At 58.8% G+C, this 51,997-nt stretch carries 42 protein-coding genes, 3 rRNA genes and 2 pseudogenes (1 of these 47 only partly in view); 30 read left to right on the top strand and 17 right to left on the bottom strand.

Annotated features, from left to right (window positions below; genetic code table 11):
* Window positions 1-134 precede the first annotated feature (134 nt).
* From rrf to L1C91_RS08125, 3 genes are all read right to left on the bottom strand, one after another.
* Window positions 135-252, bottom strand: a 5S ribosomal RNA gene (rrf, locus tag L1C91_RS08135).
* A gap of 127 nt (window positions 253-379) precedes the next feature.
* Window positions 380-3,468: ribosomal RNA gene (locus tag L1C91_RS08130) — 23S ribosomal RNA — on the bottom strand.
* Between the two features lie 324 nt (window positions 3,469-3,792).
* Window positions 3,793-5,316: ribosomal RNA gene (locus tag L1C91_RS08125) — 16S ribosomal RNA — on the bottom strand.
* Together the 16S, 23S and 5S rRNA genes form the textbook arrangement of a ribosomal RNA operon.
* Window positions 5,317-5,956: 640 nt before the next feature.
* Here L1C91_RS08125 and L1C91_RS09570 point away from each other — a divergent pair.
* Together L1C91_RS09570 and L1C91_RS09565 are read left to right on the top strand one after the other, a co-directional pair.
* Window positions 5,957-6,518: pseudogene (locus L1C91_RS09570) on the top strand (NYN domain-containing protein); the annotation flags it as partial.
* A gap of 536 nt (window positions 6,519-7,054) precedes the next feature.
* A pseudogene (locus tag L1C91_RS09565) lies at window positions 7,055-7,402 on the top strand (NYN domain-containing protein); the annotation flags it as partial.
* On the opposite strand, the gene trxA (L1C91_RS08115) reads toward L1C91_RS09565, so the two are convergent.
* Window positions 7,399-7,722, bottom strand: coding sequence for a thioredoxin (gene trxA / locus L1C91_RS08115; RefSeq protein WP_234858816.1), 324 nt, complete (start codon window positions 7,720-7,722; stop codon window positions 7,399-7,401). The pseudogene L1C91_RS09565 and the gene trxA (L1C91_RS08115) overlap by 4 nt on opposite strands.
* A gap of 131 nt (window positions 7,723-7,853) precedes the next feature.
* Between trxA (L1C91_RS08115) and L1C91_RS08110 the strand changes: the two genes are divergently transcribed.
* Together L1C91_RS08110 and L1C91_RS08105 are read left to right on the top strand one after the other, a co-directional pair.
* Window positions 7,854-8,036 carry a heavy-metal-associated domain-containing protein gene (locus L1C91_RS08110; protein WP_021012381.1) on the top strand — a complete coding sequence of 61 codons (183 nt, stop codon included), beginning with the start codon at window positions 7,854-7,856 and terminating at the stop codon, window positions 8,034-8,036.
* Window positions 8,037-8,040: 4 nt separating this feature from the next.
* Window positions 8,041-10,044 carry a heavy metal translocating P-type ATPase gene (locus tag L1C91_RS08105; protein ID WP_268836596.1) on the top strand — a complete coding sequence of 668 codons (2,004 nt, stop codon included), beginning with the start codon at window positions 8,041-8,043 and terminating at the stop codon, window positions 10,042-10,044.
* Here the strand turns inward: L1C91_RS08105 and L1C91_RS08100 are convergent.
* From L1C91_RS08100 to L1C91_RS08065, 8 genes are all read right to left on the bottom strand, one after another.
* Entirely contained in the window at window positions 10,041-11,714 is a 1,674-nt protein-coding gene (locus L1C91_RS08100; RefSeq protein WP_234858814.1) for a cation:proton antiporter, read from the bottom strand. The two genes, L1C91_RS08105 and L1C91_RS08100, sit on opposite strands and share 4 nt — an antisense overlap.
* A 715-nt stretch (window positions 11,715-12,429) precedes the next feature.
* A complete protein-coding gene (gene dnaB, locus L1C91_RS08095; protein ID WP_234858813.1) occupies window positions 12,430-14,013 on the bottom strand; it encodes a replicative DNA helicase in 1,584 nt (527 codons plus the stop codon).
* Window positions 14,014-14,386: 373 nt separating this feature from the next.
* Window positions 14,387-14,839 (bottom strand): 50S ribosomal protein L9, encoded by a 453-nt coding sequence (rplI, locus tag L1C91_RS08090; protein WP_021012386.1) that lies wholly within the window; start codon window positions 14,837-14,839, stop codon window positions 14,387-14,389.
* A 38-nt stretch (window positions 14,840-14,877) separates the two neighbouring features.
* Complete coding sequence (locus tag L1C91_RS08085) at window positions 14,878-15,417, bottom strand: single-stranded DNA-binding protein (RefSeq protein WP_234858812.1); 540 nt, start codon at window positions 15,415-15,417, stop codon at window positions 14,878-14,880.
* A 75-nt stretch (window positions 15,418-15,492) separates the two neighbouring features.
* Window positions 15,493-15,780 (bottom strand): 30S ribosomal protein S6, encoded by a 288-nt coding sequence (rpsF, locus tag L1C91_RS08080; RefSeq protein WP_041747866.1) that lies wholly within the window; start codon window positions 15,778-15,780, stop codon window positions 15,493-15,495.
* A gap of 148 nt (window positions 15,781-15,928) precedes the next feature.
* Window positions 15,929-16,120 (bottom strand): hypothetical protein, encoded by a 192-nt coding sequence (locus L1C91_RS08075; protein ID WP_234858811.1) that lies wholly within the window; start codon window positions 16,118-16,120, stop codon window positions 15,929-15,931.
* A gap of 20 nt (window positions 16,121-16,140) precedes the next feature.
* The gene (locus tag L1C91_RS08070; protein WP_234858810.1) at window positions 16,141-18,315 is read right to left on the bottom strand and encodes a transglycosylase domain-containing protein; all 2,175 of its coding nucleotides are present in this window, start codon (window positions 18,313-18,315) and stop codon (window positions 16,141-16,143) included.
* Window positions 18,316-18,394: 79 nt separating this feature from the next.
* Entirely contained in the window at window positions 18,395-18,760 is a 366-nt protein-coding gene (locus L1C91_RS08065; protein ID WP_234858809.1) for a DUF5318 family protein, read from the bottom strand.
* 146 nt (window positions 18,761-18,906) lie between these two features.
* Here L1C91_RS08065 and L1C91_RS08060 point away from each other — a divergent pair, with 146 nt between their 5' ends.
* The gene (locus L1C91_RS08060; protein WP_419178727.1) at window positions 18,907-19,365 is read left to right on the top strand and encodes a MarR family winged helix-turn-helix transcriptional regulator; all 459 of its coding nucleotides are present in this window, start codon (window positions 18,907-18,909) and stop codon (window positions 19,363-19,365) included.
* A gap of 12 nt (window positions 19,366-19,377) precedes the next feature.
* Window positions 19,378-19,860, top strand: coding sequence for a hypothetical protein (locus L1C91_RS08055; RefSeq protein WP_234858807.1), 483 nt, complete (start codon window positions 19,378-19,380; stop codon window positions 19,858-19,860).
* Here L1C91_RS08055 and trhO read toward each other — a convergent pair.
* Window positions 19,857-20,774: an oxygen-dependent tRNA uridine(34) hydroxylase TrhO gene (gene trhO, locus L1C91_RS08050; protein ID WP_234858806.1), complete on the bottom strand. Its 918-nt coding sequence runs from the start codon at window positions 20,772-20,774 to the stop codon at window positions 19,857-19,859. The two genes, L1C91_RS08055 and trhO, sit on opposite strands and share 4 nt — an antisense overlap.
* Before the next feature lie 47 nt (window positions 20,775-20,821).
* On the opposite strand from trhO, the gene L1C91_RS08045 reads away from it, so the two are divergent.
* From L1C91_RS08045 to L1C91_RS08035, 3 genes are all read left to right on the top strand, one after another.
* Window positions 20,822-21,172, top strand: coding sequence for a helix-turn-helix domain-containing protein (locus tag L1C91_RS08045; RefSeq protein ID WP_234858805.1), 351 nt, complete (start codon window positions 20,822-20,824; stop codon window positions 21,170-21,172).
* Window positions 21,165-21,974, top strand: a complete 810-nt coding sequence (locus L1C91_RS08040) for an Fpg/Nei family DNA glycosylase (RefSeq protein WP_234858804.1) — start codon at window positions 21,165-21,167, stop codon at window positions 21,972-21,974. Before L1C91_RS08045 ends, L1C91_RS08040 begins: the two co-directional genes overlap by 8 nt.
* A gap of 71 nt (window positions 21,975-22,045) precedes the next feature.
* Complete coding sequence (locus L1C91_RS08035) at window positions 22,046-23,323, top strand: MFS transporter (protein ID WP_234858803.1); 1,278 nt, start codon at window positions 22,046-22,048, stop codon at window positions 23,321-23,323.
* A gap of 62 nt (window positions 23,324-23,385) precedes the next feature.
* Here the strand turns inward: L1C91_RS08035 and L1C91_RS08030 are convergent, their stop codons facing one another.
* Both L1C91_RS08030 and leuS read right to left on the bottom strand, forming a co-directional pair.
* Entirely contained in the window at window positions 23,386-23,589 is a 204-nt protein-coding gene (locus L1C91_RS08030) for a hypothetical protein (RefSeq protein WP_234858802.1), read from the bottom strand.
* Between the two features lie 346 nt (window positions 23,590-23,935).
* On the bottom strand, window positions 23,936-26,764 hold the full coding sequence (leuS, locus tag L1C91_RS08025; RefSeq protein ID WP_234858801.1) for a leucine--tRNA ligase: 2,829 nt from the start codon (window positions 26,762-26,764) through the stop codon (window positions 23,936-23,938).
* A 218-nt stretch (window positions 26,765-26,982) separates the two neighbouring features.
* Between leuS and L1C91_RS08020 the strand changes: the two genes are divergently transcribed.
* The 5 genes from L1C91_RS08020 to L1C91_RS08000 are packed head-to-tail and all read left to right on the top strand — an operon-like array spanning window position 26,983 to window position 31,088.
* Window positions 26,983-28,011: a mannose/fructose/sorbose PTS transporter subunit IIA gene (locus tag L1C91_RS08020; protein ID WP_234858800.1), complete on the top strand. Its 1,029-nt coding sequence runs from the start codon at window positions 26,983-26,985 to the stop codon at window positions 28,009-28,011.
* Window positions 28,011-28,808 (top strand): PTS mannose/fructose/sorbose transporter subunit IIC, encoded by a 798-nt coding sequence (locus tag L1C91_RS08015; RefSeq protein WP_234652957.1) that lies wholly within the window; start codon window positions 28,011-28,013, stop codon window positions 28,806-28,808. Before L1C91_RS08020 ends, L1C91_RS08015 begins: the two co-directional genes overlap by 1 nt.
* A gap of 12 nt (window positions 28,809-28,820) precedes the next feature.
* Window positions 28,821-29,723 carry a PTS system mannose/fructose/sorbose family transporter subunit IID gene (locus L1C91_RS08010; RefSeq protein WP_234652955.1) on the top strand — a complete coding sequence of 301 codons (903 nt, stop codon included), beginning with the start codon at window positions 28,821-28,823 and terminating at the stop codon, window positions 29,721-29,723.
* The gene (locus tag L1C91_RS08005) at window positions 29,720-30,574 is read left to right on the top strand and encodes an HAD family hydrolase (RefSeq protein ID WP_234858799.1); all 855 of its coding nucleotides are present in this window, start codon (window positions 29,720-29,722) and stop codon (window positions 30,572-30,574) included. The genes L1C91_RS08010 and L1C91_RS08005 overlap by 4 nt, the downstream gene beginning before the upstream one ends.
* A gap of 55 nt (window positions 30,575-30,629) precedes the next feature.
* Window positions 30,630-31,088 (top strand): hypothetical protein, encoded by a 459-nt coding sequence (locus L1C91_RS08000; RefSeq protein ID WP_234858798.1) that lies wholly within the window; start codon window positions 30,630-30,632, stop codon window positions 31,086-31,088.
* Window positions 31,089-31,254: 166 nt separating this feature from the next.
* Here L1C91_RS08000 and L1C91_RS07995 read toward each other — a convergent pair whose 3' ends face one another.
* A complete protein-coding gene (locus L1C91_RS07995) occupies window positions 31,255-32,580 on the bottom strand; it encodes a dicarboxylate/amino acid:cation symporter (RefSeq protein ID WP_234858797.1) in 1,326 nt (441 codons plus the stop codon).
* A gap of 96 nt (window positions 32,581-32,676) precedes the next feature.
* On the opposite strand from L1C91_RS07995, the gene L1C91_RS07990 reads away from it, so the two are divergent.
* The 10 genes from L1C91_RS07990 to L1C91_RS07945 all read left to right on the top strand — a co-directional run bounded on the left by L1C91_RS07990 (window position 32,677) and on the right by L1C91_RS07945 (window position 42,475).
* Window positions 32,677-33,276 carry an SdpI family protein gene (locus L1C91_RS07990; RefSeq protein WP_234858796.1) on the top strand — a complete coding sequence of 200 codons (600 nt, stop codon included), beginning with the start codon at window positions 32,677-32,679 and terminating at the stop codon, window positions 33,274-33,276.
* A 201-nt stretch (window positions 33,277-33,477) separates the two neighbouring features.
* The gene (locus tag L1C91_RS07985) at window positions 33,478-35,058 is read left to right on the top strand and encodes an anthranilate synthase component 1 (protein ID WP_234858795.1); all 1,581 of its coding nucleotides are present in this window, start codon (window positions 33,478-33,480) and stop codon (window positions 35,056-35,058) included.
* Window positions 35,058-35,732: a glutamine amidotransferase-related protein gene (locus L1C91_RS07980; protein WP_234858794.1), complete on the top strand. Its 675-nt coding sequence runs from the start codon at window positions 35,058-35,060 to the stop codon at window positions 35,730-35,732. Before L1C91_RS07985 ends, L1C91_RS07980 begins: the two co-directional genes overlap by 1 nt.
* Window positions 35,733-35,737: 5 nt before the next feature.
* Window positions 35,738-36,784, top strand: a complete 1,047-nt coding sequence (trpD, locus tag L1C91_RS07975) for an anthranilate phosphoribosyltransferase (protein ID WP_268836593.1) — start codon at window positions 35,738-35,740, stop codon at window positions 36,782-36,784.
* Window positions 36,781-38,229 (top strand): bifunctional indole-3-glycerol-phosphate synthase TrpC/phosphoribosylanthranilate isomerase TrpF, encoded by a 1,449-nt coding sequence (gene trpCF, locus L1C91_RS07970; protein ID WP_234858793.1) that lies wholly within the window; start codon window positions 36,781-36,783, stop codon window positions 38,227-38,229. The genes trpD and trpCF overlap by 4 nt, the downstream gene beginning before the upstream one ends.
* Before the next feature lie 9 nt (window positions 38,230-38,238).
* Window positions 38,239-39,570, top strand: coding sequence for a tryptophan synthase subunit beta (trpB, locus tag L1C91_RS07965; RefSeq protein ID WP_234858792.1), 1,332 nt, complete (start codon window positions 38,239-38,241; stop codon window positions 39,568-39,570).
* Window position 39,571: 1 nt separating this feature from the next.
* Complete coding sequence (gene trpA, locus L1C91_RS07960; protein ID WP_234858791.1) at window positions 39,572-40,414, top strand: tryptophan synthase subunit alpha; 843 nt, start codon at window positions 39,572-39,574, stop codon at window positions 40,412-40,414.
* 265 nt (window positions 40,415-40,679) lie between these two features.
* Window positions 40,680-41,069: a Rieske (2Fe-2S) protein gene (locus tag L1C91_RS07955; protein WP_234858790.1), complete on the top strand. Its 390-nt coding sequence runs from the start codon at window positions 40,680-40,682 to the stop codon at window positions 41,067-41,069.
* A gap of 94 nt (window positions 41,070-41,163) precedes the next feature.
* Entirely contained in the window at window positions 41,164-42,147 is a 984-nt protein-coding gene (locus L1C91_RS07950) for a bile acid:sodium symporter family protein (protein WP_234858789.1), read from the top strand.
* Window positions 42,148-42,151: 4 nt separating this feature from the next.
* The gene (locus tag L1C91_RS07945) at window positions 42,152-42,475 is read left to right on the top strand and encodes a hypothetical protein (RefSeq protein ID WP_234858788.1); all 324 of its coding nucleotides are present in this window, start codon (window positions 42,152-42,154) and stop codon (window positions 42,473-42,475) included.
* 166 nt (window positions 42,476-42,641) lie between these two features.
* Here the strand turns inward: L1C91_RS07945 and L1C91_RS07940 are convergent, their stop codons facing one another.
* Window positions 42,642-44,066, bottom strand: a complete 1,425-nt coding sequence (locus L1C91_RS07940) for a CCA tRNA nucleotidyltransferase (protein WP_419178726.1) — start codon at window positions 44,064-44,066, stop codon at window positions 42,642-42,644.
* 44 nt (window positions 44,067-44,110) lie between these two features.
* Here L1C91_RS07940 and L1C91_RS07935 point away from each other — a divergent pair, with 44 nt between their 5' ends.
* From L1C91_RS07935 to trxA (L1C91_RS07910), 6 genes are all read left to right on the top strand, one after another.
* Window positions 44,111-44,695 carry an NUDIX hydrolase gene (locus L1C91_RS07935; RefSeq protein WP_234858787.1) on the top strand — a complete coding sequence of 195 codons (585 nt, stop codon included), beginning with the start codon at window positions 44,111-44,113 and terminating at the stop codon, window positions 44,693-44,695.
* Window positions 44,692-46,818, top strand: coding sequence for a hypothetical protein (locus L1C91_RS07930; RefSeq protein ID WP_234858786.1), 2,127 nt, complete (start codon window positions 44,692-44,694; stop codon window positions 46,816-46,818). Before L1C91_RS07935 ends, L1C91_RS07930 begins: the two co-directional genes overlap by 4 nt.
* 62 nt (window positions 46,819-46,880) lie before the next feature.
* Window positions 46,881-49,910 carry a murein biosynthesis integral membrane protein MurJ gene (locus L1C91_RS07925; protein ID WP_234858785.1) on the top strand — a complete coding sequence of 1,010 codons (3,030 nt, stop codon included), beginning with the start codon at window positions 46,881-46,883 and terminating at the stop codon, window positions 49,908-49,910.
* A gap of 141 nt (window positions 49,911-50,051) precedes the next feature.
* On the top strand, window positions 50,052-50,624 hold the full coding sequence (locus L1C91_RS07920) for a sigma-70 family RNA polymerase sigma factor (RefSeq protein WP_021012418.1): 573 nt from the start codon (window positions 50,052-50,054) through the stop codon (window positions 50,622-50,624).
* A 119-nt stretch (window positions 50,625-50,743) separates the two neighbouring features.
* The gene (gene trxB / locus L1C91_RS07915) at window positions 50,744-51,697 is read left to right on the top strand and encodes a thioredoxin-disulfide reductase (RefSeq protein ID WP_234858784.1); all 954 of its coding nucleotides are present in this window, start codon (window positions 50,744-50,746) and stop codon (window positions 51,695-51,697) included.
* 36 nt (window positions 51,698-51,733) lie between these two features.
* Window positions 51,734-51,997: the 5' portion of a thioredoxin gene (trxA, locus tag L1C91_RS07910; RefSeq protein ID WP_234858783.1), read on the top strand. The gene runs 60 nt beyond the window's last position; the window shows 264 of its 324 coding nt (coding positions 1-264); the start codon lies at window positions 51,734-51,736; its stop codon lies beyond the right edge, outside the window.

The raw sequence follows: 51,997 nt of genomic DNA, 5'->3' as shown, positions 1-51,997 counted from the left end.
ACAACACCCACACACCCCACCACCCAAACACCCCCCCAATCATGACCACACAAAAAAGGAAAGACGCCACCCAACAAACAAGTGACGCCTTCCCAACAAACAAAACTATATAAAATTATCGTTTTTCTGTTTTAGGCCGGCAGCGACCTACTCTCCCACACACTCCCGTGTGCAGTACCATCGGCGCAGGTGAGCTTAGCTTCCGGGTTCGGAAAGGGACCGGGCGTATCCTCACCGCCATCAACCACCGACACAACCAACACCCCACAAGGCAATGCAAGGCGTGCTGTTTCAGACACTGCATAGTGGACGCAAACAATCAATACATTTGGGCTAAACACCCTGCTAAGCAACCCCATCCATCATCAACGAATAGGTATTTTTAGGTGTGTTCGGCGCATTAGTACCAGTCACCTCAACACGCATTACTACGCTTCCAGCTCTGGCCTATCAACCCCCTAGTCTAGAGGGCACCTGATCACGAAACCTTATCTCGAAACAGGCTTCCCGCTTAGATGCTTTCAGCGGTTATCCCTTCCGTACGTAGCCAACCAGCCATGCCACGGGCGTGACAACTGGCACACTAGAGGTACGTCCGTCCCGGTCCTCTCGTACTAGGGACAGCCTTTCTCAAGTTTCTACGCGCGCGGCGGATAGAGACCGAACTGTCTCACGACGTTCTAAACCCAGCTCGCGTGCCGCTTTAATGGGCGAACAGCCCAACCCTTGGGACCTACTCCAGCCCCAGGATGCGACGAGCCGACATCGAGGTGCCAAACCATCCCGTCGATATGGACTCTTGGGGAAGATCAGCCTGTTATCCCCGGGGTACCTTTTATCCGTTGAGCGACACCGCTTCCACAAGCCAGTGCCGGATCACTAGTCCCTACTTTCGTACCTGCTCGACCTGTCAGTCTCACAGTCAAGCTCCCTTGTGCACTTACACTCACCACCTGATTGCCAACCAGGCTGAGGAAACCTTTGGGCGCCTCCGTTACTCTTTAGGAGGCAACCGCCCCAGTTAAACTACCCACCAGGCACTGTCCCTAACCCAGATCATGGGCCGAGGTTCAGATATCCAATACGACCAGAGTGGTATTTCAACAACGACTCCCACACAACTGGCGTCATGCGATCACAGTCTCCCACCTATCCTACACAAACCGAACCGAATATCAATACCAAGCTATAGTGAAGGTCCCGGGGTCTTTTCGTCCTGCCGCGCGTAACGAGCATCTTTACTCGTACTGCAATTTCGCCGGGCCTGTGGTTGAGACAGCAGGGAAGTCGTTACGCCATTCGTGCAGGTCGGAACTTACCCGACAAGGAATTTCGCTACCTTAGGATGGTTATAGTTACCACCGCCGTTTACTGGGGCTTAAATTCTCCGCTTCGCCACCAAAAGTGACTAACAGGTCCTCTTAACCTTCCAGCACCGGGCAGGCGTCAGTCCATATACATCGACTTATCGTCTTCGCATGGACCTGTGTTTTTAGTAAACAGTCGCTTCCCTCTATTCTCTGCGACCACCACCAGCTCAAAACCAGTCTGTCACCAGCAGTGGTCCCCCTTCTCCCGAAGTTACGGGGGCATTTTGCCGAGTTCCTTAACCACAGTTCACCCGATCGCCTTAGTATTCTCTACCTGACCACCTGTGTCGGTTTGGGGTACGGGCCAAATGGAAACATCGCTAGATGCTTTTCTCGACAGCATAGGATCACCAACATCCCCCTTTAACGGGGTACGCATCACGCCTCACCCATCATGCACAGCGGATTTACCTACCATGCGGGCTACACGCTTACACCACAATCCACTCAGTGGCTCGGCTACCTTCCTGTGTCACACCATCGCTTGGCTACTACCAGATCAGGTCCCACGCATCCACACCAACAACAATCCAAAAGACTGCCATCAGGCTTCAGGGTGGTTAGTATCACTGATTCACCACGGGCGCTTCCATCCGGGTACCAGAATATCAACTGGTTGTCCATCGACTACGCCTGTCGGCCTCGCCTTAGGTCCCGACTCACCCTGGGAAGATTAGCTTAACCCAGGAACCCTTGGTCATCCGGCGGATAAGTTTTTCACTCATCATTCGCTACTCATGCCTGCATTCTCACTCGCACACACTCCACCACAACGATCACTCGGCGGCTTCACATTATGCACGACGCTCCCCTACCCACCCACACAACAGTGTGAGTGCCGCGGCTTCGGCGGTGTACTTGAGCCCCACTACATTGTCGGCGCAGAACCACTCGACCAGTGAGCTATTACGCACTCTTTCAAGGATGGCTGCTTCTAAGCCAACCTCCTGGTTGTCTTCGCGATCCCACATCCTTTTCCACTTAGTACACGCTTAGGGGCCTTAGCCGGCGATCTGGGCTGTTTCCCTCTCGACTACGAAGCTTATCCCCCGCAGTCTCACTGCCGCGCTCTCACTTACCGGCATTCGGAGTTTGGCTGATGTCGCTAAGATGTTGGTCCCGCTAAACCATCCAGTAGCTCTACCTCCGGCAAGAAACACACGACGCTGCACCTAAATGCATTTCGGGGAGAACCAGCTATCACGAAGTTTGATTGGCCTTTCACCCCTACCCACAACTCATCCCCTCAGTTTTCAACCTAAGTGGGTTCGCGCCTCCACAACCTCTTACAGCTGCTTCACACTGGCCATGGGTAGATCACTTCGCTTCGGGTCCAGGACATGCCACTCACTCACCCTCATTAGGATTCGGTTTCCCTACGGCTACCACACACGTGTTAACCTCGCGACATGCCGCTGACTCGCAGGCTCATTCTTCAAAAGGCACGCCATCACACCCAAAAAAGTGCTCTGACGGATTGTAAGCACACGGTTTCAGGTACTATTTCACTCCCCTCCCGGGGTACTTTTCACCATTCCCTCACGGTACTACTCCGCTATCGGTCAACTTAAGTATTCAGGCTTACCGGGTGGTCCCGGCAGATTCACAGCAGATTCCACGAGCCCGCTGCTACTCGGGAAACACAACCATTACCACACACACACTTTCACCTACCGGGCTCTCACCGTCTACGGCGGGACATTCCAATCCACTTCACCTAGCATGCGCGACTATCACGTAACCAAGAACCGGCAGATCCTCGACGTTATGCTCCCACAACCCCACGCACGCAACCCCTGCCGGGTATCACACGCACGCAGTTTAGCCATCATCCACGTTCGCTCGCCACTACTAGCGGAATCACAATTGTTTTCTCTTCCTACGGGTACTGAGATGTTTCACTTCCCCGCGTAACCTCCACACCACCTATACACGTTCAGTGATGGGTAACCGCCCATAACGACAGCTGGGTTTCCCCATTCGGACACCCTCGGATCAACGCTCGTTTGACAGCTCCCCGAGGCCTATCGCGGCCTACCACGTCCTTCATCGGCTTAAGTTGCCAAGGCATCCACCGTGTGCCCTTACAACACACACAAAAAATACTTACAAGGCAAAATCAAAAAATAAAGATGCTCGCGTCCACTATACAGTTCTCAAACAACACACCCCACACACAATCACCAACCACTATCACGGCCAGCAACCCCACATGGAGCACAGAAACAACACGCCACAAAAGACCAGTGCTGTTCCAGACACCCAACAATGCACCAACGCAACTCTTCTTTAAGCAGTGTGAAACACCAAACTCTTCTTTTCCATGCCTTACCGTCTGCTGCAACCCCACCACCAGTTGATGAGGGTGTGCATCCACCCAAAAACACTGCGTGTTCCACACAAAAAATAATAAACTCCATAGAAAGGAGGTGATCCAGCCGCACCTTCCGGTACGGCTACCTTGTTACGACTTAGTCCCAATCGCCGATCCCACCTTCGACAGCTCCCTCCCACAAGGGGTTAGGCCACTGGCTTCGGGTGTTACCAACTTTCGTGACTTGACGGGCGGTGTGTACAAGGCCCGGGAACGTATTCACCGCAGCGTTGCTGATCTGCGATTACTAGCGACTCCGACTTCATGGGGTCGAGTTGCAGACCCCAATCCGAACTGAGGCCGGCTTTCAGCGATTCGCTCACCCTCACAGGCTCGCAGCGCGTTGTACCGACCATTGTAGCATGTGTGAAGCCCTGGACATAAGGGGCATGATGATTTGACGTCATCCCCACCTTCCTCCGAGTTAACCCCGGCAGTCTCTCATGAGTCCCCACCATAACGTGCTGGCAACATAAGACAAGGGTTGCGCTCGTTGCGGGACTTAACCCAACATCTCACGACACGAGCTGACGACAACCATGCACCACCTGTATACAGACCACAAGGGACACTACATCTCTGCAGCAATCCTGTATATGTCAAGCCCAGGTAAGGTTCTTCGCGTTGCATCGAATTAATCCACATGCTCCGCCGCTTGTGCGGGCCCCCGTCAATTCCTTTGAGTTTTAGCCTTGCGGCCGTACTCCCCAGGCGGGGCGCTTAATGCGTTAGCTACGGCACAGAAGACGTGGAAGTCCCCTACACCTAGCGCCCACCGTTTACGGCATGGACTACCAGGGTATCTAATCCTGTTCGCTCCCCATGCTTTCGCTCCTCAGCGTCAGTTACTGCCCAGAGACCTGCCTTCGCCATCGGTGTTCCTCCTGATATCTGCGCATTTCACCGCTACACCAGGAATTCCAGTCTCCCCTACAGCACTCAAGTTATGCCCGTATCGCCTGCACGCCCGGAGTTAAGCCCCGGAATTTCACAGACGACGCGACAAACCACCTACGAGCTCTTTACGCCCAGTAATTCCGGACAACGCTCGCACCCTACGTATTACCGCGGCTGCTGGCACGTAGTTAGCCGGTGCTTCTTATACAGGTACCGTCACAAAAGCTTCGTCCCTGTCGAAAGAGGTTTACAACCCGAAGGCCGTCATCCCTCACGCGGCGTCGCTGCATCAGGCTTCCGCCCATTGTGCAATATTCCCCACTGCTGCCTCCCGTAGGAGTCTGGGCCGTGTCTCAGTCCCAATGTGGCCGTACACCCTCTCAGGCCGGCTACCCGTCGACGCCTTGGTAGGCCATTACCCCACCAACAAGCTGATAGGCCGCGAGCTCATCCCCAACCGAAAAAACTTTCCACCATCACACACTAAAGGATGGTCCTATCCAGTATTAGACCCAGTTTCCCAGGCTTATCCCGAAGTTGAGGGCAGATCACTCACGTGTTACTCACCCGTTCGCCACTCGAGTACCCAAGCAAGCTTGAGCCTTTCCGTTCGACTTGCATGTGTTAAGCACGCCGCCAGCGTTCGTCCTGAGCCAGGATCAAACTCTCCATAAAAAATCAGCCCAAAAGCATCAAAAAAATGACAGAGCCAAAACCTAGCAACCAGTAAAAACTGGCAAAAAAATACGATCATGGTGCATCCGACGAGGAAAAACCACCACAACCAAAACAGTTCATATTTACACAGCCAACCACACAAAAACACCCACAAAAAGAGCATCCAAGCGCAAGCTGCTGGTACACACAAACAACAAACACCACAACACAACCACCACCACAAAAACAGCGGCAGTATCAACGTGCCATGGCGCATGAAAAAACACTTAAAAAAAGTACATTGGCACACTATTGAGTTCTCAAACAACACCACCACAACCACCAGACCACACACAACCTGTGCAACCAGCTGCCGTAGCGACTCGATCTAACTTACACACCATCTTGTTAAAACACAAATCCGGGCCCGGAAGGCTATTTTTCAGACCTCCAGATCACCCCGATAACCTACGTTTTAAAACTAAGCGGCGGCTCGTTGACCGAACAAAAAATTAACACATCAACCCACTGGCCACACAAACCCCCTGGCAGCAGAGATTTTTGCCCGCGGCGTCATCAATTAAGGCACACTTGAAGACAAGGCCGCAGGCTCAACACCCGCGACCCCATTAGAAAAACTAGATTGAAGGATTTAGCCATGTTGGAACGCACACAGGTGTACGTAGACACCTCGTATCTCTTAGCCAGTTTTTATAACTCCTGGGCAACAGGCGCCCGGGCCCAACTAAAAATCGACTTACCGGAAGTCGTCGCAGTGTTAGGCAAAATGGTCGAAGACCAACTTCACCAACCCGTGCAACGCCAATACTGGTACGACGGCATCCCCGACTCCGGCCCCCACCGCCACCAACGCGCACTACGCACCTGCGACGGCGTTCAACTACGGGCAGGTCAACTGATCGAATGGGGAGAACGTCGCACACAAAAAGCCGTCGACACACGACTCGTCGCGGACCTTGTGATCGCGGGTTTGGGGCGTCACTGCTCCGACATTGTGCTGGTCAGTGGCGACGCCGACATGATCCCCGGCGTAGAAGAAGCAACCGCTGCGGGCCTGCGCGTCCACCTCTACGGGTTCGGGTGGGACTCCATGTCCAGCGCGCTACGGCACGCCTGCGACACCACCACCATCCTCGACCCACGCGAAGACTTCGCCGACTGCATGCGCATCGAGCCGCTGGAAGGCCCCCTACCTGCCGGGCCAGTCGATGACAACGACGACAGCAACCCACAAACTCAAGAGGATGCAACCGAAGCGGTGCCCACCAACAGCGCTCCCGTCCCGCATGATGCGGAGAAGCCTGCGGATGGGCACACTACGGCAACCGATCTCGCCCCCACCGTGCCGACAGGGGTCATGAACCTCGGGCCCACCGTCGCTGCGGAAGAAGTGGACTATTCCGAAAGTCGCTTCACCTTGTCAGCAGAAGTATCAGCAGGCCAGGCGGGCCAACAAATCTCCATCCAAGAGTCCGCCCAGCGCGCCGACGTTCGCGTCCGTCAAAAGGGAACAACCTCTGCCGCGAACTCTGGATCCGACCCCGCAACTCCGCTAACAGTCAACCAACCCCCAGCCGAGCTACCGACCGAATCGGGAACAGACGACCAGCAGACCGCAGCCAACGAAGAGCACACCCCCGCGGCCACAGCGGAAACACCCGCAGAGCAAAAGGAGGAGCGCGACATAGAGCAGAAGCTAGAGCAGGAAGACACCCAAGACAACACCCCGGGCGCCCCCAAACCGACTCCGCTTGTGATGGCACCCCACCGCAAACTACGCAGCCGCTACGTACCTCTGCCCAACGAAGTATGGTCCAGCGCGGGCTTCCAAACCCCCTTTGACGTGGGCCAACAGTACGCCATCTGGTGGTACGACAACGCTGCCACCACAGAGCAGAGGGACTCCGCACACCTACTATCCGGCGGCGGGCTGCCACCGGAAGTCGACCGCCCACTGCTGCAGTTCGCCTGCGAGACACTGTACGAATACACCCTGTCGGAAAGTCAGCGCGTTGCACTGCGCGATGGATTCCACAGTGGGATCCGCGCGGTGCTGCTGAATATTCAGCGCGGCACCCGCTAGCTCATGTTCTGAACCTTGGTCACCAGCTCGCTCAGGGCTGGTGCGGGCAGTACGCCAGCCTGGCGGAACAACAGCTCGCCATCTTTAAAAACCATGAGCGTGGGGATCGACATGATGCCCAACTGTTGCGCCAGGTTTTGGTTTTCGTCGGTGTTGAACTTGGCGAAGGTGGCGTCCGCGTGCTGCTCACTGACCTTTTCGAAGATCGGTGCGAACTGTCGGCAGGGTCCGCACCATGGTGCCCATGCGTCTACAACGACGACACCTTTCTGCTGCACAGTCTGAGCAAAGGTGCTTTCCGTCACGTTAATGGTTGTCATGGAATGAACCTCCGAGGTTGTCCGGTTGTAATGGGTGAGAGCTTTTTGCCCTCGCTATCGGCCAGGATACGCGCTTGTGCAGCAATGCCGCGCAAATAATTTGTTAGTCCTTTAGTTCAAGGTGGTTTGTTATGAAGATTTTTAACGTCGAAGGTATGACCTGCGAGCACTGCGCCAACGCTGTGCGCGAGGAGCTCACGGACGCTGGCCTCGAGGTCGGCACCATTGATGTTGCGGCCGGCACGGTAGAGGCGTCGGGTGATGACGCCGCGGTGGCTGCGGCAATCGCCGAGGCCGGCTACAAGGTGGTTTAGCAGCATGCACGCTGATTTCACAGTCACGGGCATGAGCTGCACTAGTTGCAGTGCCCGGGTGGAGCGCAAGCTGAATAAGCTGCCGGGTGTTCGCGCAGAGGTGAACTACGCGACGGAAACAGCCTCGGTGGATTATGACGAGTCGGTGGATCCCAAGACGATTACCGACACGATTACCAAGTTGGGTTATGGCTCGAAGCGGCAGCCGGAGATCATGCCTCGGCTGATTGTGGCGGCCGTGTCGACGGTTGTGTTGATGGCGTTGATGTTCGCCCCGCACCGGTGGATGGCCATCGCACAGCTGCCATTTGCCCTGCTTGTGTACTTCTACAGTGGCTGGTTGTTCCACCGAAACACCCTCAAGGGCCAGTTGACCATGGATACGTTGGTCACGTTGGGTACGACTGCGGCGCTTGTGTATTCGTTGATGCACATGCACTGGGGGTGGCCGCCGGTTGCCCACGGCCACATGTACTTTGATGCGGTCGGGATGATCACGACGTCACTGTTGTTGGGGAAGTTGTTGGAGCATAGGGCGAAGAATCGCAGCTCGGCGGCGTTTCGTGAGTTGCTGAATTTGGGCGCTAAGCAGGCCGTTTTGGTTGATGGCCGGACGGTGCCTGTGGCTCACCTGCGGGTGGGGGACGTGTTTGTGGTGGGGCCGGGGGAAAAGGTCGCTACTGATGGTCGTGTGGTGCGGGGCAACAGCGAGGTCGACGAGTCTATGTTGACGGGGGAGTCCCTTCCGCGTGCGGTGGCTGTGGGTGATGACGTCGCGGGGGCAACGCTGAACACGGTAGGGTCGCTGGAGGTTGAGGCGACCAGGGTGGGGGAGGACACCGTGTTGGCTCAGATTTCTGCACTGGTTGCGGGGGCGCAGCAGAAGGCTCCGGTGCAGCGTCTGGTGGATCAGATTTCGCGCTTTTTCGTGCCGACTGTGATTGCTATTGCGCTGGTTGTTGCGTTTTTTGATGTGCCTTCGGCGGTGGCGGTGTTGGTGGTTGCGTGCCCGTGCGCGTTGGGTTTGGCGACTCCGACGGCGTTGCTTGTGGGCACTGGTCGGGCGGCACAGTTGGGCCTGCTGATTAAGGGCCCGCAGGTGTTGGAGCAGTCGCGCAAGGTCGACACGGTGGTGTTTGACAAGACAGGGACGGTGACGTTGGGGGAGTTGTCGGCGCAGCTGGACTACGAGGATGCGGCCGTCGTGGGTGGGGTGGCGTTGCAGCAGTGTGATGTGGTGGGGCTTGTTGCTGCGGCAGAGTCCGGTTCGGAGCATCCTGTGGCGCGCGCGTTGGTGCGGTATGCGCAGCAGAATTATGGTGATGATTGGCGCGAGTGGGAGGTGTCGGGTTTTACGGCGCTGCCTGGGCTTGGTGTGCGGGCGCGTGTTGCGCATCCGACGTTGGGGGTTGTGTGCGTGGAGGTCATCCGCGGCGTCATTAGTGTTGATGGTGTGTTGGTGGCGCGGGTGTCTGCGCGGGATTCGCTCAAGCCGACAAGCAAGCAGGCTATCGATTTGTTGAAGGCTGACGGTGTGGAGCCTGTTCTGTTGACGGGGGATTCGGATGCGGTGGCGCAGGCTGTGGCGTCCGAGGTCGGCATCGAGCGCGTGTGGGCACAAGTTATGCCTGATGAGAAGCTTGATGTGGTGCGCACCTTGCAGGATCAGGGCCGTGTGGTCGCGATGGTGGGGGATGGAATTAATGACGCCGCGGCGCTTGCGCAGGCAGATGTGGGTATCGCGATGGGGTCGGGTACGGATGTGGCGATTGAGGCCAGTGACATTACCGTGCTGAACTCTGACCTGCGCGGGGTGGATACGGCGCTGCGTTTGTCGCGGGCGACAGTGCGGACGATCCGCGGGAACCTGTTTTGGGCGTTTGCTTACAACGTGGTGTTGATTCCGGTTGCTGCGGCCGGACTGATGGAGCCCATGTGGGCGGGTGCTGCGATGGCGTTGTCAAGCGTGTTTGTGGTGACAAACTCCCTGCGCTTGCGGCGTTTCTAGTGGCGTCGGGTGGCTAGGATCATGCGGTCGATGTCGTGGAGGACATCGTCGGCGACTGCGGGGTCGATCCCGGCTTCGCGGCGGGCTTCGAGTACTTCACGCTGGGCGGCGCGCAGGGCTTCGTAGCGGATGCGGCTGGCGCGCTCGCGAATCTCGATGAACTTCTTTTTGCTGGCCAGGCGGGTGGCGGCGCATTCGGTGTCGTCGAGGTCCTCGGTGCCGGTTTCTTCTGCAATCCAATGCTGGATGCTGGCCACCGTGTTGGGGGGCAGTTCTTCTGCTTTGGCATGCAGGACAACGCTTGCTGCCTCGCGGGCGCGGCGCAGGAGGTTTTCGCGCGCGGCGTCACCAAAAGCGTCGGGGCCTTGGTCGAGGGATAGTTTGCGCATCAACCACGGCAGAGTGAGGCCCGGGACCACCATGGTGATCGTCAGTACGACCAGGGCGATGACGGTAAATTCCTGCTGCCAGGGGGCATAACCATAGGGGATGGATAGAACGAGCGCCAGGGTAACCAGTCCGCGCATGCCGGCCCATGTCAGCAGGAGGACTTCCTGCAAGCGCAGTGGTGCGCCCATGGGTGGGAAGATTGTTTTGCGGGTGATTTTTTCCGCGGCGCTACCCACCGCATGCACGGGAATGTACTTGCTTGAGGCGTGCTCTGCGACGGTGCCGACCAAAGATGCGAGTTTGCGGGTGTTGTAGTTGTACAGCAACAACATCCACACCAGGCGCACGACGATGAGCACGACGGAGAGGATCGCGCCGACCCACACGCCGTGCCATAGTTGGGAGCCGACGTCGGCGACGGCTTCGCGCACCGACAAACCAATCAGGCCGAACGCCACACCGGTGAACAGCATTTCTACTGTTTCCCAAAACGCGTGGCCGGTCAGGCGGTCCTCGGCGCCGACTTTCACGCGGGAGTGCATCTCCACCGCGGCGATGACGATCGCGATAACACCGGAGGCACGTAGCTCTTCTGCCAGCAGAAACACGGCGAAGGGAATGACCCAACTAAAGGCGTTGCGGGCGACGGGGGATTCCATCCAGTCCGTCAGCTTGGCGCTAAGCCAACCGACTGTCAGACCGATAATCACAGCGACGCTGGAGGAATAGAGGAAGTCCAAAACGCCCCCTTTGATGCTGGGGTTTTCACCCGCTTGGATGGCGCCGAGGGCGACGTGGAACGCGACGATAGACGCGGCGTCATTAAACAATCCCTCGGTCTGGAGGGTGCTGATGAGTCGTCGGGGGACACCTGCGGGTTCGGCGACGGCATCGACGGCAACGGGGTCCGGCGGCGCCAGGGCGCTACCCAGCAGCACGGCGGCGGCTAACCCCAGGCCGGGCATGATCAGCATGGCGGCACCGGCGGCGGCGACCGTCGTGAAGAACACCAGGAGTACGGACAGCGCGATGATGGTGCCGCGTTGTTCGCGGATGACTGACCAGCTGGTTCTACGGGCCATCGCCCACAGCAGCGGAGGCAGGAAGATCGGCAGGATGAGGTCTGCGGGTATGTGCACCGTGGGCAGGCCGGGGAAGAAGATGGTGCCGGCGGCGACGAGGGTGAGGAGCACGGGCCAGGGCAAGCCGACGCGGTCACCGATGGCGACCACGATGACGGTGACGAGCAGGAGGCCGATGGCCAGGAATAGGAAATCCACGAGGGGTCCTTCGCTGTACTGGAGGTGTTAAATTCTTGTTAAGCAGGATAACACCAGCAACCAGGGGTCACTCCGGCTGCAGACGTGATGCACGCAAGGAAAATGTGCACAAATTTCGGCAGCGCGCCCGCGAAAAAACCATTTCCCCAGGTCGCGATTTTCACTCCGCGCTCCCTGCCGAAATTTGTGCACACTTCGCCCCCTAGGGGCTCAAGCGGAATGGTGCGTCGGTTATTTCTCGCAGCTCATTATTTCACGATCTAGCAATCATCGAGGTCGCTCTTCGAAACTCGATCGACAAAGCTCTAGTCTCGAAGTACGGCCCCGGCTGGCACAGGCTATCCGCAAGCATCTTTGACCAGCGCACATTTAATGCCATCAGTCGGAGATAGAGCGGATTGGATGAGATCCATCGGTCGCATCACAACAATCTCGATGCAACCAGGGGAAGGTTGCTGGGCATTTGAGCAGGTTCATCGAGTGCATCTGATTCGAAATAGAATCGCACACCACGAATCACTTATAAACGAAATCCCCATTCCCGGCTCCAAAGACGCCGCCAACCAGACGCGGCGTATTCCGCCACAAGAATACTTCCCCGCATTCCTTCGCCTAGCGGGCATGATCGACCGAAACCTCAAGGACTTCATCATGAGGAACTCAACCGTTCCCAATTCTCTTGGTGACTCGGCAATATCCCCAGATCCTATCGGAACTAGCCGCGGGCTAGGTTCGCAAACCTCGAGTAATGCAACTGGTGAGCCACACTCACCGTATCAATCGGACCACCACGATGCTTCGCCAAAATAATATCCGCCTCACCCGCACGAGGATCCTCACGATCCTGCGAATCCGGCCTATACAACAACATCACCATATCCGCATCCTGCTCCAACGAACCCGACTCACGCAGATCCGCCAACTGAGGACGCTTATCCGTACGAGACTCCGGGCCACGGTTCAACTGCGAAATCGCAATCAAAGGAACATCCAACTCCTTCGCCAACAACTTCAACTGGCGTGAAAATTCCGCCACCTCCTGCTGGCGCGACTCCACCTTCTTACCCGAAGACATCAACTGCAGGTAATCCACCACAATCATCGACAGCCCCACCTTCTGCGACAACCGCCGAGCCTTCGAACGAATCTCCATCATCGTCAAATTCGCAGAATCATCAATGTACAACGGGGCGTCATTAATCTGACCAATCTTGTTAGCCAGCTTCGCCCACTGCTCATCATTCATACGACCCGCACGCATATCCGACAACTTGATCTCCGCCTCCGCAGACAACAAGCGCATCACAACCTCAGACTTGGACATTTCCAAGCTGAACAACACGCTCGGCTTACCATGCGCAATCGAACACGAGCGCATGAAATCCAACGCCAACGTCGACTTACCGACACCCGGACGAGCAGCCACAATAATCATCTGCCCGCCATGCAAACCATTCGTCAGATCATCCAAGTCGATGAACCCAGTCGGAACACCCTGCGCCAAACCACCATGCGCATGGATCTGATCCAACTCATCCATCGTCGGCTCAATCATGTCCGCCAGCACTGAATAATCCTCAGCAGTCTTCTTCTGCGCAATCGCAAAAACCTCCTGCTGCGCCATATCCACCACAGCGTCAACCTCAGCCCCCTCAGTGCCCTCATAGCCCAACTGGACCACCCGAGTACCCGCATCGACCAACCGACGCAACGTCGCCTTCTCAGAGACAATCTCCGCGTAATAACGCGCATTCGCCGCCGTCGGCACCGAACTGTACAGCGTATGCAAATAAGGCGCGCCCCCAGCACGCTCCAAATCATTATTGCGATCCAACCTGCCCGCAACAATAACCGGGTCAATATCCTTATTCTCCGCGAATAAGTCAATAATCGCCTGGAAAATCAGCTGGTGCGCAGGGCGGTAGAAATCCTCAGCAGACAGCTCCTCAATAATGTCGACCACCGTATCCGGTGCCAACAACATCGCACCCAACACACCCTGCTCCGCATCATTATCATGCGGAGGCTTACGGCCGGACTCATACGCCTGCTGAAGCTCATCGCTCCCCCTAAAACTACGACCCCGATCTTGGCCATAGCCGCCACTACGGTAATTGGAATTAGAACGACTACTCGCCGATGGCTGGTAATCATCCTCTGGAGCCGGCGGCACGTAATCGTCCTCCGGCGGGGGAGGGGTATCATCAAACGACACAGCCCCCGCGCCTGCGTCAGTATCCTCCGTCGCGCCCGAGTTCACACCAGAGTCCTCAGCCGCCGAATTGGCATCCCAAGCCATAACCAAACCCTCACTCCAGAAACCAACAACAACGCCTGGAAGAGCTTCCAGACAACATGCGAACAGTCTACGCGTCTGCCATTTTCAAGATTTCCGAGGCCCCCAAGATTGCAAAATGTTGCTCGAAGCCGTTGCTTTTTGTTGGTTAAAACCGTTGCAAAATGTTGATCTTGCAGGTCAGCGGCTCGCCACCCTCGCACCCTAACAACAACCACCGCAACACCAACCACACAGCCGCACCCCCACGACGTCAACAAGCAACCCTCAACAACGGCAAAAGCCTCCACCCGGGGATTTACCCACAAGCGGAGGCTCAAGCCTGCTGTTGTCATGTGGCCACACGCGTGGCCGCCGAAGCTACAAACGCCTAAAACTAGGCAGCAACGACCTTAAAGTTCACCTTGGCGGAAATGTCGCCCTGAAGCTTAACGTCAACGTCATAAGCACCAACGCTCTTAACGTGACCCTTCTTCAGAAGCACAGAGTGCTTGGACAGGGAAGGACCGCCAGCGGCCTTCACTGCGGCAACAATGTCTTCGGCCTTCACAGAACCGAACAACTTGCCATTTTCTGCGGTGCGGACCTCAACAGAAACACCCTCCAGTGCCTCCAGCTGGGCCTTGACCTCGCGTGCATGATCCAGGTCGCGGATCTCCCGCTCAGCCTGAGCGCGCTTAATGCCCTCAATCTGCTTCTCAGCGCCACGAGTCGCCACAATAGCGAAACCGCGCGGAAGCAGGTAGTTACGTCCGTAGCCAGCCTTGACCTCGACAACGTCACCAGGGACGCCCAAGTTATCAACGGCGGCGGTGAGGATCAGCTTCATGATCCCTGCCTTTCAGGAAAAGTTAAAAAGATTTCAAGTTAAAACGGGGGTTCGTCATCTGCCCCGGCAAAACCACCAGAAGCAGGAGCACTATTCCACGGATCATTATCCGGAACAGCCGACATATTCTGATTGCCACCAGACGCCTGCGGAGCGGGGCCACCAAAGCCACCGGACTGCTGCTGGAAACCACCAGAATTGCCCTCACCACGGCTCACACGCTGAACCTGCGCCGTCGCATACTGCAAAGAAGGACCGACCTCGTCGACCTCAATCTCCATCACACTACGACGCTCACCCTCGCGGGTGTCGTACGAACGCTGGCGCAACCGACCGGTCACGATAACGCGCATACCCTTCGTCAACGTATTAGCAACATTCTCCGCAACCTGACGCCACACGTTGCACGTGAGGTACAGTGCCTCGCCATCTTCCCACTGGTTAGTCTGACGATTAAACCGGCGAGGAGTGGAAGCAATACGGAAATTCGCTACGGCGACATTCGACGCCGTGAAACGCAATTCAGGATCAGCAACAAGGTTGCCGACCACAGTAATCTGAGTTTCGCCCTGAGCCATGAGAACCTACTTTCTAGTGAACCCTTTTGCTTTCATCCGGCCAGTGTAGCCAGATACAAGCAACGGGGGAGTTGACTAGCGATCGGCGCGCAGCACCTTGGTGCGCAGAACGTCGTCGCTCAGGTTGAGAAGACGATCCAGCTCGAGCACGGTAGCGGACTCGCAGTGGAGATCGACGACAGCGTAGATGCCTTCGTCTTTCTTGTTGATCGGGTACGCAAGAGTGCGCTTGCCCCAAATATCAACCTTATCCACGGTGCCGTTTTCCTTGCGGACAACCTCGAGGAACTTATCCAGGGACGGGGCGACAGTGCGTTCATCCTGAGACGGGTCAAGAATGATCATGAGTTCGTATTTACGCACGGACCTCATCACCTCCTATGGTCTAGTAATTGTGTAACGGCCATACCCCCTTTGGGTATGACAGGAGGACTGCTGCATAAAGCAACCTTGTTAGAGTAGCCGACGACACCCCCAACGCGCAATACGCTGCAGCTACACGGCTACACAACTACACGAACAGCGTGGCCCAGAAAATCGCGATAGTGGTGGGGATGACCGTGATCAGCACAATCGCCACGGCCATCAACCCCCACGTCAACCAAGGGGACTTACCCAGGCGGAAACTTAAGAAACTACCCGTGAAACAGGCGAAACCAGCAAAAACGCTCGCCATAGTCACAATGAGTGCAGTATCCGACATCACCAACACCTATCCAACATCTAGCCGAAGATATTCGGAATGACGATGCCCGGCGCGAGCTCAATGGTGTCCGCCGGGGGAGCAGCAGGTGCTTCCTCTACCGGGGGAACATCCACCGGCATCTCCTCCGCAGGCGCTTCCTCCTCCGAGGCGTCATTGTTGCCGCCAGAGCTCGGCGGAGCGTAGACGTACGGGGTAGAGGAGTAGCCCATGCCCTCCGGCTCGGGGAAGTCCTCGTTAGGCTCGCCCTCCAGGGCCTGATCCATGGTGGACTTCCAGATGCGGGCCGGCATGCCGGAACCATACATCAAACCGCCCCACGAGTTGGTCAACGCCGAATTGTCCGCAGTGCCGACCCACACAGCCGTCGCCAACTGGGGAGTGGCGCCAATCATCCAGGCATCCTTGTTCTGACCAGTGTCGCCCAACTGAGTCGTACCAGTCTTCGCAGCAGACACGCGGCCACCCGCCAACTGATTGTTGTTGGAGTACGCAGCAATCGGACCCATCGCAGCAATCACATTGTTAGCGACCTTCGCGCTGACGCGACGCTCGCCCTCAGTAGCCTCATGTTCGTACAAGACGTCACCAGCCTGGGTGGTGATCTTCTGCACCAAGTACGGCTGGTGCCACACACCCTGGTCCGCCAACGTTGCCAAAGCAACAGCCATGTCCAAAGGACGGGACTCGTACTGGCCCAAAATAATGCCGTCTTCGGGACTACCACCGTCGTGGGTCAACGTCTGATCGAAACCAGGGATCTGCTTTGCCACACCCAACGCATGCGCCATATCGGCAACATCCTGGGCGCCATTCTCCAAGTCATGCTCCAAACGGATGAAGCTCGTATTGTGCGAACGCTTCAGGGCCTCCTGAATCGAGCAGAAACCACAGTCGTTACCTTCAACGTTGTTGACCGTGGCGTCACCCATCTGCACCGGAGCACTGGAGTAACCCTGGGACAGGGGAATGCCCTGCTGCAAAGCGGCAGCCAACCCGAAAACCTTAAACGTCGAACCGGTCTGGAGACCTGAGTTCGCATAGTCCCAACCGTTGGGATCTTCGCCACCGTAGTAGGCGCGGATCGCACCCGTCTTCGGCTCCACACTGACCACTGCAGCACGCAAAGAAGGATCATCGGGACGCTGAGCCATCTGCTCACGCACACTGTCCACCGCGGCGTTTTGATCCTTGGGGCGAATCGTCGTCGTGATGCGCAGGCCCTTGGTCTCCACGTCCTGCTCACTAATACCGAGCGTGCCGAGCTCCGCCATCACCTGATTCTTGATCAAGCCATTCGTGCCCTCCGCCTGAGTGAAAGCTTGGCTGTTATTCGGATCAATCGTCTCCGGATAGACCTGCTCAGCACGCTCCTGCGGGGTCAGCCACCCCTCCTGCTCCATACCGTCGAGCACGTAATTCCAGCGCTGCTCGGCTTCCTCGCGGTTAGTCCACGGATCCAAACTACTCGGGCGCTGAATACACGCAGCCAACACAGCAGACTCCGCAGGGGTCAACTGGTCCAAGGGCTTACCAAAATACGCCTCCGAAGCCGCAGCCACACCATAAGAATTACGGCCGAAATAAATAGTGTTCAAATACGCCGAAAGAACATCATCCTTCGGCCACTCATTAGCCATCTTCGCCGAATACACCAGCTCACGCAGCTTGCGCTTATAGGAACGATCATTACCGACCATGGCGTTCTTCACGTACTGCTGAGTAATCGTCGAACCACCACCGGCAGAAGAATCACCCGTGATCTGCCCCTTAATCGCACGGGCAAAACCCGTCACCGAAAAACCAGGGTTGGTGTAAAACTCGCGGTCCTCCGCAGCCAACACAGCATGCTTCAACGAATCCGGCACGCGATCAATCGGCACCTGCTCGCGGTTGCCCTCCTGAGGCACAATCCGAGCAAGCTCCGTCGAAGAATCATCCGCATAGATCGTCGACACCTGCTTGTTAACAAGCTCCTCCGGCTGCGGAACATCCGCCATCACATAAGCAATCATGAACGCCACAAACGGGGCACCCACCATAATCACCAAAGCCGACAGGGCACCAACCAGGGCCTTCTTCTTGCGTGACCACGCGGCCTTCGCCCGACGGCGGCCACCAGAACGCCCAGCGCCACCCCTGGCGGGACGCCCCCCAGAACGACGCGGACCCTGACTATTAGACGCACTGCTCACAGCAACAGCTCTCCGAAACTAGAAGAAAAAGAACACTTTCTCCGCTAGCCTAGCGAATTTTCACCCCCTACATATAGCCCTAACTACAAGTGGCCTCCTGCACCATCAACAAAAAATTCCACCCACACGCACTACACACCTCCACCGTATGCACCTCCGCACTACCCGTCTGCGCAACCAACGCCTCCAACTCTGCCTCGCTACGCGCACTATTAGCCCTCGAACCCACCGCATCCCCGAACACCCACCACACCTCACGCAACACCCCATCACGCTCACACACCGGGCACACCCCAGCAACCGCGCGACCATGAAACTTCGCCGCCGTCTGCAACAAAAAATCCCCCTCGCAAGCCTCCGCCCGAGACACACGCCCCTCACGAATCTGCTTAATATACTGAGCCCTACGCCACCTATGCGACACAGTAGAACCAAAAGAAATCATGCGGCCATGCTACTGATCGCCCGCGCCCCGCGCAGAAAACAAGCGCCCCAAACACACAGCAAAGTGCTCACAAGACCTGCCGATTTGCTGTGAACTTCTACACCAAACGCCCACGGTTATGGTGCAAAACGATAGTAAACGATACTATGGGCCTTATGACGAACACCCCCCTTGACATCGCAGCACAAATCCGTCCCGCAATGACGAAACTTTACGTCACCTACTTCCGTGTCGCACAACAATCCGACCTCACCGGGCCACAACTAACCATCATGACCCGCCTAGAAGAAAACGGTCCCGCACGCATCAGCGAAGTCGCCCGCGAACAAGGCATCCGCATGCCCACCGCCTCCAACGCCCTCCACCAACTCGAAGAACGCGGCATGATCTCCCGCCTCCGCGACACCTCCGACAAGCGCGGCGTCCGCGTCAAGCTCACTGCACAAGGCCGCGAAGAACTCAAACGAGTCGGCGCAGAACGCGACCGCCACTTCGCCACCCTCCTCGAATTACTCGACGAAGACGAACTCAAACTCGCCGAACAACTCATCCCCGTCATCAAACGCCTCGCCACCAACTACAACCCCGAGGCCTTCGAAAAATAAACCCCCACGGCCATGCACAGCCACCCAGAAAACGACCCGCACCTCAAAGTCGAGCTCCCAGAAGAACTCCAAAAAGAACTCGACTTTGACGCCGGCCGCCTAAGCCAACTCACCGAAGACGGAGAGGACCACCCCCTCTACCAGCTAGAACGCCACCGTCAATCCCTACAACAAGCGGTATTCTTCGCGGCGTCAACAATTTTTCTGACCCTGCTGGCAGGCCTCATGCTCGCTCTCACCTCCCACGCCATCGGCGGCCCCCTCTGCGACGCCGGCGTAGCAACATGGATCTGCAGCCGCACCTTCGAACTGCTCTTCCCCCTGCTGCCCGGCGCGATCGCCCTGGCAGGACTCATCGGCTGCGCCGTCGGCTGCTACAAAAAATACACAAACCACGACCGCTGGCAGCCGTGGCTCGCAGCCCTATGGGTGCTGCTGCCGTTCACCCTCATGTGGCTCACCGGCACCGGCACCATGGCCATCGTCGGGCACTAAGCCTGCGCCAACAACTCCGCCTGCTCGCGCGCAACCTCCACACAACGCTCCTGACCACAATGGCGGGTGGCAACATTGCCGAAACAGTCCGGGCACATCAGCACCAACTGCCGGCAATCATCCTCGTTGACACAATGCTCAAACTTGTTAGTCTCCGCGCCGCAGTGGATGCAGTGGCCCAGCGCCTTGAAGTCCTCACCGAACTCCATGTGCATGCGCTTATCAAACACATACAACGAGCCCTCCCATAGGCCCTGGTTGCCGTACTTTTCCCCATAGCGGACGATTCCGCCATCGATCTGGTAGACCTCCTTAAACCCACGGTTTTTCATCAACGAGGACAAAATCTCGCAGCGGATACCACCCGTGCAATAGGTGATCACCGGCTTGTCCTTCAGGTCGTCATACTTGCCGGACTCCAACTCGCGAATAAAATCATGCGTCGTATTCACATCCGGCACAATCGCATCCTTAAACTTGCCGATCTGAGCCTCCATCGCATTGCGACCGTCGAAAAACACGACGTCAGGATTATTTTCCACAAGCTCGTTGACTTCCTCAGGCTTCAAATGCACCCCGCCGCCAACAACGCCATGCTCATCAACCTTCAGCTCGCCCGGCGCACCAAACGCCACAATCTCATCGCGCACCTTCACGCTGAGCTTCGGGAAGTCCTCCGCCCCACCCTCAGACCACTTGAACTCGATGCCCTTGAAGTATTCCTTTGTCTTCTTCACATAGGTCTTGCAGGCATCAATATCGCCCCCGACCGTGCCATTAATGCCGTGCTCGCTGATCAAAATACGGCCGCGCAGCCCCAAAGACTGGCACAGGTCGCGCTGCCACAGCATCACCGCACGCGGATCGGAAATCGGCTGGAACTTGTAGTACAGGAGGATCTTGCTAATAGACACGCTACTAAGTCTAGCCGCCATTTGACAGATGTCTTATATTACAAACCATGGCCCGCGCATCCCAGCACCCCACAAACCTTCCCGCCCTCCACAAGCTGATCACGCAACTAGCTATCATCCGGGAAACCTCCGGGCTCACCATCGATGACGCCGCGAAAGCCATGGGCGTAGACAAAGCCGCCGTCTCCAAGCTGGAACGCGGCCTAACCAACCCCACCCTCCTAACCGTCGCCCGCTACGCAGACGCCGTCGGAGCCGTACTCGCCCCCATCGCCGTACCCCCCGCGCAAGGGAAACAGTGGACGGGCCTTGCCGACGAAGTACTGCTAGCCCTCGACAATGAAACCGAACTACCCACCACCCCAACACCCCACAAAGCGGGCCACGCACATGCCTGAAGGACACGTCATCCACCGGCTCGCCCGCGACGTCAACAATAATTTCGCAGGCCACCACGTTCGCGTCACCTCACCCCAAGGGCGCTTCGCAACAGAAGCAGCCCAACTCGATGAGTGCGAACTCACCCAAGCAGTCGCCGTCGGCAAACACCTATTCATCTGCTTCGACGCACCCTGGGCCATCCACATCCACCTCGGCCTGGTCGGCACATTCCACTTCACCCACGGCGAGCCCCGAGGCGTCGTGCGCCTACGCATCGGCCTCGACGACAGCGACACCTACGCCGACCTCAAAGGACCACAATGGTGCCGGCTGATCCCTGCCGCGTCAATACCGGACATCACCGACACCCTAGGCGCCGACCCCATCCTCGGAGGCCCACCCGAACGCCGCGACGCCGTCCTCCAACAAGTCGCACGCTCCAAACGCACAGCAGCAAGCGTGCTCATGGACCAGAAACTCTTCGCCGGCGTCGGAAACATCTACCGCGCCGAAACCCTCTTCCGCCTAGGCATCGACCCCATGACCCCCAGCCGAGAAATCGACGCACCCACCTGGCGTGACATCTGGGACGACCTCGAAACCCTCATGCGCGCAGGCGTCGACGCCGGCCGCATCGACACCGTCCGACCCGAACACACACCCGACGCCATGGGACGACCACCCCGCAAAGACGACCACGGCGGGGAAGTCTACGTCTACCGGCGGGCAGGCGACCCCTGCTACATCTGCGGCACCCCCATCGAACACAGCGTCATCGAAGGACGCAACCTCTTCTGGTGCCCCACCTGCCAACACTAAGCCCCCGGCACCCGGCAAACGCGCGGCCGTGATGTAATCTGAGCCATACTCTCACACAGGAGGTGGCCCAGGTGACCCACACGCACGAACATGCCCACGGCAAACACACACACGTCCGGCGCGCACATGAACGGCTCAGGAATGGCGGGCGCACCGCCGTACCCGCATGGCTGCGCGTCGCACTCGCACTATTCACCATCGCCTTCGGCGCCAACGTCTTCGCACCCATGCTGCCCGTCTACAAACAACTCAACGGACTCAGCGAAAGCAACCTCACCCTCATCTTCGCCCTCTACGTCGCAGGACTCGTCCCCGCACTCCTCATCGGCGGCCCCCTATCCGACCGCATCGGACGCCGTGCACTCATCCGACCCGCACTCCTATGCAGCGTCGCTGCCTCCACCACCCTCATGATCGGCGCCGCACTCTGGCTCACCATCGGACGCTTCATCGCCGGCGCCGCCATCGGTCTCGTCATGGCAGCAGGCGCCGCATGGCTTAAACAACTCAGCCCAGACAACGGCGCCAGCCAAGCAACCATCGCCCTCTCCGCAGGCTTCGGCGGCGGCCCCCTCATCGGCGGCCTCGTCGCCCAATGGCTCCCACACCCAGGCATCATCCCCTTCGCCCTCCACCTCACCATCCTCGCCATCGTCACACCACTCGCCTGGAACACCCCCGAACCCGGCCTCACCACCGCAACCCACACCGCAACCCCAACCAACGCGACGTCATCACCCACACAAAACACCCCACAACAACGCCGCCCCCTACTGCCACGCGCAGCCCTACGACCCCGCTTCCTCCTCGCCGTCGCAGCATGGGCACCATGGGTCTTCGGAACAGCCACCACATCATTCCTGGTACTCACCCACCTCAGCGCCCGCAACACACCCGCACCCATCGCCTACACCGGAGCCATCGGCGCCATCACCATGCTCACCGGCGCAAGCATCCAACCAGCAATCAAACGCTACAGCGCACGCCACACCAGCAGCCGAAGCGCCATCCTCGGACTCGCCACCGCAACCGCCGGACTCACCATCGGCATCGGCGTCGCCCACACCCACAACCCCTGGCTCACCATCCCCGCCGCACTACTACTCGGATCCAGCTACGGCATCATGATGGTCTCCGGACTCAAAGAAGTCGAAACAATCGCACCCCCACACGAACTCGGCGCACTCATCGCCGTGTTCTACAGTCTCACCTACGTCGGATTCTTCGCCCCCTACGCCCTATCCATCCTCGGGCCACGCTTGGGATACGCGCAATGCCTCGGATTCGGGATCATCGTCACCCTACTATCCATCCCCCTCGTCGCCCGCGCTGTCCGATACCCCGCCTAAAGAGGTGGGGCGGAGGTTGCGGGGTGCGAGTTGGCGCGGGGTCGCCGGGCGGCGAAGTTGGCTTAGCCCACGATCTTGTCCGGATCCCCCAAAGACTCGCCCAACCCCACCAACACAGCAAACACCGCACTCGCCGCAATAATCAACCACACCGCAGCCCAACGCCCACCCCCAGCAACACCCGACTGATACACACCAGCCGCAGCCATCACGATTAGGAAACCAATCGGGTCGAACAACACCACATTGCCGACCCAATCAAACACCCACCCAAAAAATCCGGTTGTACTTCCCCTCGAAAGGATTCAAGTGCAGCCCCCGGTGGCGATGCACCGCCGGTTCCCATAAGTAACCGATGCGATAGAACGCTTCGACCAAGCAACAATCTAAAAAGCTGTGATACTTTGTGATATTTCGCCGAAGTATCACAAAGTATCACAGCACGTCGCACGGCCTGCGCTAACTACCTACGCCAACTATGTGCATGTTTTTCGGCAGCGAGCCCTCAAAAATTACGTTTCCCCAAGTCGCGATTTGCGACAGACGCTCCCTGCCGAAAAATGTGCACACCTCAAACAAAAGGCCGCCATCGCCACAGCAACCCCAAACGCGCTACTTCACCACTAGGTTGACCATGCGGCCGGGAACCACGATCTCCTTCACAACCGTCTTACCCTCCACATGCGACGCCACAGCAGCATGCGCAGCAGCCAGCAGATCATCCTTCGACGCATCCACAGCAACAGTCATACGACCACGAACCTTGCCGTTGACCTGCACAGGAAGCTCGACGGAATCATCCTTAAGCCACTTGTCCTCAAAAGTGGGGAAAGGCTCATATGCCAACGTCGACTGCCCACCCAAACGCTGATGCAGCTCCTCCGCAATATGCGGTGCAACCGGCGCCAACATCAACACCAGCGGTTCCACAACAGCCCGCGGAGCCCCATCCGGGTACGTCTTCGTCACATAGTTGACGTACTCGATCAGCTTCGCAACCACAGTGTTCATCCGCAGATTGACGTAATCATCACGAACACCGGCGATGGTGCGATGCAACTGCTTGTTATCCTCATCGGTCAACGCGGCGTCATTAAGACGGATCGCACCTGATTCCTCATCAACCACCAAACGCCACGCGCGCTGCAAGAAACGCTGTGCACCCACGACGTCCTTCGTCGCCCACGGACGCGAGGTATCCAACGGGCCCATCGCCATCTCGTACACGCGCAGAGTATCCGCACCATAATCGTCACAGATCTCGTCCGGGGCGACCGCGTTCTTCAGCGACTTGCCCATCTTGCCGTACTCCTGCGTGACAGGCTCGCCCTGGTAGAAGAACTGGCCATCGCGCTCCTCGACCTCCGCCGCCGGGACGTACACGCCACGGGAATCCGTGTACGCAAACGCCTGGATGTAACCCTGGTTAAAGAGGCGACGGTAAGGCTCGCGGGAAGAGACATAGCCCAGGTCAAACAGCACCTTGTGCCAGAAACGGGAGTACAGAAGGTGCAGCACAGCGTGCTCCACGCCACCAACATACAAGTCGACGCCGCCCGGATCCTGCGCACCGCGATCAGCCTGCGGGCCAGTCCAGTACTGCTCGTTGGTGAGGTCGCAGAACGCGTCGTGATTTTCCGGATCAATGTAGCGCAGCTGATACCACGAAGAACCCGCCCACTGCGGCATCACGTTGGTATCGCGGCGGTACATCTTCGGCCCATCACCCAGGTCGAGCTCCACGTTGACCCAGTCCGTGGCCTTCGCCAACGGCGGCTGCGGGGAAGAATCAGCGTCCTCAGGGTCGAAGCTCACGGGCTTGTAGTCATCGACCTCCGGCAGTTCGATCGGCAGCATCGAATCCGGCAGGGCGTGCGCGACACCGTCTTCGTCGTACACGATAGGGAAGGGCTCGCCCCAGTAACGCTGGCGGGCAAACAGCCAGTCGCGCAGCTTGTACTGGACCTTGCCGGCACCCGCGCCCTGCGCCTCCAGCCACTCGATGGTGGCGGCCTTGGCCTCATCCAAGGACATGCCGTTGATATCCAAGCCGCGGTCATTAGCGGAATTAACCGCCGTACCTGCATCAACGAAAGCCTCTTGCTCGATGTTACCGCCGGCCACAACCTCGATAATCGGCAGGTTGAACTCGGTCGCGAACTCGTAGTCGCGGGTATCGTGCGCGGGCACAGCCATAATCGCGCCCGTACCGTAGCCGGTCAGGACATAGTCGGCGATAAACACCGGCAGCTTGTCCCCATTGACCGGGTTGGTGGCGTACACACCAAGGAAGACACCCGTCTTGTCCTTATTTTCCTGACGCTCCACGTCGGACTTCGCCGCGATTGCCGAACGGTAGGCTTCTACCGCTTCCATTGGTGACGCCGCGTTGTATGTCCACTTCGGGTCAACATCTGCTGCATACGGGGTGTCTGCCACCAACGTATCCACGAGCTCGTGCTCGGGGGCAAGGGTGACATAGCTGGCGCCGAACAAGGTGTCGGGGCGGGTGGTGAACACGGTGACGGTGTGCCCCGCGACGTCAAAATCCACCTCGGCGCCCTTAGAGCGACCGATCCAGTTGCGCTGCATCGCCTTGACCTTGTCCGGCCAATCCAGCAGGTCAAGGTCGTCGATCAGGCGATCCGAGTAGGCGGTGATGCGCATCATCCACTGGGACAACTGCTTGCGGAAGACGGGGAAGTTGCCGCGCTCGGACTTGCCGTCGGCGGTGACTTCCTCATTAGCTAGCACCGTGCCCAAACCGGGGCACCAGTTAACCATCGAATTGCTGCGGTAGACCAAGCGGAAGGAATCCACGACCTGTGCCTGAGCGGCGCGATCCAGGGTGGGGTAGTCCTCGTGGCCTTCGACCTCGCCGCGCTCGAGGCGCTCGATCAGCTGGGCGATCGGCTTGGCCTTCTGCTCCTCCTGGTCAAAGTAAGCGTTGAAGATCTGCAGGAAGATCCACTGGGTCCACTTGTAGAACTCCACATCGGTGGTGGCCACGCTGCGGCGGCGGTCGTGGCCCAGGCCCAAGCGGCCGAGCTGCCGCTCCATATTGTCAATAGACTCCTGCGTCTTAATGCGCGGGTGGGTGCCGGTTTGGATCGCGTACTGCTCCGCGGGCAAACCGAAAGCGTCATACCCAAGCGTATGGAGGACGTTTTTGCCCTGCATGCGGTTGTAGCGGGCGTAGACGTCGGTGGCGATGTAGCCCAGCGGGTGGCCGACGTGCAGGCCTGCGCCGGAGGGGAAGGGGAACATGTCCTGAACAAACAGCTTCGGCTTGTCGGCCGCCCCCGGGTTTGCTGGGTTTTCTGCGGCGAGGCTGCCAACGGGGTTGGGCGCGTTGAAGGTGCCGTTGTCGATCCAGTACTTCTGCCAGGCAGATTCGATCTGGCCAGCCAGTTCGGGGGAATAGCGATGCTCAGGAGTCATAAAAAGACAGTCTAATACTTCTAGCGTTTAGTTCCTGCAGGTGCGGTGGGGTTAGAGGGCCGATGCTTGCTTGTTGGTCCGGCAGTAACCCCGCCGCCCCCGAAAATGTGAGATTTATCCAGCCCGTCCGACTACTAATCGGGCACGATCGGGCATAAACTATGGTGCATGACAGCTAATTCCGCAATAGTAATACCAACCACAAAGGAGAATCGACTATGGTGTCACTCATCGTAGCGGCGCACGACAAACTCGCGCCCGCACTCATGGGCACCGCCACCATGATCCTCGGCCCCACAGAAGGCGTCACAACCGTCACCTTCATGCCCGGCCAAGGACCCGACGACCTCATCGCCGAATACGAACAAGCCACCCAAAACGCCAACCCCGACGACGGCGTCCTCATCCTCGTGGACCTCTTCGGCGGCAGCCCCTACAACGCCGGCGCACGATTCGCCGCCAACCACCCCAACGCCGACGTCGTCAGCGGCGTCAACGTCCCCATGCTCATGGAGGTACTCGCCGCCAACAAACGCGACGGCGCCACAGTCGACACACTCGTCGACAAAGCCCTCAAAGCAGGCACCACCGGGGTGCGATCCTTCAAACGCGGCAAACCAAAAAAGAAAACCACCCCCGCCGCAACCACACCTGCGGCCGCAACCGACGCGACGTCATCACCCAAAAACGACACCACAAACAATGACGCCGCGGGGGCCATCGACCCCAACTTCCCCAAAGACCCCAACCACACCATGAACTGCGTGTTCATGCGCATCGACAGTCGCCTCATCCACGGGCAAGTCGCCGGCTCCTGGGTCAACCACGTCGGGCCGCAAACACTGATCGCCGCCAGCGACAGCGCCGCCAACGACCAACTACGCAAAGAACTCCTACTGCAAGTCGGGCCCGCCAGCGCGCGCACCAACGTGCTCGGCGTCGATAAAACCATCCGCGTCTACTACAACCCCGACTACGAAGGCATGAAAACCATGATCGTCGTCGAACAACCCGAAGACGCACTGGCCCTGATCAAAGCGGGCGTCACCGTCAAGGAACTCAACATCGGCGGCGTGACCTTCAAACCCGGCATGAAGCAGGTCAGCGAAGCGGTCTACGCCAGCGACGAACACCTGGCTGTCTACAAAGAACTCGCGGACATGGGCGTGCCCATGATCCTCCAACAGGTACCCAACTCCCACCGCACGGAGCTCATGGGCGCCCTCAAGCAGAAAGGCCTCATCTGATGAGCACAATCAGCTTCATCATGGTGGTGCTCGTCGCGCTGATCGCCGGCATGGCGTCTGTGTGCGACGAACGCCAATTCCACCGCCCCATCGTCGCCTGCACCCTGATGGGCCTCGCGATGGGCGACCTGAAAACCGGCATCATCCTGGGCGGTTCGCTCGAGCTGATCGCCCTGGGTTGGATGAACGTCGGCGCCGCCATGGCCCCTGACGCCGCGTTGGCCTCCACCGTCGCAACCGTGCTGGTCATCGCATCCGGCATGTCCATCGCCGAAGGTATCGCCATCGCCGTGCCACTAGCCGCCGCAGGCCAGGTGCTCACAATCTTCGTGCGCACCATCGCCGTGTTCTTCCAACACCAAGCCGACAATTATGCCCAAAAGGGTAGTTTCCGTGGGGTTGAGATGATGCACTTCTCCGCACTGCTGCTGCAGGGCCTTCGCGTCGCCATCCCCACCGCGATCATCGCCGCGGCCGCAAAAACCACTGCGGTCGCGAGCTTCCTCGACTCCATCCCAGAGGTCATCACCGTCGGCCTACAGATCTCCGGCGGCTTCATCGTTGTCGTTGGTTACGCCATGGTCATCAACATGATGAAGGCCCGCATCCTCATGCCGTTCTTCTTCCTCGGTTTTGTCCTCGCCGCCTTCATCCCCGACCTCAACCTGGTTGGTTTGGGCATCATCGGCGCCTGCCTGGCACTGGTGTACGTGCAGCTCAACCCCATGTTCCACGACCGTATCGCCATGCCGGCCCCCGCACGCGTCGGCGCCAACTACGACAACGAGCTCGAGTAAGGAGCGCCCACAATGTCTACGTCTACCAACAATGACAAAGTAGTCCAGGCCGCACAGCCGGATGCCCCGGTCGACGCTGCCACCTCAACCGCCGAGCCGCAGCTGACCAAACGCGACGTCATCGATACATACATTCGCTCGACGTTCATGCTTGGTTCCTTCAACTTCGAACGCATGCAGGCCATCGGCGTGGCAGTCACGATGATCCCCGCGATCAAACGCTTCTACCACACCAAAGAAGACCAGGCAGCAGCCATGCGCAGGCACCTGGAGTTCTTCAACACTCACCCGTGGATCGCCTCGCCGATTTTCGGTGTGACCGCCGCAATGGAGGAGCAACGCTCCCGTGGTGAAGACATCGATGACGCCGCGATCACCAACGTCAAAGTCGGCCTGATGGGTCCGCTGGCTGGTGTCGGCGACCCACTGTTCTGGGGCACTGCGCGGCCCGTGCTGGCTGCGTTGGGTGCGTCGCTTGCAATCCAGGGCAACATTTTGGGCCCGATTATCTTCTTCTTCGGCCTGAATCTGATCCGCTTCGCAACCCGCTGGTATGGCTTCCGTGTGGGTTACGAAAAGGGTGTGCAGATCGTCGGTGAGGTCTCTGGCAACACCTTGAAGCGGCTGACTCAGATGGCGTCCATCATGGGTCTGTTTGTGATGGGTGCGCTGGTCAGCAAGTGGACATCGATCAACATCCCGTTCGTGCTCAGCGAGTACGACAACCAGGCCGGCGAGCACGTGGTCACCACGGTTCAGTCCATTTTGGATAGCCTGCTGCCTGGCCTTGTGCCGCTGCTGATGACCTTCGCATGCATGTGGCTGCTACGCCGCAAGATCAACGCCATCTGGATCATCTTCGGCATGTTCGCCATCGGCATCCTGGGCTACTGGGCAGGTATCCTCGCACCATGATCCAGCGATCCCCGGCACGCCTGCTGGCCAGTGATCTTGATGGCACGATCCTGTTCCAGCGCACCATGAGCAACAATGACGTCGCGTCGCTGAAGCGATGGCGTTCGCAGGAGCCTGCGGGCTCGCACCAGTTGGTGTGTTGCACTGGTAAGTCTCTTGCTGCGACCCGGTACTGCATTGATCAGTTTGGTGTGCCGTGGGATTTCTATGTGATGTACACGGGTGCGGTGGTCTGCGACAGTGACTACCGCATCTTGCATGCCTCTACCTTGAGCAACCATGTGATGCTTGAGGTATGGGAGTTTTTATCCCGCGTCCCCAGTATCGCGGTGTATGCCACCACGTTGGATACCGAGGATGTGTCTTTGGGGGAGTCCTTGCCGCAGGGGGTGGCAACGGACATGATTCAGACGTTCGTGCCCTTGGACCCGGCGCGCATCCCCGAGCATCAGTTTGTGGGTGTTCCCATCTGGGTTCCCGCAGAGGCTGCGCAGGTGGGCACCGATATAGACGACCTGCAGGCACAGATCCTTGTCCGTTTCGGTGACGTGTTGGATTGCCACCGCAACCAGGACTTTTTGGACATCGTGCCGAAGGGTGCGACCAAGGGCAGCGGCCTGCAATGGCTGCTGGATTACCTGGGCTCGGGGGAGTGCATAGGGGCGGGGGAAGGCATGCAGGAGAGCGCGGTGGAGTTGCTGACCGCTGGCGACAGCTTCAACGACCTTGATATGCACCGCATCGCCGACATCTCCGCCAGCTTCCCGCACTCCCCAGCAGAGGTTCAGGCCGCCACCACCCACGTGGTGGGCAGCATGGCTGAGTTCATCGACACAAACCTCGAGCACTAGTTCCACCGCCCTAGCTGAAGCAGGCATCCCACCAGCACTGAAAAGGAACACCACAATGGCTACGAAAAATCCCGGCGGAAACCCCGGCGCGACACCACACCATGGACGCAACCCGAAGGGGGATGGGCAAAAGTCCTTTATGGAAACGCTGCGGGAGGTCGGGGGCAAAGAACTTGACCCGCGGCGTCATGAATCCGATCTTGTTGTCTCCGTTGCGGGTGTCGTTACTGGTCTGATGATCGCCGCGATCGCCGTATACAAGTGGTTTCCGTTGGTCAGCGTGGTGTTTTTGGTGTGCGCGCTGATCGCTCTGTGGGGTCGGTGGGTGATCCGCCGGCAGGTGCTGCGCGACGTCGCCGACCTTGCGACCGCGAAGGAAGGGTTCGCTGCCACCGGGCAGGAGGAGTACCGGGAGTTTGTGCGGCTGCGCAGCCAACAGATGCTCACCGACAACAAGGCGCTGACCGCCTACGGCCGCTCGGTGGTGCAAGATTACGCCCAGTGGGCCGGGTGAATTTTTAGGTTTTTGCGGGGTTTGTGCCAAAATCTGTTCATTTTGGCCTCCCAGAAAACAGCGACCTGGGGAAATGCTGCGGCGGTAAGCCTAGTTGCACATATTTTGGCAAAATCCGCGCGCGAGTGGCCGGGGCCAGCCTCCAGACCGGCATCGGCCCAGTTGCCTAAGCCTTCCCGGAAGCCCCGGAAGCCTCAGAACCCCCGGAAACTCCGGTAACCCCGGAACCCTCACCGAGCTCAGCGGCTTCGGCGGCGTCGAGGTCTTCTTCGATAGCTTCGATCTCGTAGCCCATCGGGGGCTCTTGGATTTCGGAGCGGGAAATCTTGCCCTTGGCTAGCTTGTTGAGAACCATGGCGATCGCGCCGTCGCCAGTGACGTTGCAGGCGGTACCGAAGCTGTCGATGGCGATGTAGGCGGCGATCATCAGGGCAACCATGTTGTCATCGAAGCCGAGGTTGGAGGCCAGCAGGCCGGTGGCTGCCATGATCGCGCCGCCGGGAACGCCCGGGGCGGCAACCATGGTGATGCCCAGCATGAGGATGAAGCCTAGGGCGCTGCCGAAGGTCAGGGGGATGTCCGTCATGTACATGATGGCGAAGGCGAACAGGCTGATCTTCAGCATGGAGCCGGACAGGTGGATGGTGGCGCAGAGGGGGATGGAGAAGCCGGCGACGGTGGGGGAGACGCCGTTTTTCTTGGCGCATTCGTAGGTGACGGGGATAGTTGCTGCGGAGGAGGAGGTGCCCAGGGCGGTGACGTAGGCGGGCATCATGGTCGCGAGTGCTTTGAAGGGGTTGCGGCCTGCGAATGCGCCGGCGATGAGGAATTGCACGACGAGCAGCAGGATTGTCATGACGATGGCGACGAGCAGCACCTGGGCGAACCCGGTGAGGGTGGCGGTGAGGTTGCCGTTTTTACCCATGGAGATGAACATGCCGCAGATGAAAATCGGCAGTAGCGGGATGACGAATTTGGAGATCACGCGCATGATGACACGCTCCAGGTCGCGGACGACGTGGTCGAGTGCGTCGGATTTCACAGCGGTCATTGCGGTGCCGAGGGTGAAGGCCAGCAGCAGCGCGGTCATGACGCCCATGGGCGGCGGCATTTCGATGCTGAAGTAGGGGCTCAGTGCGCCTTCGTCAACGTCAACTGCAGAGATCAGGGATTGTCCAGCGAGTAGTTTGGGGTAGAGCACTGACGCCGCGCCGAAGGCCAGGAGGCCTGCGAATACGGTGGATGCGTAGGCGATGCAGGTGGTGGCTGCGAGCCATTTGCCTGCGCCTTTGCCGATGCCGGAGATGGCGGGGGTGATCAGCGCGAAGATCAGTACGGGGATGAAGAATCCGAGGAAGTTTCCGAAGAGGCCGTTGAAGGTGACGAAGACCTTGGCGATGCTATCGGGCAGGATTTGGCTGCCGATGATACCCAGCACAATCGCGATGACGATTTTGAACAGCAGTGAGTTGCTGAATCGTTTGAAATCCATGTTAATGGCCTTAAATATTCTTAAAGTTTGATAGTACGAAGGGTAGATTACCAGCTACTTGGCCATAGTTAGGCACTGAACTACACTTATTTACTCATGATGGTTAACGTACTTGTTGCTTCAGTGACTGGCATCGCTGCTGCGGCACAACTTGTCGCCGGTGGTCTCGCGTGGAGTGGCAAGTTGCCTGGTAATGGTGTGGTGGGGCTGAATATTCCGGAGGTTCGTACTTCGCGGGAGCGGTGGGATGCAGCGCATCGTATTGCTGGCCCGTTGTGGACGTTGTCGGGGGTTGCGTTGGTTTTTGCCACGCTGATTGCGGTTGTTGCTGGCGGTTGGATGTGGTTGGCTTTCGCGTTCGCCTTGTTGTGCGCGGTGGTTGCGCAGGGTGTTGCGGGGTATATGGCTGCGCGTTCTGCGGCTGTGTGGGCGATGCGGGATGAGATTGAGGCTTCGCGTAGTGACGCAGGCTGTGGTGACGGTGGCGGGTGTGGTTGCTGTGGCGATGGCGGCGCGGAGGCTTCGGAGGAGCCTTATGATCCTTCGAAGGATTGTGGGGTTGTTGGGGGTTGTGGTTCTTGCGCGCTGAATGGCAGTTGTGAGCAGTCGGCTGCGGCGCCGTCGGGTGGTGGCGCTGACGTTAATGTTGACGCCGTGTTGCGCGCGGCGTCACAAAGCGATGATTCACGGCGGTGAGTTGCGGCGTGGTGGTTGCCCCTGCTGCTGGTCGTTTGCGGCGGCGGGTGTATAGTTGGACTCATGTTGAAATTGAGCTGGTGGCGCCCGGTCTAGCGGGCACGTTTGCGCACTAGCCTTGTGGCTCGCATCCTCGGTTTTTTACCCGAGCGTGCGGGCCACTTTTTTTAAATGCATCTTTATTTTTAGGAGTCTTGTCGGATGATCGTTGTTGAGCGGCCTGTCCGCTATCACGAGTCTGCTGCGGAGTTGTTTGCTTCGTTGGGGGCTGCGAGCACGGGGGATGCGGTGTTGTTGGAGAGTGCTGACATTCAGTCGAAGGAGGGGTTGAAGTCTATTGCGATTTTGCGGGGCTCGGTGCGGATTACGTGCCAGGGTAACCGTGTTGTTGCGGAGGCGTTGACTCCGAGTGGTGTGGGTATTGTTCGGCGTTTGGCGCAGCAGTTGCCTGATTATGTTGATTCTTCCGGGGCTTCTGGGGGTGATGACGCCGCGGGGGTTGCGGTGTTTGTGTTCCCGGATGTGTCGGCGTCGGTGGATGTGGATGAGTTTGAGCGCCTTCGTCAGACTAACACGTTGGAGCCTTTGCGTTTGTTGCAGCAGGATTCTGGTTATGAGGATCGGGAGTTGCCGTTTTTGGGCGGCGGGTTTGCGTTTGATTTTTTGGAGTCTTTTGAGGCTTTGCCGCGTGTGGAGCAGGGGACTAATTTTTATCCGGATTATCAGTTTTTGAATGCTGAGATTTTGTTGACGGTTGATCATCAGAGTCGGACTGCGTTTTTGCGGGGGGTGTGTATCCCGGAGCAGCGTGATGTGTTGGCGGGGGATTTGGATGCGTTGGTCGCTCAGATTGAGGAGGAGTTGACGGGTGCTGACGCCGCGGGGGTTGCTGCCCCTGTCGATGCTGCGGGTTCTTCGGTGCAGGCGCGGGCGTCGATGAGTGATGCTGAGTTCCGCGATGTTGTTGAGCAGATGCAGAAGTACATTTATGAGGGGGATATTTATCAGGTTGTTCCTGCGCGTGCGTTTACGATGCAGTGTGGGGATGCGTTTGCTGCGTATAGGTCTTTGCGTGCGTTGAATCCTTCGCCGTACATGTTTTATGTTCGGGGGGAGGTTGATGGGAAGCCTTATGAGTTGTTTGGTGCTTCACCTGAGTCGAATTTGAAGTTTAATGCAACTAGCCGGCAGGTGGAGTTGTATCCGATTGCTGGTACTCGTCCGCGTGGTGCGGATCATGAGTTGGATATTCGTGCGGAGTTGGAGTTGCGCACGGATGCCAAGGAGATCGCCGAGCACACCATGCTGGTTGATTTGGCGCGTAATGACTTGGCTCGTGTGGCGGTGCCGGCGACTCGCCAGGTTGCGGATTTGTTGCAGGTGGACCGCTATTCCCGCGTGATGCACTTGGTCAGCCGGGTTGTTGCCATGCTTCGCCCAGAGTTGGACGCGCTGGATGCGTATCGTGCGTGCATGAATATGGGCACGTTGACGGGTGCCCCTAAGCTTCGCGCAACTGAGTTGCTGCGGCAGGCAGAGGGTACGCGTCGTGGTTCCTATGGTGGCGCTGTGGGTTATCTGCAGGGTGGGGGAGATATGGATACGTGCATTGTTATTCGTTCGGCGTTTGTGGCTGATGGTGTCGCCACGGTTCAGGCGGGTGCTGGCGTTGTGCGCGATTCCCAGCCGCAGTCGGAAGCTGATGAGACGTTGCATAAGGCCTTCGCGGTGCTCAATGCGATTGCGCAGGCCCAAGGTAGTGATGTGGAGGTGCTTCGATAATGAGCGCTCGGATTGTATTGATCGACAACCAGGATTCTTTTGTGTACAACCTCGTGGATGCTCTTGCGGTGGCGGGGTTTGAGTATGTGGTGTATCGCAACACCATCGACCCTAAGGTTGTATTTGATTACAACCCTGATTTGATTGTGCTCAGCCCCGGCCCAGGCCACCCCCTGGAAGCCGGCAGCATGATGGACATCATCAAGCAGGCTTATGGCACCATCCCGATCCTCGGGATCTGCCTGGGCTTCCAAGCACTGCTGGAACACTTCGGCGGGGACGTCCGCCCCGTCGGCCCCGTCCACGGGGTCTCGGACATCATGGAGCTCACCGAGGAAGGCGTCGCAAGCGGCCTGTTTGAAGGCCTGACGATCGATTCCGGCCCGGACCTACCCGGCGTCATTGGTACGAAAGTTCCTGTTGCCCGCTACCACTCGCTGGGCTGCACAGACGTCCCCGAAGCACTGCTGTCCTTGGCGACATGCACCAGCGATGCAGGCACCGTCACCATGGCGGCACGTACCCGGGACAATATGGCCATCGGCCTGCAGTTTCACCCAGAATCGGTGCTCACGCCCTCGGGGCCGCACATTATTAACCGCTGCGTCGAAGCCTTAAGCACAACGTCTACCCAACCCGCTGCTGCACCAAGCAACGCAGACACTAAGGAATAGTCACGATGAACACTCAACCAGCAACCAACACCAACGCAACCCCGGAGCAGCTTTTGCATAGCCTGCTGATGGGCCAGCAGCTCGGCGTCGAAGACACCACCTCTGTCTTCCGGGCCCTGGCGGCTGGTGCGTTTAGCCCCACTCAGATCGCCGCGCTGTTGGCTACCCTGCGCACCCGCGGCGAAACACCTGCGGACATTACCGGCGCGGCACAGGCCTTCATCGAGGCCGCACGCCCGTTCCCTGTCACGGGTTCGCCTCTTATCGACTGCGTGGGCACAGGCGGCGACGGCGCCAACACCATTAACATTTCCACCACTGCCGCGTTGCTCTCTGCCGCTGGTGGTTTGCAGGTCGTCAAGCACGGCAACCGTTCGGTGAGTTCCAAGTCGGGTGCGGCGGATGTACTTGAAGCCCTGGGGTTCGACCTTGGGCAGGATCCTGACGCCGCGTCGCAACAGCTGGCACGCAGCGGTTTCTGCTTCCTGTTTGCACCGGGCTACCATCCCGCTTTCGCCCACGTGATGCCCGTGCGCAAGGAGCTCGCCATCCCGACGATCTTCAACGTGCTGGGGCCCTTGCTCAACCCGGCGCGGCCCGCCTTGCAGTTGATGGGTACTGCCCGCCCGGAGCTCGGCCCCATGCTGATTGAGTCGATGCGTAACCTTGGCCGCGAGCGCGCCCTTGTGGTGCACGGGTCTGGTACGGATGAGGTCGCAGTGCACGGCTCTACTGATGTGTGGGAGCTGCGCGATGGCGAGATCACCCAGTACTCCATCACTCCCTCTGACCTCGGTTTGGGCACTTACGAGTTGTCCGATCTTGTTGGCGGCGAGGGTAGTGATAATGCCCAGGTGGTGCGCGATGTTTTCGCAAGCTCTGCCAGCGATGCCCATCGGGATGCAGTTCTCGCCTCCGCCGGTGCGCTGTTCTACCTGGCGGGTGCTGCCGACAGTTGGGCTGATGGGGTCGCTGCGGCTCGTGACGTCATTTCTTCCGGGCGGGCTGCCACGTGGCTCGCACAGTTTTCTACCGCAGGGGAGCGCGCATGAGCGAACACAACACAGGCCTTCCGACAGTGTTGGAGGAGATCGTCGCAACCCGCCGCACCCACCTTCCGGAAATCCGGGCGCGGGTGGCCGGTGTGGAACCCGAGCCGTCGACGCGTTCGCTATTCGATAGCCTCAACCAGGGGCTGGGCGGCCGGCGGTTCATCATGGAGTGCAAGTCCTCGTCGCCGTCGCTAGGTATGATCCGCGAGGCCTACAACCCCGGTGAAATTGCCCGGATTTACAGCCGTTATGCCGCGGGTATCTCAGTTTTGTGCGAGCCCACGCGCTTCGGCGGCAGCTACGACCATCTTGCGACGGTTGCCGCGTCCACGCACCTGCCGGTGTTGTGCAAGGATTTTATTGTTGACGTCGCGCAGGTCAAGGCCGCGCGCGTGTACGGCGCGGATGCGATCTTGCTGATGCTGTCTGTGCTGTCGGATGAAGAGTACCGTCAGCTGAGTGCTGAGGCAGAGCGTTATGGCCTCGACGTGCTGACGGAAGTTATTGACGCAGACGAGGTTGCCCGGGCTATCGCCCTGGGCGCGAAGATTTTTGGTTGCAACAACCGCAATCTTCACGATCTATCGATTGATCGCGGTCGCACTGAGCGCCTGGCACCGGTGGTGCCCAAGGATGCTGTGTTTATCTCGGAGTCTGGCATCCGCACCAACGCACACGTTAAAGACATCACCCGTTTTGTTAACGGCTTTTTGGTCGGCTCCCAACTGACAGGGGAGCCGGACGTTGACCGTGCCGCCCGCTTGTTGGTGTACGGCCCCGCCAAGGTGTGTGGACTCCGCACGCCGAGTGCCGCCCAAGCCGCACGCGCAGCCGGCGCCACATACGGCGGCGTCATTTGTGAACCCGCCTCGCCCCGCAATGTTTCACGTGAAACAATCGAAAAAATCACGGCGGCCGAGCCCGGCCTGACCTACGTGGCCGTCAGCCGGCGCACGGAAAACTTCTCCGAGTTGAATAATCTGCCCGGAGTAGACGTTCTACAGGTGCACGCGCCAAACGTCACTGTGTCAGAGGAACTGGATTTGATCGCTCGTGCCAAGGCGGAGGCCCCGGACCTTCAGATCTGGCGCGCGGTCAACATGGCCGCCCCCCAGGCGCACGACATCATCGCGGCGCTCGTAGACCAGACCATCGTCACAATGTTTGTACTCGACAACGGCAACGGTGGTACAGGTAAGCACTTCGACTGGTCGAGCCTGAACTTAAGCCCCGAAGTGTTGTCGCGCTGTCTGATCGCCGGTGGCATCGGACCCGATAACGCGGCGGCCGCCCTTTCTACTGGCGTTGCTGGCGTCGACCTCAACTCCGGCGTCGAGTACACCGCCGATGTCGTCGCAGGCGCCCCCGAGCTAGCCCACCATAAAGACCCCTCCCGTATCCGTGCAGCTCTCGAGGCAGTCCGCACGTTCACCCCAAGCCACTAGGAGTCCGCAATGAACGAACACCTTACCCCCAGCGGCAACCCAGAAGGCGTTGCTCCCATCCTTAACCCTTACTTCGGTGAGTTCGGTGGACAGTACGTGCCCGAGCTTCTCATCCCGGCGCTTGACCAGTTGGAGAAGGCCTTCGTCGACGCGATGGACGACGAAGACTTTTGGGAGGAGCTCCGCGGCTACTTCCGAGACTACCTCGGCCGCCCGACCCCGCTGACCGAATGCTCCAACCTTCCCCTTGATCGCACCCTCGACCTCAGTGCTCCCGCCCCCAGGGTAGGGGAGCGCAGTGAGTGGACGCACCGTGCGGGTGAGGGAAAGGTGCGCATCTTCCTCAAGCGCGAAGACCTCGTGCACGGTGGCGCTCACAAGACCAACCAGGTCATCGGCCAGGCCTTGCTCGCTAAGCGAATGGGCAAGACCCGCATCATCGCTGAGACCGGCGCGGGCCAGCATGGCACCGCAACAGCACTAGCCTGTGCGCTGCTGGGCCTCGACTGCGTGATCTACATGGGTGCCGAGGACGTCGCCCGCCAGCAGCCCAACGTCTACCGCATGGAACTGATGGGCGCGAAGGTGGTTGCTGTTGATAGCGGCTCAGGCACGTTGAAGGATGCGGTCAACGAGGCACTGCGCGACTGGACCGCCACCTTCCACGAGTCCCACTACCTTCTCGGCACGGCCGCCGGACCGCACCCCTTCCCGACGATCGTCCGTGAATTCCACCGCGTTATTTCCACTGAGGCCCGCGCTCAGGTCATTGAGAAGACAGGTGGCCTCCCGGACGTCGTAGTCGCCTGCGTGGGCGGTGGTTCCAATGCCATCGGGATGTTCTCCAATTTCATTGAGGACGAGGGCGTGGAGCTAGTCGGGGTGGAGCCTGCGGGTGAAGGTCTGGATACCGGCCACCACGGCGCCCCCATTCACGCCGGCGACGTCGGCATCCTTCACGGTGCGCGTAGCTACCTGATGCGTACCTCTGATGGCCAGGTGGAGGAGTCCTACTCCATTTCCGCCGGCCTTGACTACCCGGGCGTCGGCCCACAGCACGCGCATCTGCACAAGTCCGGCCGCGCACAGTACGTGGGTATCTCCGATCGCGAGGCGCTGCACGCGTTCCAGGTGCTGTCCCGTCACGAGGGCATCATCCCCGCGCTGGAGTCCAGCCATGCGTTGGCCTACGCCCTCAAGCGCGCTGATAAGGCAGTAGAAGAGGGTAAAGAATTGACCATCGTCGTCTCCCTGTCTGGCCGTGGCGACAAGGACGTCGACCACATCCGCCGCACTTTAGAAAGCCACCCCGAGTGGGTTTACAACCCGGAGGAGAACTAACATGTCCCGTTACGATGCCCTTTTTGCCGCGCTTGATGCCAAAAACGAAGGCGCTTTCGTTCCCTTCGTAACCCTCGGTGATCCGAATGAGGAAGCCTCGTATCGCATCGTCGAGGCCCTCATCGAGGGTGGTGCTGATGCCCTGGAGCTCGGCGTCCCCTTCTCCGATCCGGTTGCAGATGGTCCCACCATCCAGGCGGCGCACATTCGCGCACATGCTTCGGGTATTGATGTTGACGCCGCGTTGCGTGTTGTGCGCAGGATCCGCGACGAGCATGCGGATATTCCGATTGGATTGCTGATCTACGGAAATGTCGCTTTCGCACGTGGCACCGAGCAGTTCTATCGGGACGTCGCCCAGGCCGGCGCCGATTCGGTACTCCTGCCCGATATTCCGGTCCGCGAGGGGGGGTCTTTCGCGCAGGCAGCCACGGCAGCCGGGGTCGATCCGATCTTTATCGCACCGCCTCACGCTAACCCTTCCACTTTGGAAGGTGTAGCGCGGCTCTCCCGGGGTTACATCTACGCAGTATCCCGCGTGGGCGTGACGGGGGCTGAAAAGGAATCCTCGACCGAGGGCCTTTCCGACGTTGTCGCCAACCTCAATAGCTTTGGGGGAGCGCCGGCACTACTCGGCTTCGGCATTTCCACACCCACCCATGTTGCAGACGCCATCGCCGCGGGCGCCGCCGGAGCCATCACCGGTTCCGCCGTCACCGCGATCGTCGCAAAGCACTGCGAGCAACAAGAGGACGGACAGTGGACGGTTAAAAATGACGCCGCGCTCCACGATGATATCGTCGCTTACGTTCAGCAGATGAAGGCCGCCACCGCTCGCGCCTAAATTCCCTCTCCTCTAATCCCCATGTTTCACGTGAAAGATGGGGACTTTTTTCCACTCCATCAAAACTTCCTTTCCGATGTTTCACGTGAAACATCACCGTCCCAACCGAACGAAGCCGTCGCGAAAGATATGGCGTAACAGTGACGTTTAGCCGCCCATGTCGAACATGCATGAAAAATCGCTTAACTCTCGAAATTTTCGGCCTACAAGATGAGCTAGGTTGCCCTAGGGTGACAGCACGGTGCGGCGCGCGTTAACTAGAGGCATGTCTGATCAACACCCCTTGGGCGATAAGGTGTGCAGCCGTCGCCTTTTTTTGTTGGGCACCGCGGCCACACTCGCGGGCGCACTCGCCGCGTGTGGCGGGGGAGCAGAGGCCCTCGAAGTCGACCCCTCCGAGATTCCGGTCGGTTCCGCGAAGGTTTTCGGCAAGTTCATCATCGCCCAACCCACCGAAGGCAAATTCGTGGCTTACTCATCGCGGTGTCCGCATCAGGGCGCGCGCGTGGCGGATGTTGAAGGCGACCGCCTGGTGTGCCCCTCACACGGGAGCGAGTTTTCCATCGCTGATGGCAGCGTGTTGGTCGGTCCGGCGCGGGATCCTTTGGAGCCAGCCAAGCTTAAAGCGGCCGACAACAAACTGGAAGTCAACTAAGCACTTCTTCATCACTTCGCCCAAACGTGGGTGTTTCACGTGAAACATCCGAAGTGATCCACCCCCGGCGTCGCCAAGCGCATAAGCTAGGCACATGACCACACCACACACGACAGCCGGGGCAAAGGTGAAGAACTTTTTCGAGCGCCTTGATCCACTCATTGTGCTCATCATCAGCGCAGTAATCGTGGCCATCGTCTTGCCGGCTAGGGGAGAGTTTGCGGAGCACTTCAGCTTAGCCACCAAGCTAGCCATCGCTCTATTATTTTTTCTCTACGGGGCTCGACTGTCACCGCAAGAAGCCTTAGCTGGCCTGAAGCACTGGCGTCTACACCTCACGATTTTGGCTTTTACCTATGCCGTTTTCCCTTTGATAGGTGTGGCACTTAGGCCACTGCACTTAGTGTTTGGAATGCCCCTTTACCTGGGGATTTTATATCTCACGCTTGTACCTTCAACGGTGCAATCCTCCGTCGCGTTTACGAGCATAGCTCGCGGAAACGTCGCTGGGGCTATCGTCAGCGCCTCTGCATCGAACCTCATTGGTGTGGTGCTTACCCCGGTGCTCGTCATGATAACGATGGGCGGAAGTGTGACGCTCAGCCCGAAGATCTTCGCGGACATCGCGATCCAGCTGCTGCTCCCATTTGTCGTAGGTCAACTATTGAGGCCTTTGGTTAAGGATTTTGCGAAGAATAAGGCTACGAAGATTGTCGACCGCGGATCGATCACCATGGTTGTCTATTCGGCGTTTTCAGCCGGAATGGTCGAGGGTATTTGGGGCACGGTGCGTGCTGTGGAGTTGGTAGGGCTTGTAGCTTTCGCGGTCGTGCTTGTGGCTGTGATGTTGTGGCTTACCCGGGCTGTGGCGACGCGGCTGCACTTTGTGGAGGAGGATGTGAAGGCGATTCAGTTCTGCGGGACGAAGAAGTCTCTCGCCACGGGTTTGCCGATGGCTGCGGTTGTTTTTGGTGGTGCGAATTTGGGTTTGTTGATTCTGCCGCTGATGATTTTTCACCAGGTTCAGTTGATGATGTGTTCGTTCCTGGCAGGGCGTTATGCGAAGCAGTTAGACTAGCGGCATGAGTACTCCAAGCAGCCCTCAAGCATCAGGTGATGTTCTGTACGTTAAGTTGATTTTTGATGTGCCGGAGACGCGGATGGAGCATATCGCGGAGCTTAGTCCGACGGATGATCCGACGTTGTGTCAGATGCTGCGGATTGTGGAGGTTCGTGATGGCCGCCTTGTTGGCTATGCGCAGCAGGGTGAGAGCAAGAATATGAATGTTCCGGAGCCGTTTGTTCCGCATCCGGATACTTATGGGGATTTCCCTGATGTTTCGTTTGAGTATGTTGACGCGGAGCACTTTAGGGCTTTGTGGGCAAAGGCTCTGGCCAGCCTGTAGGGGGCGACAGAGTCGGGATGAACGATCCCTCTACGCCCATCTAAGGTTCGAGAGGTGGAGGAGGGGTTTGGGGGATGCGCTGCGAGCGATTCTGCAGGACCGGCCGCGGGAGCAGCCGGACCGAAGCCTAGCGAGCGGCGCATACCCCGCAACCCCCGCCCTCAGGCTATTTGAACTCTTGCTCATACCAGGTGAGGAGCGCTGCTTCGGCTTCTTCGGGGGTCATGGGGCCGTTTTCGAGGCGGAGTTCTTTGAGGTGGTTCCAGGCTTTGCCGATGTGGGGTCCGGGGGGTAGGCCGAGGATGTTCATGATGGCGTTGCCGTCGAGGTCGGGGCGGACTTTGGCGAGGTCCTCTTGTTGTTTGAGTTCTTCGATGCGGGTTTCGAGGTTGTCCATTGCTTTGCGCAGGCGGGTGGCTTTCTTTTTGTTGCGTGTGGTGACGTCTGCGCGGACGATGGTGTTGAGTTTGTCGAGTAGGTGTTCGGCGTCGTTGACGTAGCGGCGTACTGCGGAGTCTGTCCATTGGTTGTCGGAGTATCCGTAGAAGCGCATGTGTAGGTAGACGAGTTGTGAAATGTCTTTGATGTGTTGTTTGGGGAATTTGAGGGCGCGGAGGCGGCGGCGGGTGAGTTTGGCGCCTTCGACTTCGTGTTGGTGGAAGGTGACGCCGCCGCCGGGTTTGGTGCTGCGGGTGTTGGGTTTGCCGATGTCGTGGAGGAGGGCTGCCCAGCGGAGGATGAGGTCGGGGCCTTGGGTTTCTTGGTCGATGGCTTGGCGTAGGACGGTGAGTGAGTGTGCGTAGACGTCTTTGTGTTGGTGGTGTTCGTCGGGGGTGAGTTGGAGGGCGGGGATTTCCGGGATGATGTGGTTGGCGAGGCCTGTGGTGACGAGGAGGTCGATGCCTTGTTCGGGGTGGTTGCCGGTGATGAGTTTGTTGAGTTCGGTGGTGATGCGTTCGGTGCTGATGCGGTTGATTTCTTGGGCCATGGTGGTCATGGCTTGGTGGACGCGTGGGGTGACGGTGAATCCGAGTTGGGAGGTGAAGCGTGCTGCGCGGAGCATGCGTAGGGGGTCGTCGTTGAAGCTGACTTGGGGTGGCTGGGGGGTGTCGAGGAGGTGATCTTTGAGGGCTTGGAGGCCGTTTAGGGGGTCGTGGAGTTGGTGGGTGTTTAGGTCCAGCGCGAGTGCGTTGCAGGTGAAGTCGCGGCGGATGAGGTCGCCTTCGAGGGTGTCGCCGTATTGGACGTCGGGGTTGCGGGTGATGCCGTCGTAGTTGTCGCTGCGGAAGGTGGTGATTTCGATTTGGAGGCCGTCGCGTTCGCCGGAGATGGTGCCGTAGCGGATGCCGGTGTCCCATACTGTGTTGCAGTATTTTTGGAGGATTTGTTCTGTGGTTTCTGGGCGTGCTGGTGTGGTGAGGTCGTAGTCGGTGCCGAGGCGTCCGAGGTAGAGGTCGCGTACGCTGCCACCGACGAGGTAGATGGGGTGGCCGGCTTGGGCGAAGAGTTCGCCGAGTCTTTGTATGGGTTTGAGGGCTTCGGCGATGTCGGTAGGTGTGGGGGCGGGTTGGCGGCTGTCGTGCTGGGTCACTGTTGTGAGTTTACAGGCCGGGCGGATGGACTACGATAATCATAATGAGCACGAAGCCGGGACCGCTGAAGAGACGCCGTATACCTAAGCGGCCGATGAGGCCTGTTGCGGCGCCGCCGTCGCGTATGCAGACGAGTAATGAGACGTCTGCTGGTGGTTTGGTTGTGTCGGGGTTGGCTGAGGCTGTGGGTGATGATGGCCGGGTTGATTTGTCGGCTGTGTATGTGGCGTTGATTGGCCGTGTGGATCGTCGGGGGCGGTTGTTGTGGTCTATGCCTAAGGGGCATGTGGAGCCGGGGGAGACGTTTGAGGCGACGGCTGAGCGTGAGGTGTGGGAGGAGACTGGTATTCATGGTGAGGTTTTTCATTCGCTTGGTGTGATTGATTATTGGTTTGTGTCGGAGGGGACGCGGATTCATAAGACGGTTCATCATTTTTTGTTGCGTTATGTGGATGGTGAGCTTAATGATGAGGATCCTGAGGTTACGGAGGTGACGTGGGTTCCGTCGACGGAGTTGTTTGAGCGTTTGGCGTATGCGGATGAGCGTAAGTTGGCTCGTCTTGCGCATGATTTATTGCCGGATTTGGCGCGGGCGGAGAGGGCTGCTGGGAGGCTTACGCCGCGATGAGTGGTGGCTTGTTGCGTCGGGTGGCGTGTGCGTGCGTGTGTGGGGTTGTGGGTGCGTGGGGGGTTGGTGTTGGTGTGGCGCAGCCGTTGCCGAATCCGGTGGATCCTAGTGATCCTGTGATGCGGTCGTGGTGGGTTGATCCTTCGGCGCGTGTGCAGGATAGTGATGCGCGTGTGACGGTGCGTTTGGTGGAGTTTGGGGGGCTTGGGGCTAAGGCGCGTTTGCGTGTTCATAATGGTTTGGATCGGGCTGTGTCTGATGTTGTGGTGCGTGTGCAGCATAGTGATCCTTTGGCTGATGTGGAGCAAGCGCGGGTGTTGTTGGCGGGGGATCAGTCGTTGTTTAGTTTTATTGAGCCTTTTCAGCGGGTGGGGTCTGTTGCTGCGGGGGAGGATGTTGATGTGGTGGTGGATGTGCCACGGGTTGAGGATGCTGGGGTGTATCCGTTTTTGTTTAATATCAATGGGGTTGTGGAGGGGCAGGAGTCTTATTTGGATTCTGAGCGGTTGTTGGTGCCGCATAAGATGGCGAGTGTGGGGGATGTGAGTGTTGTGGTGCCGTTGGCGGCGCCTGTTCGTGTGTTGCCGGGGGAGACGGGTGAGGCTCCGGAGCAGCAGCCGTTGATTTTGGAGGAGGATTTTGATGTTGCGCCGTTGACGGAGACGTTGCGTGCGTATCGTGATTTTGTGTTGGGGGAGCGTACGGGGGCTGCTGGGTGTTTGGCGTTGGATCCGCAGGTGTTGTTGGCGGTTGATCGGATGTCGCGTGGGTATCGGATTGCGGATCGTCGTACGTCGCCGGTGGATGAGACTATTCGTCTTCGTGATTCGTGGTGGTTGGATAAGCCGCGTTTTGAGGAGGGTGATCCGGCTCCGGCGGTGGAGTTTATGTCGGAGTTACACAACCTCGTTGAGGTTGCTTTTAAAAACAACCAACCGTCTGCGGTTCCCGCGGGCATACCTGGCGAAGACGGGGCGCCCCAAGCAAACAATGGAGGCGAGGACGCCGGGCACAACAATGATGGGCAAGGAACTGCGGGCCCGATACCTTCCGCGGCGTCAGGACCTGGTTGTATTATTTCACTACCCTTTGCTGGGGCAGACATTAACGCAGCATCACGCTCCGGCTTGGACCCCTTCCAAGGTGCAGACGCCATCGAACACATCCTTGGCGTCACCCCCCTAAGCTACGAGTACGCCCAAACCAACTTCGCGCTAGCCGCAACCCTCGACGCCATGGGGCCAGACCCCATCACCACACCCACCTCGGACCCCACCACCCGCTACGACTACACAATCGACTCCGAAGAAGCCCGCAGGCTCACAGCCAAAGCAGCAATCCAACTGCAAGCCTCCCAAGGCAACACCCTCATCATGCCCACCCGCGTCACACCACAAGACGCCCACGCAATCCTCGACGCCGCCACCGAAGCAATCGACCGGGGTGCCACCCCAACACCCGCACCGCGCAACAGACCAGAAATAGTGGACTCCCCGGCGTCATTAACAGACACAGAAATTGTGCGAGCCCGTCAACAATCCGGCTACATCGACGACCTGACAACCCTGATGGTCAACGATCCACAAATCACACTCACCAACACAGAATTCACCCAACCACTGCGCTACGACATTCTGCGCGCGCTGTCGCTCTACGACCGCCAATCGATGCACACCCACACCCAAGCCGTCCGGCGCAGCGACAACATCCTGAGCGCAAACCGCGATACGCTGCAACAACTGCGCAACAGCGTCAGCCTGCTGCCTCCCGGCAACGTCTACACCCGCACATCCGACAGCTCACCACTGCTGATCGTCGGCCGCAACGGCCTACCCCTACCCATCGACGCCCGCGTGCTTTATGACGCCCCGGGGGCCACGATCCACGTGCCGGACACTGTCCGCATACCTGCACAAGGCTCCATCACCATCCAAATGACCGCCGATTTGCCGGGCGACTCAGGCATCAAATTGTGGCTTGCAACCGAATCAGGCAATACGATTAGCGAACCTGTGGACATTCGTGTCCAGACTGCGCACATCCCGTGGCGATTCATCATCGCCGTGGGCATCGCTCTTGTGGTGATCCGTGCACTGGTAGTTTTTGGCAAAAGAAAGCGATAAGTACCCCTATGAGTACTCGAAGCAGAATCATCCGACCTAACCCCCCAGTGAGTGAAGCCGGCATGAACAACGCTCCTGCCCGCGGCCCCGGAGCCGAGGCAGTGGTGGACAGTGGTGCACCAACAGAGCGTTCTGCGAAAGCATCCGATAAGGACGTGGTGCGCGCGGGTGGCTCGATGGCTATCGCCACGCTGCTGTCCCGCATGACTGGCTTCTTACGCAACGTCGCTATTGGTGCGACGATGGGCCCGGCGATCTCTTCGGCTTTCAACACAGCCAACACTCTGCCCAACCTGATTACGGAGATCGTGCTGGGTGCGGTGCTGACATCACTAGTGGTGCCGGTGCTCGTCCGAGCGGAAAAGGAAGACCCAGACGGTGGAGCGGAGTTCATCCGCCGCATGTTCACACTGTCTGCAACTCTGCTGGTGGGTGTGACACTGCTGGCAATTCTGGGGGCTCCGCTCCTGACGCGGTTGATGTTGGATACGGACGGCAAGGTCAACTTGATCCAGTCAACATCCTTTGCCTACCTGCTGCTACCGCAAATCCTGTTCTACGGGATGTTCTCACTGTTCATGGCCGTATTGAACACAAAGTCTGTGTTTAGGCCCGGCGCGTGGGCGCCGGTAGCAAACAACGTGGTGGTTTTGTGCGTCCTGGGATTGTATTGGACGCTGCCTGGTGGTTTAACGCCAGATGCTCCTGCTGGTGTGGCTGATCCACACATTCTTCTGCTTGGTGTGGGCACCACGTTGGGTGTGGTTGTGCAAGCACTGATTTTGCTGCCTTCGTTGAAGCGGCTCAAGATTGATCTGCGGCCGCTGTGGGGAATCGACCATCGCCTGAAGCAGTTCGGTGGGATGGCGTTGGCGATCGTCGTTTATGTCGCGATCAGTCAGCTCGGCTACGTGGTGACAACCCGTATTGCGTCCATGAGTTCTGCTGGTGCGCCCATTATTTACCAGCAGGCTTGGTTGTTGTTGCAGGTGCCTTACGGCATTATTGGCGTGACCCTGCTGACTGCGATCATGCCGCGCCTATCGCGTAACGCAGCCGATGGCGACCACCGCGCCGTCGTCCACGACCTCACCCAGGCCACCAAGATCACCCTGCTGTCGATGATCCCGGTGATCGTCTTCTTCACCGTGTTCGGCCCCCAGCTGGCAACAGCACTGTTCGCCTACGGCGCCTTCGACGCCACTAGCGCGGGCATCCTGGGCTTGACGTTGAGCTTTTCTTCCTTCACCCTGATCCCTTACGCGATTGTTTTGCTGCATTTGCGCGTGTTTTACGCCCGTGAGGAAGCGTGGACGCCCACATACATCATCGCTGGTATCACCGCGACAAAGGTGCTGTTGAGCCTCCTGGCGCCCGTGGTAGCCAGCAGTGACCGCGACGTCGTTATCCTTTTGGGTGCCGCCAATGGTTTCGGCTTTATTTCTGGTGCTGTCATTGGTTCCTTCCTTCTGCGCCGTAAGCTTGGGCCGCTCAATGGTCGTTCGATTGCGCGGACAACGGCGTGGTCGCTGGGCGCGTCAATCGCTGGTGTGATTGTTGCGGTTCCGTTGGTGCGTTTCGCTGTGCAGCCACTGTTGGATCGTCTGCTTCCGGATCAGGGCATGGGGCGGTCGCTGTCGTACCTGTTGTACTGCGCGGTCGCGGGAACGGTGTTTTTGGCGACTGTGGCGTTGGTGCTGTCGCGCTCCAAGTTGGAGGAGTTGGCGGTGCTGGATGGTGTGAAAAACCGTCTGCGCCGCGGCCGTGCACAGGAAACCCCGGAGCTTCTGGAGCTGCCGCCGCTGTCGGTTGGGGAGGTTCGTATGCCGCGTCTGCTGCCCGGCGCGCCGATCGCTAATGGTGCGTTCCGCCTGTTGAGCAATCATGGTGAGATCGCCGGCGAGCACGGCCCGGGGGAGGGCGCGAAGTTGTGGGCTGCGAGCGAGGGCGATAAGCGTGTGGCTATTGCGTTTGCTCACGGTATCCATGTGGAGGCGACGCGCGCGTTGGCGAAGCACTGTGGCGTTCGGGTTCGTGTGTTCCCTTACCGCGAGGGGCATTTGGTTGTCACCCCGTGGCGCGAGGGCGTGGATCTTGTGGATGCCGAGGAGCGCGAGCTGATTTCGCACGCGGAGTTGGCGCAGGCGTTGCAGCCTTTCGATGCTTTGCCTTTGGCGTCGGCGCAGCAGTTGCGTCTGACTTCCGATGGTGTGGTGTTGGCGTTCCCGTTGGTGTTCACCGAGGATTTGTTGTCTTTGGGTGTTGACGTCGCGGGCCTTGCTGCGGCCACTAATGCTGCGGATTGTGGTGATCCGGCTAGTGGGGAAGAGTCTGACTGCTTTGAGCTTCCTGCGTCGGCTGGTTTTGCGCACCGGGCATTTAATGAGCTGACTGATCTGGATTTGGATGAGGTAGCTGAGGTTGAGCAGTGGGAGAAGCCCGGTAGTGGTTTGTTGGGTGCGGGGGAGACCCAGCCGGCTCCGGTGCCGCCGCTGTCTGCTGGTTTTGGTTCCCGGGGTTATTCCACGGGCGGCAAGCTTGTATTGGCTTCAGCTGTGATGATTGTTGTGTTCTCTGCTGCGGCGTTGGTGTGGTTGATTTTGGGTCGTTTGAGTGGCCCTTATGGCCCGGTGGCATCCGATCCGATTGCTAGTGTTGCGCCGAAGGTTGTGCAGGATTCTGGTCGTGTGGCGACGGTTGTGTCGGCGCGGCATTGGCCGGGTTCGGAACAGCTTGCTGTGAACAAGGAGGACCCTTGGGTGGCGTTGGATGCTGAAGGTGTGGCGTTGACGCTTGAGACTCCGATCCGTCCGACCAGGCTGTCGTTGGAGGCGCAGGGTGTGTCGACGAAGGTGTCGGTTTTTGGTGCGAAAGGCAACACGCCGCCGGTGCTGTTGGGTGAGGGCATGGTCGGTGGCCCCGATTCGGCTAACCCGGATGCGGTGACGGAGATCGCCCTGTCGGGGCAGGAGGAGTATTCGGAGATCATCGTGTGGGTGTCCCCCGAGCCTGTGCTGCACCCTGATGGTTCTGTAGCGGAGATGCCCGGGGAGGGCGTGCGGGTGTCCCAATTGACTGTGGCCGGCAAATAGCAGGCGCATCGCAAACACTTAGCTCGGCGAGCCCTCGGGGTGAGCGGTTTGAAAAACCGCCACACGCCCCGAGGGCTTGTTGTATTCTTGAAGAACTGTTTGTTTTTCCTATGGGGATGTGGGGACTACGGGGGGTTTGTTGTGGGGGAGTCGTCTAGCGACGCGGCGCAAAAACTCATGGATACAGAGCTGGTGCAGGCGCACCTGCGGGGCGAGCCCTGGGCCATGCCAGAGATCGTCCGCCGCTACCGTCCCATGATGGGTTTCGTCGCGCGCCGATTCTGCCGCACCTCGGAGGAAGTCGACGACATTGTCCAAGAAGCCCTGCTGAAAGCAGTCAACAACATGCCTTCCTTCCGTTTCGAGGCACAGTTATCCACCTGGTTGCGCCGCTTGACCTACAACGTCGCCTACGACCATGCCTTCCGCAGACCCTCCCGGGTGGAAACCGTCTGCCACCAAGGCGACCTTGGCGATGTTCGTGGGGAGGAGCCCGCTCACAGCGAGGAAATCTCCCACGGAAAGATCTTCATCCAAGACCTACTGGACCGCCTACCTCCGGAGCAACGCGCCGCTCTACAGCTCGTCGACCTACAGGGATATTCGCTTAATGACGTCGCGGAGGGTTTAGGCATCAAGGAAGGGACGCTGAAGTCGCGCCGGGCCCGGGCGCGGGCGGCACTGAAGGAGGTCCTGGCTCAGGTGTGGGAATAGCCTGCGTGGGGGCCGGGTGGGAATGAAACAGCCTGGGGGTGGCGTTGTAGGGGGTGGCGGCCAGCACCGGGCCGTGCGGTAAGGTGCTGGGAGAAACAAGTTCAGAAAGCGTGGTCTCTATGACAAACCCCACCGACGTCCGCGACGTCATCATTGTTGGTTCCGGCCCTGCCGGCTACACCGCAGCTGTGTATGCCGCCCGTGCCGAGCTCAAGCCCCTCGTATTTGAAGGTATTGAATACGGTGGTTCGCTGATGACAACCACTGAAGTGGAAAACTACCCGGGCTTTGCGGAGGGCATCATGGGCCCGGAGCTCATGGAGCAGATGCGCAGCCAGGCTGAACGTTTTGGCGCCGAACTTCGTATGGAGCTGGTAGAGGAGATCCGCCTGGATACTACCGCTGACGCCACCGGCACTCCCGTGCACACGGTAGTTGCGGACGGCGTCGAGCACCAGGCACGCACCGTCATCCTCGCGATGGGTGCAGCACCCCGCTACCTCGGTGTTCCCGGTGAACAGGAACTGTTGGGTCGTGGCGTGTCCGCCTGCGCCACCTGCGACGGCTTCTTCTTCAAAGATCACGACATCGCTGTCATCGGCGGCGGCGACTCCGCCATGGAAGAAGCACTGTTCCTCACCAAATTCGCCAAGAGTGTCACCATCGTGCACCGCCGCGAAGAATTCCGCGCCTCCAAGATCATGCTGGAACGCGCACAGTCGAACGACAAGATCCGCTTCGTCACCAACGCAACCGTGGCACGCGTCCTTGGCGAACAATCAGTCACCGGCCTGGAACTGCGCAACACTGTCACCGACGAACTGACGGAACTTCCCGTCACCGCCATGTTTGTTGCCATCGGTCTCGACCCGCGATCGGAACTTGTCCGCGACGTCATTAATACCGATGACGCCGGCTACGTGCAGGTCGCACAGCCGTCTACGCGTACCAATGTCCCCGGCGTATTCGCAGTGGGCGACCTGGTCGACAGCACCTACCAGCAGGCAATCACCGCCGCTGGTTCCGGCTGCCGGGCCGCCATCGACGCCGAACACTACCTAGCTGAACACTAAAAACCGAACGCTTTTAACACTTAAAGGAGACACCCCATGTCCGCAGCACAAGCAGTCACCAAAGACACCTTCAAGCAGGTCGTAGCCGAGTCCGGCGTTCCCGTACTCGTCGACTTCTGGGCACCTTGGTGCGGCCCTTGCAAGAAGCTTGGCCCCATCCTCGACGACGTCGCCGCGGAACTCGGCGAGCGCGCAAAAATTGTTAAGGTCAACGTTGATGAAGAGCGCGAACTAGGCACCGCCTTCCAGATCATGTCCATCCCCACCATGATCTTCTTCAAGGGCGGCGAGGCCGTAGCG

The organism is Corynebacterium argentoratense, from assembly GCF_021491455.1.
Classification (GTDB): Bacteria; Actinomycetota; Actinomycetes; order Mycobacteriales; family Mycobacteriaceae; genus Corynebacterium; species Corynebacterium argentoratense_A.
Note: the sequence above shows the minus strand (reverse complement) of the source record. Positions and strands in the feature narration are given on the sequence as shown.

Excerpts from the sequence above, each read along its gene's own strand:
- trxA (WP_234858816.1), bottom strand. The coding sequence starts at position 7,722 with ATGACAACCATTAACGTGACGGAAAGCACCTTTGCTCAGACTGTGCAG.
- L1C91_RS08110 (WP_021012381.1), top strand. The coding sequence starts at position 7,854 with ATGAAGATTTTTAACGTCGAAGGTATGACCTGCGAGCACTGCGCCAAC.
- L1C91_RS08105 (WP_268836596.1), top strand. The coding sequence starts at position 8,041 with ATGCACGCTGATTTCACAGTCACGGGCATGAGCTGCACTAGTTGCAGT.
- dnaB (WP_234858813.1), bottom strand. The coding sequence starts at position 14,013 with ATGGCTTGGGATGCCAATTCGGCGGCTGAGGACTCTGGTGTGAACTCG.
- rplI (WP_021012386.1), bottom strand. The coding sequence starts at position 14,839 with ATGAAGCTGATCCTCACCGCCGCCGTTGATAACTTGGGCGTCCCTGGT.
- L1C91_RS08085 (WP_234858812.1), bottom strand. The coding sequence starts at position 15,417 with ATGGCTCAGGGCGAAACTCAGATTACTGTGGTCGGCAACCTTGTTGCT.
- L1C91_RS08075 (WP_234858811.1), bottom strand. The coding sequence starts at position 16,120 with ATGTCGGATACTGCACTCATTGTGACTATGGCGAGCGTTTTTGCTGGT.
- L1C91_RS08065 (WP_234858809.1), bottom strand. The coding sequence starts at position 18,760 with ATGATTTCTTTTGGTTCTACTGTGTCGCATAGGTGGCGTAGGGCTCAG.
- L1C91_RS08060 (WP_419178727.1), top strand. The coding sequence starts at position 18,907 with ATGGGCCTTATGACGAACACCCCCCTTGACATCGCAGCACAAATCCGT.
- L1C91_RS08055 (WP_234858807.1), top strand. The coding sequence starts at position 19,378 with ATGCACAGCCACCCAGAAAACGACCCGCACCTCAAAGTCGAGCTCCCA.
- L1C91_RS08045 (WP_234858805.1), top strand. The coding sequence starts at position 20,822 with ATGGCCCGCGCATCCCAGCACCCCACAAACCTTCCCGCCCTCCACAAG.
- L1C91_RS08040 (WP_234858804.1), top strand. The coding sequence starts at position 21,165 with ATGCCTGAAGGACACGTCATCCACCGGCTCGCCCGCGACGTCAACAAT.
- leuS (WP_234858801.1), bottom strand. The coding sequence starts at position 26,764 with ATGACTCCTGAGCATCGCTATTCCCCCGAACTGGCTGGCCAGATCGAA.
- L1C91_RS08020 (WP_234858800.1), top strand. The coding sequence starts at position 26,983 with ATGGTGTCACTCATCGTAGCGGCGCACGACAAACTCGCGCCCGCACTC.
- L1C91_RS08015 (WP_234652957.1), top strand. The coding sequence starts at position 28,011 with ATGAGCACAATCAGCTTCATCATGGTGGTGCTCGTCGCGCTGATCGCC.
- L1C91_RS08010 (WP_234652955.1), top strand. The coding sequence starts at position 28,821 with ATGTCTACGTCTACCAACAATGACAAAGTAGTCCAGGCCGCACAGCCG.
- L1C91_RS08005 (WP_234858799.1), top strand. The coding sequence starts at position 29,720 with ATGATCCAGCGATCCCCGGCACGCCTGCTGGCCAGTGATCTTGATGGC.
- L1C91_RS08000 (WP_234858798.1), top strand. The coding sequence starts at position 30,630 with ATGGCTACGAAAAATCCCGGCGGAAACCCCGGCGCGACACCACACCAT.
- L1C91_RS07995 (WP_234858797.1), bottom strand. The coding sequence starts at position 32,580 with ATGGATTTCAAACGATTCAGCAACTCACTGCTGTTCAAAATCGTCATC.
- L1C91_RS07990 (WP_234858796.1), top strand. The coding sequence starts at position 32,677 with ATGATGGTTAACGTACTTGTTGCTTCAGTGACTGGCATCGCTGCTGCG.
- L1C91_RS07985 (WP_234858795.1), top strand. The coding sequence starts at position 33,478 with ATGATCGTTGTTGAGCGGCCTGTCCGCTATCACGAGTCTGCTGCGGAG.
- L1C91_RS07980 (WP_234858794.1), top strand. The coding sequence starts at position 35,058 with ATGAGCGCTCGGATTGTATTGATCGACAACCAGGATTCTTTTGTGTAC.
- trpD (WP_268836593.1), top strand. The coding sequence starts at position 35,738 with ATGAACACTCAACCAGCAACCAACACCAACGCAACCCCGGAGCAGCTT.
- trpCF (WP_234858793.1), top strand. The coding sequence starts at position 36,781 with ATGAGCGAACACAACACAGGCCTTCCGACAGTGTTGGAGGAGATCGTC.
- trpB (WP_234858792.1), top strand. The coding sequence starts at position 38,239 with ATGAACGAACACCTTACCCCCAGCGGCAACCCAGAAGGCGTTGCTCCC.
- trpA (WP_234858791.1), top strand. The coding sequence starts at position 39,572 with ATGTCCCGTTACGATGCCCTTTTTGCCGCGCTTGATGCCAAAAACGAA.
- L1C91_RS07955 (WP_234858790.1), top strand. The coding sequence starts at position 40,680 with ATGTCTGATCAACACCCCTTGGGCGATAAGGTGTGCAGCCGTCGCCTT.
- L1C91_RS07950 (WP_234858789.1), top strand. The coding sequence starts at position 41,164 with ATGACCACACCACACACGACAGCCGGGGCAAAGGTGAAGAACTTTTTC.
- L1C91_RS07945 (WP_234858788.1), top strand. The coding sequence starts at position 42,152 with ATGAGTACTCCAAGCAGCCCTCAAGCATCAGGTGATGTTCTGTACGTT.
- L1C91_RS07935 (WP_234858787.1), top strand. The coding sequence starts at position 44,111 with ATGAGCACGAAGCCGGGACCGCTGAAGAGACGCCGTATACCTAAGCGG.
- L1C91_RS07930 (WP_234858786.1), top strand. The coding sequence starts at position 44,692 with ATGAGTGGTGGCTTGTTGCGTCGGGTGGCGTGTGCGTGCGTGTGTGGG.
- L1C91_RS07925 (WP_234858785.1), top strand. The coding sequence starts at position 46,881 with ATGAACAACGCTCCTGCCCGCGGCCCCGGAGCCGAGGCAGTGGTGGAC.
- trxB (WP_234858784.1), top strand. The coding sequence starts at position 50,744 with ATGACAAACCCCACCGACGTCCGCGACGTCATCATTGTTGGTTCCGGC.